Source organism: Faecalibacterium sp. HTF-F (assembly GCF_023347535.1).
Taxonomy (GTDB): domain Bacteria; phylum Bacillota; class Clostridia; order Oscillospirales; family Ruminococcaceae; genus Faecalibacterium; species Faecalibacterium wellingii.
The window spans coordinates 1-57,671 of the sequence record NZ_CP094473.1; the positions used below are offsets into that span (position 1 = coordinate 1).

Consider the following 57,671-nt stretch of genomic DNA (forward strand, 5'->3'; position numbering starts at 1 on the left):
ATGGATTCTTTCAAGGACGTTTTAGAGGCCGCGCAGGCGTACTGCAAAACGCAGATGGCCGAGCCGACCTATAATCTCTATATCGACGGGTTGGAGCCCATCAGCTTTGAGGACTCCAGCCACATCACCCTTTCGGTGCGCAACGACTTCATCTGCAAGATCGTGACGGACCGCTATCTTGGCCTGCTCAAGGAGGCCTTCAAGACCGTGCTGGGCTTTGACGTGGACATCACGCTGGTGGTGCCCAGCACCCCGCCCCACGAGGTGGTGCTGGCCCAGCAGTACGAGGCAAACCCCGCCTCCCCGCAGGGCAACTACGAGTTCACCTTCGAGAACTTCATCAAAGGCCCCTCCAACCAGTTTGCGTTTGCTGCTGCGCAGGCGGTGGCGGCCAATCCCTCCGGCGCCTACAACCCGCTGTTCATCTACGGCGGCTCCGGTCTGGGCAAGACCCATCTGCTCACCGCCATCCAGACCGAGATCAAGCGCACCCACCCCGACTTCGTCATCATGTATGTTACCTGCGAGCAGTTCACCAATGAGCTGATCGCCGCCATCCGCGCCGGCAGCACCGAGGACTTCCGCATGAAGTACCGCGTGGCAGACCTGCTGCTGGTGGACGATATCCAGTTCATCGCCGGCAAGGAGTCCACCCAGGAGGAATTTTTCCACACCTTCAACTCCCTGCACGACGCCCACAAGCAGATCGTCATTGCCTCCGACCGCCCGGCCAAGGAGATCAAAAGTCTGGAAGAGCGTCTGCGCACCCGCTTTGAGTGGGGCCTGACCGCCGATGTGCAGCCGCCGGATTTTGAGACCCGGGTGGCCATCGTCAAGCGCAAGGCAGAGCTTCTGCATCTGGACCTGCCCGAGGATGTGGCCGAGTTCATCGCCAACCACCTGAAGAACAACATCCGCCAGCTGGAAGGCGCCGTGAAAAAGCTGAACGCCTACTACATGCTGGAGGGCATCCAGCCGGTCATCAGCGTGGCCCAGAATGCCATCAAGGACATCCTCAACGAGACCCAGCCGGTGCCGGTCACCATCGAGAAGATCATCGGCGAGGTGTCCCGCACCTTCAACGTCTCCCCTGCCGACATCCGCGGCACCAAGCGCAACGCCAACGTTGCCTCTGCCCGCCGCGTGGCCATCTACATCCTGCGGGAGGTCACCGGCATGAGCATGGAGGAGATCGGCCGCGAGTTCTCTGGCCGCGATCATTCCACCATCGTCTACTCCCTCAAGACCATGGAGCGGGACATGAAGAACGACCAGCACCTGCGGGAGACCGTCAGCGACATCATCAAAAACGTGAAGGCCTGACCGGGGAAAATGGGGTAAAAGTCATACTCATTTTGACCTCTAACCCCAAAATATGGGGAAGAACCGGAAGAAAATGGGGAAAAACGGCCCATATCTTGTGGTAAAAACGCAAACCTTTCCACACTTTCCACAGAGTTTTCAACATTCAACCTGTGTTCTCCACATGGGCTGTGGAAAGAAGGGGTCCTTCTCACCTTTCCACGATCCATTCACAACACATTCACAATGCCGTGGAAACCCAAACCCCCGCATTCCGACAGGACTTTTCCAAGTTTTCCACAAGTTCCCCACCCCCTACTACGGTTACTACAACAAGTTCAATAAGATAGACCGGTCCGGAGACTGCATTCCAACCCAAAACAGCATCCGGACCCGGAAAACAAAGGAGAGAATTCAGTTTGAACATCGTATGTGACAAAGTTCTGCTGAGCGCAGCCATCGATGGTGTGTCCAAAGCCGTCACCATGCGTTCAGCGATCCCCGTTCTGGAAGGCATTCTGCTCAAGGCCGAGGGCTTCCAGCTCAACCTGACCGGCTACGATCTGGAAATGGGCATCGTGACCACCATCGAAGCCAATGTAAAGGAAGCCGGCGAGGTGGTGCTGAATGCAAAGCTGCTCAGCAGCATGATCAGCCGGATGCCTGCCGGTCAGGTGGCCATCACCTCTGCCGAAAACGGCAAGACCACCATCCAGAGCGGCGTCGTCCAGTTTGAGATCCAGTCCATGCCGGCCAGCGATTTCCCCGAGCTGCCCAACACCGGAGCCGAAGAGACCCTGACCATCAAGACCGGCGTGCTGAAAGATATGATCGATCGTACGTTATATGCGGTCAGTCAGGACGAGAAAAAGCCCGCCCATACCGGTGAGCTGTTCGAGATCCTGCCCGACAAGCTGACCGTGGTGGCACTGGACGGCTACCGTCTGGCCATCGTGGAGCGCCCGGTCACGGCGGTGAAGGACATCCGCATCATCGTGCCCAGCAAGACCATGACCGAGGTCTCCCACCTGCTGCCCAACGATGACGAGGAGCTGGTGCACATCAGCGCCAACCGCCGCTATGTGGTCTTTATGGCGGGCGGCTACACCATCATGAGCCGCCTGATCGAGGGCGAGTTCCTCAACTACCGCAACGTGATCCCCGCCGACAGCCGCACCCGCGTGACCATCGACACCAAGGAGTTCATCGAGACCATCGAGCGTGCTTCGCTGATTATTACAGAGCGTTTAAAAAATCCCCTCCGCATCTCCTTTACAGAGGGTAAAGTCGTCGTCCGCTGCCAGACCAACCTTGGCCGCGTGGTGGATGAATTCAACGCTGACTGCGAGGGCGACGAGGTGGAGATCGGCTTCAACAACCGCTATCTGCTGGACGCGCTGCGCAACGCCCGCACCGACAAGGTCCGCATGGAGATCAGCGGCCCTCTGAGCCCGGTAAAGGTGCTGCCTGCCGAGGGCAGCGATTTCCTGTATCTGGTGCTGCCGGTGCGTTTCAAGAACGATTAAGAGGGATAATTTATGCAGAAAATTCTCATCCATACGGAGTTTATCAAGCTGGATGCCCTGCTGAAATATGCAGGCCTGTGCGAGACCGGCGGCGAAGCCAAGGAGCTGGTGCAGGGCGGTGCCGTGAAGGTGAACGGCGAGGTGTGCACCATGCGCGGCAAAAAGTGCCGTGCCGGTGACGTAGTGGAGCTGGACGGCCAGACCGTGGAAGTCGGGCAGGGGCAGTAATGCGTCTGCTGTCACTGGAAGTTGCGAACTACCGCAATATTGCGGCGGCGCAGCTGGAGCCGGGCCGGGAGCTGACCGTGATCTGCGGCAACAATGGCCAGGGCAAAACGAACCTGCTGGAGGCCATCTGGCTGCTGACCGGCGGCAAAAGCTTCCGGGGCGGCAAGGATGCCGAGCTTGTGCGCCGCGGGGAAACATTCGCGGTGCTGGAAGCCGTCACCCAGCGCACCCGGCAGGAGGATCAGGAACCGGACGACCCGGCCAGAGTGCGCATCACGGTGGGCACGCCGGACGCGCAGCGGCCCGGGCGGTATGCATCGGTGAACGGTGCACCATCCAAACGGGCGGCAGGCCTTGCGGGCAGTTTTCCGGCTGTGGTGTTCGACCCCGGGCACCTGAGCCTTGTCAAAGGAGCGCCGGAAGGACGGCGGCGGTTTCTGGACGCGGCGCTGTGCCAGCTGTACCCCGGCTACCTTGCCACCTACCGCCGCTATGTGCGGGCATTGCAGCAGAAAAACGCGCTTCTGCGTCATTCTGCAGGCGGCACAGAGCGTCCGTGGGCAGAAAAATGTGCCCTGCTGGAGGTGCTGAACGTGGAGCTTGCAGCGCAGGGCGAGGTCATCCAGAAGCGGCGGCGGGAGTATCTGGCCCTGCTTGGCCCGCTGGCTTGCGCCAACTATGCCGAGCTTTCCCACGGGGCAGAGCGCATGGCAGTGCACTATGCCGCCCAGTTTGAGCCGGGCGGGTTGTCCGCACTTTTGAAGCAGCGCCAGAACGAAGAGTTGCGCGCCGGGCAGAGCCTGTGCGGCATCCACCGCGAGGATGTTGAGCTGCTGCTGGACGACCAGCCCGCAAAGGTGTTTGCAAGTCAGGGACAGCAGCGCAGCGTGGTGCTGAGCCTGAAAATGGCCGAAGCGGCTGCCGCTGCCCGGATCACCGGAGAGCACCCGGTGCTCCTGCTGGACGATGTGCTCAGCGAGCTGGACGAGGGCCGCAAGCAGTATCTGCTGACCCGCATGAAGGAAAAGCAGACCTTCGTCACCAGCTGCGATGATACCGCGTTCCTGAAAACGGACGGCGAGGTGTACCGCATGAACGGCGGTGTGCTGAGCCGGGCCTGACCGGGACGAATGCTGCAAAAGTCCATACGAAACCTGTGCATAAACAGCATTTTATGCATGAGCTGCCGGAATGAGGAAAATACTGTATGTATATTCATCTGGGGCGCGACTACGTACTGAATGACCGGGACATCATCGGCATCTTCAACTTGGAGACCACCACCATCACTCCCCGGGGCCGGGAGTTTCTGAACTATGCCCAGAAGAACGGCGCGGTGGTGAGCCTTTCGGACGAGCTGCCCCAGAGCTATGTGCTGGCGGACGGCGCGGTGGTGGATACGGTCTATCTTTCCGAGTTGTCCCCTGCCGCCATGCGCCGCAGAGCCGAAAAGATGGTGGAGTAAGATTTGAGGAAAACGGGCGGAAAATCCACAGAAAAAGAGGGATGGGAAAGCCCCGGAACTGCCCGGAAAGCCGCACCGCGCCAGCCGGAACGCCCTCTGCGGGCAGCGAGTGAAAACACAACAAAACGGCGAGAAAAAAGTACACCCTGGTGTACCGGTTCCCGCTTTGCTATAATTTGAAAAAACAAACGCAAAAACGAACAAAAGGGAGAAAGGAAATGGCAGAAGAAATCATTACCAGCACAAATGCCGAAACCGCTACCGACCATGAGTATAATGCCAGCGAGATCCAGGTCCTGAAGGGTCTGGAAGCGGTGCGCAAGCGCCCGGGCATGTATATCGGCTCCACCGGCGAGCGGGGCCTGCATCATCTGGTCTACGAGATCGTGGACAACGCCATCGATGAAGCGCTGGCGGGCTACTGCGACCACATCGAGGTGAAGATCCTCAAGGACAACATCATTCAGGTCACGGATAACGGCCGCGGCATCCCCGTGGACATTCAGGCCGACACCGGCCTGCCCGCTGTCACCGTCGTTTACACCATCCTGCACGCCGGCGGCAAGTTCGGCGGCGAGAACTCCGGCTACAAGGTGGCCGGCGGCCTGCACGGCGTGGGTGCTTCGGTGGTCAACGCCTGCTCCGAGTGGCTCACCGTCGATGTGCGCCGCGACGGCAAGGAGTACGAGCAGACCTTCCGCCGCGGCGACCCGGACGGCCCGCTCAAGTGCATCGGCACCGTAGCCGACGGCGTCACCGGCACCCGGGTCACCTTCAAGCCGGACCCGGAGATGTTCAAGGACACCACCGTGTACGACTTCGACACGCTGGAAAAGCGCCTGCGGGAGGAAAGCTTCCTGAACGCCGGTGTCAAGATCACCCTGACCGACGAGCGCGAGATGTATACCCCCGTGCTGGAGGACGGCAAGGAGGGCGACCCCTGCTACCGTACCGAGGTCATGTGCTACGAGGGCGGCATCAAGAGCTTTGTCACCTATCTGGGCGAAAAGCGCAAGCTGGACGTGCTGCACCCCAATGTGATCTACCTCAAGGGCCAGACCGACCGGGGCATGGCAGAGATCGCACTGCAGTACAATTCCAGCTACAATGAGCTGCTGCTGAGCTTTGCCAACAACGTCAACACCCCGGACGGCGGCACCCACGAGGAGGGCTTCAAGAACAGCCTGACCCGCGTGTTCAACGATTACGGCCGCAGCCACGGCCTGCTGAAGGACAAGGACGAGAACCTGTCCGGCGCAGACGTCCGCGAGGGCCTGATCTGCGTGATCTCGGTCAAGCTGCAGGAGGCAGAGTTTGAGGGCCAGACCAAGGCAAAGCTGGGCAATACCGAGATCCGCACCCTGGTTTCCAACATGGTCTACTCCAAGCTGATGGAGTTCTTTGAGGAGAACCCCGGCGTGGCAAAGGCCATCTTTGAAAAGGCCACTCAGGCCGCCCGTGCCCGCGCCGCTGCCAAAAAAGCCCGCGAGCTGGTGCGCCGCAAGAGCGCGCTGGAGACCAGCCGGATGCCCGGCAAGCTGGCAGACTGCCGCGAGAAAGACCCCAGCCGCACTGAAATTTTCATCGTCGAGGGCGACTCTGCAGGCGGTTCCGCCAAGATGGGCCGCGACTCGGCCATTCAGGCTATCCTGCCGCTGTGGGGCAAGATGCTGAACGTGGAAAAGGCCCGCGCCGATAAAATCTACGGCAACGACAAGCTGATGCCGGTGGTTCTGGCGCTGGGCTGCGGCATTGGGGACGAGTTCGATATCTCCAAGCTGCGCTATGATAAAGTGTTCATCATGGCCGATGCCGATGTGGATGGCTCCCACATCTGCACCCTGATGCTCACCTTCTTCTTCCGCTATATGCGCCCGCTCATCGAGCAGGGCCATGTGTATGTGGCCCAGCCGCCCCTGTTCAAGGTGCAGAAGGGCAACACCATCAAATATGCCTACAACGACGCCGAAATGGCCGTGCTTTCGCAGGAGATGCCGGGTGCCAAGGTGAACCGCTATAAGGGCCTTGGTGAGATGAACCCCGAACAGCTGTGGGAGACCACCATGAACCCCGATAACCGCGTGATCGTGCAGATCACCATTGACGACGCCGAGAAGGCCGACGAAGCCTTTACCATCCTGATGGGCGATCAGGTGGAGCCCCGCCGCCGCTTTATCGAGACCAACGCTCAGTACGCAAAGCTGGACGTGTAAGCGTGCTCGCCCTCTCCGTCTTTGCTTCGCAAATCCACCTCTCCCAAAGGGAGAGGCCTTGGCAAAGAGATGACGTTTGCGTGGACTGCCAAGGGCTCCCACTTTGGGGGAGCTGGCGCGTAAGCGCCTGAGAGGGCAAGGCTGTTTTCCGAGAAAAAATCCCTTTCCTGTACAAAAGAGAGGGTCAAACCCTACGGAGGAAACAATGGAAGAAGATTATGTGATGATACCGGGCAGCGGAACCAAAAAGATCATCCGCGATGTCAAAAAGGAGATCGAGACCGCATTTCTGGACTACTCCATGTCGGTCATCGTGTCCCGCGCTCTGCCCGACGTGCGCGACGGCCTGAAACCCGTCCACCGCCGCATTCTGTACACCATGCACGAGCGCGGCAACGACCCCAGCCATCCCTACCGCAAATCCGCCGACACCGTTGGTGCGGTGCTGGGCTCTTACCATCCCCACGGCGACGCATCGGTCTACGATGCCATGGTCCGTCTGGCACAGGACTTCTCTCTGCGCTATCCGCTGGTGGATGGTCAGGGTAACTTTGGTTCTGTGGACGGCGACCCCCCGGCTGCCTACCGTTACACCGAGGCCCGCATGAGCCGCATGGCGGTGGAGATGCTGACCGATATCGAGAAGGACACCATCGACTGGGACCCCAACTTTGACGAGACCAAGAAAGAGCCCAGCGTGCTGCCCTGCCGCTTCCCGAACCTTTTGGTCAACGGCAGTCAGGGCATCGCGGTCGGCATGGCCACCAACATCCCGCCCCACAATCTGAGCGAGGTCATTGACGGCTGCATCGCCTATATCGATAACCCGGACATCGACCTGCCCGGCCTGATGGAATACATCAAGGGCCCGGACTTCCCCACTGCCGGCATCATCATGGGCCGCAGCGGCATCCGCGCTGCCTACGCCACCGGCCGGGGCAAGATCACCCTGCGGGGCCGCGCCACCATCGAGGAGACCAAGAACGGCCGCACCCAGATCATCATTACCGAGATCCCGTATATGGTCAACAAGGCACGGCTCATTGAAAATATGGCCGACCTTGTCAAGGAGAAGCGCATTGAGGGCATCACCGGCCTGAACGATGAGACCAACCGCAAGGGTATGCGCATCGTGGTGGACATCCGCAAGGACGCCAACGCACAAGTCATCCTGAACCAGCTGTACCAGTATACCCAGCTGCAGGATACCGTGGGCGTCATCATGCTGGCCATCGACCACAAGGTGCCCAAGGTCCTCACCCTGAAGCAGATGCTTCAGAAGTACGTGGAATTTCAGGACGAGGTGGTGCGCCGCCGCACCCAGTACGACCTGAAAAAGGCCAAGGAGCGCGCCCACATTCTGGAAGGCCTGAAGAAGGCCACCGACATCGTGGACGAGCTGATCGCCACCATCCGCGCCTGCAAGGGCGGCATGGCCGAGGCCAAGGCTGCCATCATGGAGCAGTTCGGCTTTGACGATCCGCAGGCAGATGCCATCGTCAAGCTGCAGCTGGGCCGTCTGGCAGGCCTTGAGATCCTGAAGATCGAGGAAGAGCTTGCCAGCCTGCAGGCCAAGATCGAGAACTGGGAAGCCATTCTGGCCGATGACGCCCGTGTGCTTGCCATCGTCAAGGACGAGCTGCTGGAAATGAAGAAGCGCTTCGGCGACGAGCGCCGCACCGAGATCCAGTCGGTCACCGGTGAGGTGGATATCGAGGACCTGATCGCCGAGGAGCAGTGTGTCTACACCCTGACCGAGGCCGGCTATATCAAGCGCCAGCTCAAGGCCACCTATCAGGCACAGCGCCGCGGCGGACGTGGTATCTCCGGCATGACCCGCAAGGAAGAGGACATCGTGCAGGAGATGTTCGTAGGTTCCACCCACGACTATGTGCTCTTTGTCACTGACCGGGGCCGTCTGTTCCGCATCAAGGGCTACACCATCGCCGAGGGCAGCCGCACCAGCAAGGGCAGCAACATCGTCAACCTGCTGCAGCTGGCTGAGGGCGAAAAGGTCACCAACATGATCTGCCAGTCGAAGGAAGCCGACACCGAGGGCGGCTTTGTGACCATGGTCACGAAGCAGGGCCTTATCAAGCGCACCCCGCTGGAGCAGTATGCCAACATCCGCAAGTCCGGCCTGATCGGCATTGCCCTGAACGAGGGCGATGCACTGGCATGGACCCGCCTGACCACCGGTCACGATATGCTCATCGTTGCCACCCGCAACGGTCAGGCCATCCGCTTCAACGAAGAGGATGCACGTCCCATGGGCCGCAGCGGCCACGGCGTGCGCGCCATCCGTCTGGCCGAGGGCGATGAAGTTGTGGGCGTGTGCATCTGCCGCGAGGGCGGCACGGTGCTCACCGTCACCGAGAACGGCAAGGGCCGCCGGTCCGATATCGACACCTACCGCATCACCGCACGCGGCGGCAAGGGCATCCGCAACTACGACGCCGCCAAGGATAAGGTGGCTGCGGTCAAGATCGTGGATGATGTGGACGACGTGCTGCTGAGCAGTCAGGAGGGCATCATCATCCGTCTGCATGCCAACGAGATCCCGCTGCAGAGCCGCTACGGCTCCGGCGTGCGGGTAATGCGTCTGGGCGAGAACGACAAGGTGATGGTGCTGGCCCGCACCGACCACGACGACGAGGCACAGACCGAGCAGATCGATACCTCTGACGCCGATGCCGAGCCCACCGCAGAGCAGCTGGCCGCCATGGAGGCCGCCGATGCAGCCTCTGCCGCCGAGACTCCGGAAGCGGACGATAAGAGCGAAGAATAACGAATCGAGGGCCAACAGATAGCTTTCTCCGCGAACAGCGACGGGTTGCGGTACCCAGCAGCCGCATCGCATTCGCTTGCGTCTCGCTGACCGCGGCCCCAACGGCAACTCCCTGTTTCCGCCATTGGCGGCGGTCATTGCAGTTGCAGAACCCACGGTTCCGCCCCATCGAGCAAAGCTCGCCGGGGCCCCACTTCCCGGTCATTCGCTGGAGAAACTATCTGCCGGCTTCCCGGACTGAAAATCCCCGCAGATGCCTTTGTGCTGTCTGCGGGGATTTTTTGTACTTTTCAGCGGCGGAAAAACAATGTATAATAGAAGCAGTATGTGCCGGAAAAACACGAATGTGAGAAGAGGAACAGAAACATGACAGAACAAAAGCGTCCGGAGATCAGCATCATCGTGCCGGTGTACAAGGCGGAAAAATATCTGAACGAGTGCATCGACTCCATCCTTGCCCAGACCTTCACGGACTTTGAGCTGATTTTGGTAGACGACGGCTCCCCGGATAACTGCCCTGCCCTGTGCGATGCGGCGGCAGCAAAGGACAGCCGCATCCGGGTCATCCACAAACCGAACGGCGGTGTAAGCACGGCCCGCAATGCGGGTTTGGCAGCTGCGCAGGGAAATTGGATCGGCTTTGTGGATTCGGATGATGTGATTGATAAGACTTACTATGAAAAGCTGTACCGTGCGGCAAAGCAGTCTGGTGCCGAAATTGCAGCCAGCAACATTCTGTACGCAAACGCGGATGGCACCCCGAACAACTACAAGGACCTGCCGCTCAAAAATGAGGTGCTGACCATTGACGAAGCAGCACATCGCATCCGTATGACACCGCTGGTTCAGGCTGCAACCAGATTGCATCGTCGGGACGTGATAGAGAAGATCCATTTTCCGGATGGCAAAAACTACGAAGATGCGTTCACGACGCCGACCATTTTTGAAAATTCTACAGCAGTTGCCTGTGTGGAGGAAATGCTTTACCATTACCGCCTTCATCCCAGCAGCATCATGCATGAAAAGGTCGGCCTGAAAAATCTGGATGAGATCGATGCCAACTATGGTTTACTCCAATGCGCGCTCCGGTACGGCAAAAAAGACACCGCCCTGCTGGAATATAAAATCATGAAAAGCTATTTCAAAAAAATCATGAAAAACCTTCCCCTGGAAGACCGGAATGACCCGAAGGTACAGCAGACCATCGATCTGATCTGCAAGGCAGAAACAGAGGTCAGGCAGGCCGGGGCAGATACCCTGCGCAATAAGCTGGAAGCGGCCGTGTGGTTCTGGAACAAAACCGTTTATTATCACCTGAAAGGCTGGGCCTGATCAGAAGTCGTGAAGGAGAGAATGTTGTGAGTGAAAAGAGAGCGGAGAGCCGCCCGGAGATCAGCGTCATCGTGCCGGTGTACAAGGTGGAACGATATCTGAACGAGTGCATCGACTCCATCCTTGCCCAGACCTTCACGGATTTTGAGCTGATCTTGGTAGACGACGGCTCCCCGGACGGCTGCCCTGCCCTGTGCGATGCGGCGGCAGCAAAGGACAGCCGTATCCGGGTCATTCACAAACCGAACGGTGGGGTGAGTTCAGCCCGCAATGCCGGGCTGGATGCTGTCCGCGGAAACTGGATCGGCTTTGTGGATTCGGATGATTCCATCGATCCCTCTTACTATGAGAAGCTGCATCAAGCTGCGGTGCAGTCTGGTGCAGAGATCGCAATTGGAGATATCCTCTATTTTGAGGCGGATGGTTCACTGAGCGGATATCAGGAAAAAGCACTCCAGACAGAGGTGATCTCCGGGGACGAGGCCATCCACCGGATGCGGCTCACACCATTTATCCACCTGACGACTCGTCTGCATCGTCGGGAACTTTTTGATACACTCCGTTTTCCGGTGGGCAAAAACTATGAGGATGCCTTTACGACACCGCTGATTCTGGAACAGGTCACAAAAGTTGCCTGTGTAGGAGAACCGCTTTATCATTACAAATTCAACCCTGTGGGGATCGTGAGGACGAAGTTCGATTTTAAAAATTTGAATGAAGTATACGCGAACTACGCTTTGCTGGAATGTGCCTTGAGACATGGAAAGAAAGACACTGCTTATCTGCAGTATATCATTATGAAAAACTTTGCCCGGAAAATACGCAGGCAGCTGCCGCCGGAAAAAAGAAATGATGCACAGGTACAGCAGATGGAAGCCTGCCTGAAAAAGGCAGGGGCCGAGGTAAGGCAGGCAGGGGCATTCACGGTGCAGAACTGGCTGGAAGCAGAGCTGCGGGCAGTCAATGCGCCGCTGTATAACCGCTGCAAATATAAGATCCGGCAGACAAAACCGAAAAAATGCAGGTAAGGAGAAACCGTTGTGAGTGAGCAGAAGGTCAGAAACCGTCCTGAGATCAGCGTCATCGTGCCGGTGTACCGGGTGGAAAAATACCTGAATGACTGCATTGATTCCATCCTTGCCCAGACCTTTGCAGACTTTGAGCTGATCCTGGTAGACGACGGCTCCCCGGACAGCTGCCCTGCTTTGTGCGATGCCGCAGCGGCAAAGGACAGCCGCATCCGGGTCATCCACCAGAAGAACCGCGGCCTGAGCGGCGCCCGCAATGCCGGGCTGGACATTGCCCGGGGCCGCTGGATCGCCTTTGTGGATTCGGACGATATGCTGCTGCCGCAGGCGCTGGAAAAGGCCCACAGCACAGCGGAAAAGACCGGTGCGGACGTGGTACTGTACGGCTTTGCGTTCACGGACGAAAACGGCAAGGTCTATGATGGCTGGGATACGACCCAGTACGATGAGGTCATCCCGCAGCAGGAGATCTATAACCGGCTGGTCATCGGCATGTATCAGTCCATGTGCAATAAGCTTTTCCGGCGGGAGCTGTTCGACGGCCTGCGCCTGCCGGAGGGCAAAAAGTTTGAGGACACCTACACCGCACCCCGGATCTATGAGCGGGTGCAGAAGATGGCCAGCATCCCGGAGTCGCTGTACCAGTACCGGCAGGTGCCGGAGAGCATCATGCACAGCAGCTATTCGGTAAAAACACTGGACCGGGTGGAAGCTTGCTACCAGATGTTTCTGGGCATGTACCGGCACAACGCAGAGACCCTGTGCGAAGCCTACCGCACCGTGCTGACCGCCCTTGTGGATATCTGGTGGCACCTGACCCCGGAGGAGCGCAGAACCCCCCGGATGAAAGAGTGCATGGGATACGAACGGGACGCACGGCATAAGCTGTGGCAGGCCCGGGCCATCACCCTGCGGGGGATCTCGGATACGATCCGGTACACAAAATCGCCCGCAAAGTATCTGGAACTGCGCAGAGAACGGCAGGCAAAACTGCAGAACCTGAAATGATGAGGAAGTTACCGTGAAAGAACAGCACACGATCCGGCCCGAAAGCAGGAAAACCATCAGCATCATCGTGCCGGTATATAAGACAGAGCGTTTTCTGAACGCCTGCATCGCTTCCATCCTTGCCCAGACCTTCACGGATTTTGAGCTGATTTTGGTGGACGACGGCTCTCCGGACAAATGCCCTGCCCTGTGCGATGCCGCAGCGGCAAAGGACAGCCGCATCCGGGTCATCCACCAGAAAAACCGGGGCCTGAGTGGGGCACGCAATGCCGGGCTGGACGCGGCAGAGGGCGAATGGATCGCCTTTGTGGATTCAGACGACACCATCACGCCGGACTTCTGTGCAAAGCTTTACCATGCGGCGCAGGAGGCCGGTGCGCAGATGGCCGTATGCAATTACCGGCAGGTGGACGAAGCCCTGACCCCCATCCGGGAGCAGTATCTGCATGTGCGGCGGGAGGTGCTGACCCCGGAGCAGGCGTTGGAGCACAGTACCCTTCTGCCCTACATGGTGGTGTGGAACAAGCTGTACCACCGCAGCATCTTTGCGCAGCTGCGCTTTGCAGAGGGCAAGCTGAACGAGGACACCCTGCTGATCGCTTACGCCTACGAAAAAGCGAAAAAGATCGCCAACATCCCGGATGCGATGTACCTCTACCGCAAGGTGGCGGGCAGCATCGTGAACAGCAAAGTCACCCTGCGCAATCTCGACCGGGTGGAGGCAAACTATGCGGTGTTCGAGTGTGCCCGCCGCCATGGCGTCACCGGCTCGCTGTGTGAGCTGTACTGGGTGCTGCTGCACTCGCTCATCGATGTGGGCTCCCACCTGACGGCGCAGGAGCGGAAAACGCCCCGGATGCAGCAGGCCCGGGAATATGAGCGCCGCGCCCGCCGGGCACTGCGGCAGGAGCATGCCGTCACCCCGCAGGCGCTGGGCAATACCCTGTGCTTTATCCTTTCGCAGGACCGGTATTTTGAGACCCGCTGGAAAAACAGGACCTGAAGGCGATTGTTTCTAAAAACGGTTTCCACGGTTTGTCTGGACTTCCGGCGCGGGATATGCTACAATAACAGAACGATCACAAATACCCGTGGGGGAGTAGCAAGCGCCGGTTGCAGAAGGCGCAGCAAGTCAACACAATGGCCGGTGGTTTCGGTCTGGCTTGCTTTAATTTGCGAGACTCATGTGTTTTTGGCGCGCAGAATGCCGCCCGTGCACATGGAGTCGATGATAAAAATTGACCCGGCTTCGGACGTGCAGGTGCGCCCGAGGCCGGGTTTTGTATTGCCCGATATTCTGGTCAGATTCAGGAGGCAGACAATATGGAATGGAGCTTTGTATTTTTCCTCAACAGCGCCCTGCTGGGCGTGGGCCTTGCAATGGATGCGTTTTCAGTGTCGATGGCAAACGGCCTGCACGACCCCCGTATGAGCAGGGGGACCATGTGCAGAATCGCGGGCACCTTTGCCCTTTTTCAGGCGGTCATGCCCATGACCGGCTGGGTGTGCGTGCACACCATCGTGGAGATGTTCTCTTCCTTTGAAACATTCATCCCGTGGATCGCGCTGGCACTGCTGGGCTACATCGGCGGCAAGATGCTTGTGGATGGCATCCGGGGCGAGGAAGCCGAAGAGGCCGCAGAGCTCAGCGCCGGTGCACTGCTCATGCAGGGCGTCGCCACCAGCATCGATGCGCTCTCGGTGGGCTTTACCATTTCGGAATACGGCTGGCTGATGGCTCTGGCGGCATCGCTCATCATTGCGGTAGTCACCTTCTTCATCTGCATGGCGGGCCTGCGCATCGGCAAAAAGTTCGGCACGAAGCTTTCCGGCAAGGCGTCCATTCTGGGCGGCATGATCCTCATTGGCATTGGTCTGGAAATCTTTATTTCCGGGGTACTGTGAAAGCTATCATATAACAATAAGCCCGGAAGGCTGACCCTCCGGGCTTGTGCATGAACTCCTTCAGTTTCGCATACGCTCGACAGCTCCCTCAAAGAGGGAGCCGAACCCTCTCAGTCATCTCACTTTGCACAAATAAAGCTCCCCCGAAGGGGGGAGCTTTATTTGTGCTGACCGGAAGATGCAAAAAAGCTCTCTCTTTGGGAGAGCTGGCTGCGACCATCGGGAGCAGACTGAGAGGGTTCAACCATTGTTCCACATAGAACAATTACTTTTCCGGCTCAAAGTAGTCGGCATATTCCTCGGTCAGCTTGGAGCCCAGCCGCCGGATGCCGCCGTAAAGGTGCTTTTCCACCAGCGGCTCAAAGGCGGCAAGGTCGCACCGCTCAATGGCATCCAGCAGGCTCCGGTGATCTGCGATCACTTCCGCAAGCCCGCCGCTGGTGATGGTGTCCAGCATCCGGAAGCGGCTGTAGTCGGCGTGGGCGTTCTGCAGGGTGCTCCACAGATACATCTTGTCCATGGCGGCAAACCATGTCCCGTGCAGGGTGCGGTCGGCCTCGTACAGCCGGTTGTAATCGGGCTCTTCCGTGGCGGCAAGGGCCGCATAGGCCTCCACCCGTCTGCGGATGAGCGCCCGCTGTTCGGGGGTGCACTGGGGCGCAAAATCCCGCAGGATGCGGGCCTCCACGGCGGTGCGCTCGTAGATCAGCTCGTCCACGATGCGGCGGTTCAGCCGGGTGACGGTGGTGCCCTTATAGGGCACGATCTTCACCAGCCCGTTTTCCTGCAGTTTCTGCAAAACCACCCGGATCATGCTGCGGGGGGCCGCAAAGCGGCTGCACAGCGGGTTTTCGCTCAGCAGGGAGCCGGGGCGGATGGTCAGATCGATGATCTCCCGCTTCAGCACGGCGTAAATTTCAGCATCGGTTCTATATTGTTCCATACCTCTCACCTAATGAAAATGATGTATTCCTTTAGCGGGCTCGCCCTCTCAGTCAAAGCCTGTCGGCTTTGCCAGATTCCCCCTTTTGTCGCTTACGCGCCATCTTCCCCCGGCGCGGGGGAAGTCTTTCCTCAAAGGGAGAGCCTTTGGCAGTCCACGCGGACTGTATCTCTATGCCAAGGCCTCTCCCTTTGACAGACTCCCCCGGTCGGGGGAGGTGGCACGAAGTGCCAGAAGGGGAACAAGGTGGCTTTGCGAAGCAAAGACGGAGAGGGCTAGGATGCTGACCGTATACAACAATCTTATTCTAAAAACTCTTTCCACGGTGCGGCGTCCGGCAGGGGCAGGCTGAACTGCAGGGGCTTGCCGGTATCCGGATGCCGGAACTGCAGGCCGCAGCTCTGCAGAGCGATGTCTCCCTTTATCCGGCTGCCATACTTGCCGTCGCCGGAGAGCGGATGCTTCCGGGCAGCGAACTGCACCCGGATCTGATGGGTGCGGCCGGTGTGCAGAGTGATGCCCGCAAGGCTCGTGTCCCCTGCTGTTTTCAGGATGCGGTATTCCAGAACGGCTTCCCGCACGCCCCTGCGGGGGCGGCTGACCGGGAACACCCGGCCCCGGCGGCTGTCCTTGAACAGCCAGTCCCGCAGGGTGCCTTCGGCGGGCAGTGCTTCGTCCGGCCCGCCTGCAATGACGGCGCGGTACTGCTTGATGAACTGCGGCTCTTCTGCCCTGCCCTCGGCCCGGCCGTCCTGCACAGCGTAGGCGTTCTGGCTCTGGGTGATCTGACGGCTGAGTGCGGCCGCAGCCCCGGGCGTGCGGGCAAACACCATCAGGCCGGAAACGCCGGTGTCCAGCCGGTGCACCACCCCCACAAAGGCGTCCGGGGCGTTCCACAGCTCCCGCAGCGCTGCGGGAACGCCCTCCTCACTGGAAAGGCCCGCGGGCTTGTCCAGCACCACGATGGAAGCGTCCTCGTACAGGATGTTCACAGCCTGCCCTCAGCAATCAGTGCCTTGAGCTTCAGGATGCCGGCAATGGTCTTGCCGTCCCGGATCTCGCCGCTCATGACCATTTCATAGGCTTTATCCAGCGGCACGCGGTCCGGCGTCAGGAACTCGTCCGCATCCAGATGCATCTGGGTCTTGTGCAGGCCGGTGGCGACCCATGTATAGATGACCTCGGTATCGTAGCCCACGGTGGGGTAGAACTGGCCCAGAGAGATGTAATGGTCGGCGGTCAGGCCGCACTCCTCGCCCAGCTCCCGCTTGGCGGCTTCAAAGGGGTCCTCGCCCTTTTCCAGCTTGCCGGCGGGCAGCTCCCACAGCTCCTGCTGCATGGCGTAGCGGAACTGGCGCACCATGCAGATGGTGCCGTCCTCAAAATAGGGCAGGATGCACGCACCGCCGTGGTGATGCACCACCTCACGGGTGGCGGTCTTGCCGTTTTCCAGCAGAGCAGTGTCCTTGGTCAGGGTGATGACCCGGCCCTCAAAGAGGACCTCGCTGGTAAGTGTCTTTTCGTAATGTGTGATCTTTTCCATTGTATTTACCCTCTCTGCCCGGCACAGCGCCGGTTTTCTGCTCTCAGTTTACGGCAAAGTGCGGTTTGTTGTCAATAAAGAGATGATAAATATAAGAGAGAGTGAACCCTCTCAGGCTCACTGCGTTCGCCAGCTCCCCCGAAAGGGGGAGCTTTTTGTATCTTCCGGTCAGCACAAATAAAGCTCCCCCTGAGAGGAAAGACTTCCCCCGCGCCGGGGGAAGATGTCGCGCAGCGACAAAAAGGGGAATCTGGCACGGCGCAAGCCGTGACTGAGAGGGTTTCCACCCCCTTTTTGCGAAAAAAATCACAGGATCTGGCAAGGCAGGCAGGCTAAAACCAAAAATCCGCACCAACGCTTGCTTTACCGTACTAAAGACGTACAAAACAGCTAAAAAATTTTCTTTATTTTTGGTGCGTTTGTTGGGCGGTTTGCGTTTACTTTGCGGGCAGAATTTGTTATTATAGTATACAAGCAATAGTGCCTTTATGGGGTTCTCCGGTCCCATGTGGGGCATATTGCCCCGCGCAAAAGGTACCAAATTCTGAATAATGGAGGAAGAAAAATGCCTAGAGCAAAGCAAACTATGGATGGCAATACCGCTGCCGCCCATGTAGCGTATGCCTACACGGACGTGGCTGCCATCTACCCCATTACCCCGTCTTCTCCGATGGCTGACTCTGTGGACCAGTGGTCCGCAGCCGGCCAGAAGAACATCTTCGGCAATCAGGTCAAGGTTGTCGAGATGGAATCTGAGGCAGGCGCCGCAGGCGCTGTGCACGGCTCTCTGGGTGCAGGTGCTGTTACCACCACCTTCACCGCTTCTCAGGGCCTGCTGCTGATGATCCCCAACATGTACAAGATCGCTGCTGAGCAGCTGCCCTGCGTGTTCGATGTTTCTGCACGTACCGTTGCTACCCAGTCCCTGAACATCTTCGGTGATCACAGCGACGTCATGGCATGCCGCCAGACCGGCTTTGCAATGCTGGTCGAGAGCAGCGTGCAGGAAGTCATGGATCTGTCCCCTGTCGCACATCTGTGCGCCATCGAGGGCAAGGTTCCCTTCCTGAACTTCTTCGATGGCTTCCGTACTTCTCATGAGTACCAGAAGATCGAGAAGTGGGATTACGCCGATCTGAAGGAAATGTGCAACATGGAGGCTGTGGAGGAGTTCCGTAAGAAGGCTCTGAACCCCGAGAACCCCAAGATGCGCGGCTCCCACGAGAACGGCGACGTGTTCTTCCAGCATCGTGAGGCATGCAACAGCGTTTACAACGCTCTGCCTGCTGTTGTTGAGAAGTACATGGCCAAGATCAACGCAAAGCTGGGCACCAACTACGATCTGTTCAACTACTACGGCGCACCCGATGCTGACCGTGTGATCGTGGCTATGGGCTCCATCTGCGACGTTGCTGATGAGGTCATCGACTACCTGAACGCCAAGGGCGAGAAGGTCGGTATCGTCAAGGTCCGCCTGTACCGTCCCTGGGTCTCCGCTTCCCTGCTGAAGGTCCTGCCCAAGACCGCCAAGAAGGTGGCTGTGCTGGATCGCACCAAGGAGCCCGGCTCTCTGGGCGAGCCCCTGTATCTGGATGTTGCCGCTACCCTGCGTGAGGCTGGCCTGAACGATGTCGTTCTGACCGGCGGCCGTTACGGTCTGGGCAGCAAGGATACCCCGCCGTCCTCCATCTTTGCTCTGTTCAAGGAGCTGGAGAAGGATCAGCCCAAGGAGCGCTTCACTCTGGGTATCACCGATGACGTCACCTTCCTGTCTCTGCCGGAAGTCAAGCCCGCTCCCATCACCGCAGCTGCTGGCACCAAGGAGTGCAAGTTCTGGGGTCTGGGCGGCGACGGTACTGTCGGTGCTAACAAGAACTCCGTCAAGATCATCGGCGACCATACCGACAAGTATGTTCAGGCATACTTCCAGTATGACTCCAAGAAGACCGGCGGCGTGACCATCAGCCATCTGCGTTTCGGCGACAAGCCCATCCGCAGCCCCTACTACATCAACCAGGCTGACTTCGTGGCCTGCCACAACCCCGCTTACATCCACATGGGCATGAAGATGGTTCAGGATGTCAAGCCCGGCGGCGTGTTCATGATCAACTGCCAGTGGTCCGATGAGGAGCTGGGCCAGCACCTGAACGCCGAGGCAAAGAAGTATATCGCTGACAACAACATCCAGCTGTATACCATCAATGCTATCGATAAGGCTATCGAGATCGGCATGGGCAAGCGCACCAACACCATCCTGCAGTCTGCATTCTTCAAGCTGGCTGACGTCATGCCCATCGAGGATGCCGTCAACTTCATGAAGCAGGCAGCTCAGAAGAGCTACGGCAAGAAGGGCCAGGACGTCGTTGAGATGAACTGGAAGGCTATCGATGCAGGCGTTGACGCCATCCACAAGGTGGACGTGCCCGCATCCTGGTCCAACCCCGAGGCTGATCCCGCACCCAAGGCTCTCACCGGCCGTCCGGAACTGGTCAAGCAGATCCGCGATGTCATGGAGCCCATTGCCCGTATGGACGGCGACAGCCTGCCTGTCTCTTCCTTCGTGGCAAATGCAAACGGCGAGTGGGAGCAGGGCGCTTCTGCATACGAGAAGCGCGGCACCGCTGTCAACGTCCCCGAGTGGGATGCTGCAAAGTGCGTTGGCTGTAACCAGTGTGCATTCGTCTGCTCTCATGCTACCATCCGTCCCTTCCAGCTGACCGCCGACGAGCTGGCAGCTGCTCCTGCACAGACCAAGAGCCGCGACAACAAGCCCGCAAACGAGTACAAGTTTGTCATGGCTGTGTCTCCTCTGGACTGCATGGGCTGCGGCGAGTGCGTCACCGTCTGCCCCACCAAGGCTATCACCATGGTGCCGCAGGACAGCCAGGCCGATCAGCAGGCAGTGTTCGACTACTGCGTGGCCAACATCTCCAAGAAGCCTTCCAAGTTTGCTGACGATACCGTCATCGGTTCTCAGTTCAACCAGCCGCTGCTGGAGTTCTCTGGCTCCTGCGCAGGCTGTGCCGAGACTTCTTACGCTCGCCTGATCACTCAGCTGTTCGGCGAGAAGATGTACATCTCCAACGCTACCGGCTGCTCCTCCATCTGGGGCGGCACCGCTTCCATCTCTCCGTACACCGTCAACAAGGACAGCGGCCATGGTCCTGCATGGTGCAACTCCCTGTTCGAGGATAACGCAGAGCATGGTCTGGGCCTGTACATCGGCCAGAAGACCGTCCGCGAGAACCTGATCAAGGAGATCGCAGAGGTTGCTGGTTCCGACAAGGCTTCTGCTGAGCTGAAGGCTGCCTTTGAGAAGTTCCTGGAGACCAAGAACAACACCAAGGCCAACGACGAGCCCGCAAAGGCCCTGATCGCTGAGCTGGAGAAGGCTGCTGCTGCCGGCTGCGAGAAGTCTGCAGAGATCCTGAAGAGCAAGCAGTTCATCGCCAAGAAGTCCGTCTGGATCTTCGGTGGTGACGGCTGGGCATACGACATCGGCTTCGGTGGTCTGGACCACGTTCTGGCTTCCGGCGAAGATGTCAACGTGATGGTCTTCGATACTGAGATGTACTCCAACACCGGTGGACAGGCATCCAAGGCTTCCAACATTGGTGAAGTCTGCCAGTTCGCTGCTGCTGGTAAGGAGATCAGCAAGAAGAGCCTGTCCGAGATCGCTATGACCTACGGTTACATCTATGTTGCTCAGATCGCACTGGGTGCTAACCCGGCTCAGGCTGTCAAGGCCATCGCTGAGGCTGAGGCTTACCCCGGCCCGTCTCTGATCATCGGCTACGCTCCCTGCGAGCTGCACGGTGTCAAGGGCGGCATGACCAACTGCCAGAACGAGATGAAGAAGGCAGTTGAGGCCGGTTACTGGAACCTGTTCACCTTCAACCCGGCAAACAAGGCTCAGGGCAAGAATCCGTTCACCCTGACCTCCAAGGCTGTGGATAACGAGAAGTATCAGGCACTGCTGTCTAACGAGACCCGTTACAGCCGCCTGACTCGTGCATTCCCCGACCGTGCTAAGGAGCTGTTCGCACGCAACCAGCAGGTTGCTAACGACCGCTACGAGCACCTGACCCGTCTGGTCGACCTGTACAAGTAAGCATTCTTCTGCGCTTTGGATGCAGATATTTGCGGCACCTTAGCCCCACAATGCAAGAGGGCGGCTGCCCCGTACCGGCGGTTACTGCGCAATGCAGCGGTACGAAGCGGAGAAACGCATCCATCCAAGCAGGTGATGTGCTGAAGTACAGCATCCGCCACACGCGTTCTGACTGATTTCACTTCCCGGGCGGTGCTTTGTTCCGTGCGAAGCACCGCAGCGGGATATGAGATACCAAAGCGCCCGCGAGGGTCCTTGAAAGCACACCCCGCGTGTGTCAGGAGTATAAGGTCTGTTTTGCAGATACCTTGCTCCGCCTGCTGCATAAGACCTGCTTTTGCAGGGATCTTGCCGCAGTAAAAACGAGCTTCGTTTTAGCGCCCCGCTCACCGCAAGGTGACCGGGGCGTATTTTTTTGTGCAAAAAACAGCAGGGACTGCTGCACGTTATCCGATGCAGCAGCCTCTGCTGAATTATAAAATATTATTTTGCGTCAGTTCTCTCCAAAGAAGCCGTTTTCACTCATGGATGCCCACTTGAGGTACATTTCTTTATAGTTGTCTTTGATGAAGCTTTGAATTTTGCTTAGTTCCCTGTCGGTCAGGACCCCGCGGTTTTGTATTACGGTGTCACCATTGCTTTTTACAAAGAATTTTGCAGAACCGCCCTCAGTCAATTTACGGTCACTGGCGTGGACGTGCATACATTCAATAATGCAGTGCGCAGTAAAATAAAGATAGTAACCGCAAATCTTGAAATCATAATATTTTGGCATTACGATTCCTCCAGATGTTTCCGGTTTCGGCTGTAATAGTCCTGAACAATGTCTAACTCGATATCATCCATGGTGGTTTCCAGTATCTTTCCATCGGCAGACAATACACAGGCGCTTGCAGGATTATTCAGATTCAGAACACGGACGGAATCATTGCTTTTTGAAAAAGCATAACCATTTACGATCATATCTGCATGGTCAGCAATGCTTAAAATATCAGGCATACTGCAACTCTACCTTTCGGATCGGCTTTAAAAAAGCATCAGCATCAATATACAAATTGTTCAGGATGGGAATCAGATCAATGTATTCTTCTTCTGCAGGGGCACCTTTGTATTTTGCCATGACCACAAGATAGCCCTTGTCCCATTCCAGAATATCCGTGTAACGCTCCAGAGAAGAAGGTGTGCGGAACCGAATCGTTCTTCCAGCGTAGGTGAACGAGGTAAAATTGCCGCTGTTGTTCAAAAAAGCACAGTCGCTCATAAGATGCCCTCCCTTACAGCTGCTTTTACAGTTCCATTTTAGCATGTGAAAAAACGAAGGTCAATCAAAAAATGTTATCACAAAATCTTCCAAAAGATACCATTTCCTTTTTACAGTTTCTTCATAGCTTCTTAACGAATTGAATTGTGAAAGCTGTTATACTTTTGCCATGGGAAACGGGGCCGCAACCGTTTCCCGTGTAACATGATTCCTCCTCACACCAAGGCAATATCCAAACAAAACACCCTTTTTCGTGCGCCGCAACACGGAAGAGGGTGTTTTGTTTTGGCAAAAAACGATCTTCCGATGCCGCCGCAGTGCTTTGGCATTCTCAGCGGTAATTTTTATCCTTGCAGTTCGGCAAAGGCTGCGGGCTTTGCCGGACTGCCTTTTCACGCGAAAGAAAAATAAGATCTGTGTTTTTATAAAATAAAATTCCTGTAAATCCATGGTTTAGGGTTGACCCCGTTTTTTGGCGGCGCTATAATAAAAATGAATATGAAAACTTGGAGGTGAACGCAGGAAAATGGACCCGGATCATAGTCGAAGTAGAACCACCGGCGCGGTGGATCAGAAAACAAAAACAACTGCGTTTTCCCCAACCGTTCGCCTCCTTCGCTGAGTCCTGCGGAAAAGCACCGCTTCAACGGTGTGTCTTTCCGCAAAACAGAGCAGAGGAAGGCGCGGCTTTGTGTGCGCAGAATGCGGCGTTTGCGGCATTCCGGCAGGCAAGGCGGCGCGTTTTTTGTTTCCCGATCTGCTGCGTCCTCCGGATACAGGAGCTGCTCCTGTGCCGTAAAAACTGAGGAGGAACGCCCAATGGATATGGAAGAAAAGAAGCTGACGGTTGATGCTGCGGAGCAGGCGCTGCCGGTGCAGGAGCTGCCTGCCGATATCCCTGACGAAGTCCGTCAGAAGCTGGCCGAGGACCTGAACGATGAAGCCACCGAGGACCTCAAGCAGGATATGCGTGAGGCCGAGGAAGAGGAGGCCAACGACGAAGAGGTCAAGGCTAACCCCGAAATGTTGACCAAGAGCCGCCTGCTCAAGCTGCTCATCAAGAAGCAGTACGTCAAGCTGCGCGAAGTGACCGAGGAAGAGCAGCCTGCCGACCTTGCCGAGCTGCTGGAAGAGCTGGACGAGAACAACCGCCTTGTGGTGTTCCGTCTGCTGAAAAAGGAAGTGGCCACCGAGGCCTTTGCCTATATGTCCGACGAGGCCCGCGATGATCTGGTAAACGCCTTTTCGGACGTGGAGCTGGTGAGCGCCATCGAGGAAATGAGTCTGGACGATGCCGCCGACCTGCTGGAGGATATGCCGGCAGGCGTGGTGAAGCGGGTACTGGAAAAATCCTCCCGGGAGACCCGTGAGAGCCTGAACAAGCTGCTGAACTACCCCGAAAGCTCTGCCGGCAGCCTGATGACCCCGGAGTATGTCCGCCTGCGGGAGGATATGACCGTGGAGCAGGCCTTTGATGCCATCCGCAAACAGGGCGAAAACGCAGAGACCGTGTACACCTGCTACGTGGTGGAGCGCAACCGCCTGAAGGGTGTTGTCTCTGCCCGCAGCCTGCTGCTTTCGGACAGGAACATTCCCGTTTCCGAGATCATGGATGACAACGTGGTGGCAGTGAAGGTCACGGACGATCAGGAATATGTGGCCCGTGAGATGCAGCGCTACGACTTTACCGCAATGCCCGTTCTGGACAACGAGGGCATGTTCGTGGGCATCATCACCATCGACGATGCAATCGATGTTCTGACCGACGAGAGCACCGAGGATATGCAGAAGATGGCCGCCATTCTGCCGGACGACGATGCCACCACCTACTTTGGCACCAGCGTCTGGACTCACGCAAAGCAGCGCATCCCATGGCTGCTGATCCTGATGCTTTCCGCCACCTTTACCGGCATGGTCACCACCCACTATGAGGAAGCCTTTACCGCGCTGCCCCTGCTGGTCTCCTTCATGCCCATGCTGATGGATACCGCCGGCAACTGCGGCAACCAGATCAGCACCCTGATGGTGCGCGGTCTGGCTCTGGGCGAGGTGGAGCCTGCCGACTTTATGCGGGTGCTGGGCAAGGAGCTGCGGGTGTCGGCCATCGTGGGCGCAGTGCTGGGCATCGTGAACGGCCTGCGCATCTACCTGATGTACACCTTCCTCTTCCCCGGCCAGTACGCCAACGTGATGGGCTACGCCATCGTGGTCAGTGTGTCGCTGTTCTTCAGCGTCATTCTGGCAAAGCTGGTGGGCGGTATGCTGCCGCTGGCCGCAAAGAAGCTGGGTGCAGACCCGGCCATCATGGCTACCCCCTTCATCACCACCATCGTGGACGCCTGCAGCCTGATCCTGTATTTCCAGATCGCACAGCTGGTATTCCACAATATGATGTAAAGAATAGAGCAATGCCGGACAGTCTTGAAGTGACTGCCCGGCATTTTTATAGGACGAACCCTCTCAGTCATCGCTGCGCGATGCCAGCTCCCCCGAAGGGGGAGCTTTTAAGCATCTGACGGTTTACAGCAAATAAGCTCCCCCTTCGGGGGAGCTGTCGCCGCAGGCGACTGAGAGGGTTCAACTGCGTCCCCCGCATCGGCTGCTTTTTTGCATCCAACCCTTTGGCGCATTTGCCCAAAAGGACGGCGATATTTTATATGCTCTGTCAATTGACACACCACGGGTGTGATGGTGTAAAATAATAACAGGAAGTCGTTTGATTTCCAGTACGTTGGATAGAACCTGTATTTTTGTTACCGGAGGTGTATCGTGAAAAAGACAAGACGCTTTGTAGCCCTTTTACTGGCCGCAGTGCTGGCCTTGGCTTTGTTCACCGCCTGCGGTGCAGCGCAGCCCACCATTGGCGAGGAATACGAAAAATGGTTTGTAGAGCAGCTCAACAGCAAACTGCCGGAGGGCAAAACGGTACAAAAAGTTGACGTCAAACACTCGGAGATGATGGCTGCTCTGGCGAAAATTGACAAGGACGGGAAGTTCACAGCCGGAGAAGGCTGGGATGAAGGTGAGCAAGGAATTGGGCCCTGGTATTGGATAATCCTCTCAGACCCGCATGCATGGATTCCTGGTGTTTCGGAAGCTAAGGCAGTTGCGCTGGCCCCGGAAAATCTGACGCAGTACGGACCTACTTACCTTACTAAGGAAGGATATTTGAACAAGATCAGGGAGTATGATATTGCCACCCGTGTTATGGATGGCAAGACCTACGTTGCGGTGTATCTCCACTTAGAGAGATGGTACTGACCCCTGTGTCGCTGCATACCCTAGTGTGCGCCGCTGCTAAGGCGTAAAATATGGTTTTATAAGCCCTCTCAGGCACTTTGTCTGCCCGAGAGGGCTTATTTTTGCATCCAACCCTCTCAGTCATCGCTGCGCGATGCCAGCTCCCCCGAAGGGGGAGCTTTTAAGCATCTGACGGTTTACAGCAAATAAGCTCCCCCCTCGGGGGAGCTTTTAAGCATCTGACGGTTTACAGCAAATAAGCTCCCCCTTCGGGGGAGCTGTCGCCGCAGGCGACTGAGAGGGTTCAGCCAGGATAAAAACAGTGTGGAAAACTGCAATTTTCCCCGCCTTTTCCACACGGAAAAACGGCAGCGGCCCGGTGTTGAAAACTTGGGAGCCAGCCATTCCAGATTGGAGAAAAATAAATCGCCGCTCGGGAACGGTTTGTAGAATGCAAAGAAAATCCTTCGACTTTCTTTTTTATAAAAGGCAGAATGCCTGCATTTTCATCCAAAACTTTCCAGAAAGCGGCTGCCTGAATTACGGTGCGTATAGGGCTGATCCCTTTTTATTGTTGAAAACCCAGTGGAAAAAGTGGAAAACATCACGGAAAACCCGACCTTTTCTTCACAAAAGCGGTTGAAAACCCGGTGGAAAAAGTGAAAAGTTCATTCCAGACCGGAAATTACATACAATTTTCGGTTGTGCTTTGGCATCCGGAGGGCGGCAGGAAAGCTGTATTTCCGGGCTTTGGGGGCAGAGGTTTTCAACAGTGTTGAATGCCCCGGCCAATCATGGTACAATAACAGCAGTAAGCTGCGGCAAAACATTTCCGAATTGAGGGAGGCACCCTATGAACAATTGGCTGAACCGGCTGGAACGCAGATATGGACGTTTCGGCATCCCGAACCTGACCAACATTCTTGTGGGCGGGCAGATCCTTGTACTGGCCATCGAGCTGTTTGTGAACCAGACCATCAGCGTCTGGCTGTCCCTCAGCAGATATCTTCTGTTGAGCGGCCAGATCTGGCGCATCATCACATTTGTGTTCATCCCCTCCTATGGCGGCAGCATCCTCAGTGCAGTGCTGGGCATCTACTTTACCTGGTTCATCGGTACGGCGCTGGAACGGGAGTGGGGCGATTTCCGCTATACGGTCTATCTGTTGTCCGGGATGCTGGGCACCGTGCTGGCCTGCCTGCTCACTGGTGTCAGCGGCAGCACCTACTGCCTGTCCCTTTCGCTGCTGCTGGCCTTTGCCATGCTGTACCCGGAGGTGCAGGTGCTGCTGTTCTTTGTCATCCCCATTCGGGTGAAGTATTTTGGCGTTTTTGCAGCGATCCTGTGGGTGCTGAGCTTTTTGGGCGCACCGCTGCCCCAGAAGCTGAGCCTGCTGCTCAGCATGGCGAATGTCTGGCTGTTCTTTGGCCCCATGGGCTATCGCGCCATCCGTGCATGGGTCCGCCGCGAGCAGTGGAAGCGGAAAAACAGAAGGTAAACTTTTTCAGGCGATAGCCTCGGGGGAGTCTGACTCCTTCAGTCAAAACCTGACGGTTTTGCCAGCTCCCTCAAAGAGGGAGCCTATTTGCTGCAAACCGTCAGATGTTTAACAGCTCCCCCCTCGGGGGAGCTGTCACCGAAGGTGACTGAGAGGGTTCGTCCCTTGCCGCGCTGCCGCTTTCCTCCACGACCCTACCTGTGAAAATGCAGCCCCGGAACGCCCGCAGGCGTTCCGGGGCTGCAGATCAAAAATAATTTTTCCGCTGAAGATGCCCAGAGCAGCGCGGAGGGCATTTTAAATCGTCTCACAAAAGGAGTGCACCCCCATGATGCTGGACCGCATGGAAGGCAACGCAGAACTGAAAAGCAGCGTGCAGCTGATGCTGGCAGCCCGCCGCCTGACCCACAGCGTGCTGTTGGTGGGCGAAGAGGGCCTTGGGGCCGGTTTTGCGGCCCGCTGCATCGCGGCCGATTATCTTTACCCTGCAGGCGGAGCGCCCGCTGAGGCCCTTCTGCGGGGCGAATGCTGCCGTGCGGTGGCGAAGGCCGGCAAGCGCGACAGCGGTCAGGTGGAGACCGGCATCGTGCGCGAGGCGATCTCGGTCACCGGCATGGGCGCGGGCGGCCGGTATCTGGTGGGTCAGGTCACGGCCATGCGCAGCGAGATCTTCAACACCAGCCTTTCGGCCGAGGGCCGCGCGGTGCTGCTCTACCACGTGGAAAAGATGAACGAGGAGTCCGCCAACGCGCTGCTGAAGGTGATGGAAGAGCCGCCGGAGGGGGTGCTGTTCCTGCTCACAGCCGATTCGCTGGCAGGCGTGCTGCCCACCATCCGCAGCCGCTGCATCAGCTTTGCCGTGGCGCCGGTCCCGCCGGAGCAGTGCGCCCGCTACTGCGCCGCACAGGGGGTGGACAAAAAGACCGCCGCGCTGTACAGTGAGCTGTTCGATGGGCACATCGGCACGGTGCTTGCAGCGGCACAGGACGAAGCCCGCACGGCGCAGGTGGAAAAGGCGCTGCAGCTGGCAAAGACCGCAGCCGACCGTGACAGCTATGCCGCCGCCGTGCTGCTGGCTCCGTATGAGAAGGACAAAGCCGGTGCCGCCGCCCTGCTGACGGACTTCCGTGCGGTGGCAGCAGCGGGCCTGCGGCAAAGCCCCCACGCACCGGTGCAGGGCGATGCCGCCCGGCGTGCCCTGCGGCTGGCAGATGCCGCTATCCAGCGTCTGGGCGCACAGGTGAACCCCAAGATCGTGCTCAGTGTGTTTGCGGCAAAGTTCAGAGCGTTGTAAAGGCAAAAAACGCCCCGGAAGAAGCATCTGCGTTCTTCCGGGGCGTTGTGCATGGTTAGAAAATCCTGCTGGAAGGGGCATCCTGCAGGCCGGTGTAGGTAAAGACAGCCGTTTTGCCGGACTTCTTAAGGGTAAGGGTCATCTGGCCCGTATAGAGGCTCTGGAACGAAGAATTGGAAATGGTGCCAAGATCAATAAAAAGGATCACGGTCTTCTGTGAAGCATTGCCCACGGAAAGCGAGGTTTTGAATACATAATCCGTTTTATCGCTGTTCAGGCCCTTGTAGCCAAGCCCCACGACGGTGCCCTTGCTGCCGCCGGTGTGCGCAAACGTTAAATCGGAAGTGTTGATCGTAATAGAATCGGTGCTGCTCATAGTGCTGACAGCAAAAGCAGCGTAGAGGTAATTGTGGCGCTCACCGCCCTCGTAGATGGAGCTGGAAGTCCACTGGTCAAAGCGGCCGATATTGGCGGTAAAGGCGCCAAAGTCAACAACCTTGTCGCTATCAACGGCGGCGGCCACCAAGCCATCTGGGGTAGAAGCATACGCACCGCCGCAGCCTGCCAGCATACCGCTTGCGGCAACGGCCAGTGCAGCAGCACCGGTGGTCTTTAAAAAGGTACGGCGGGTAATAAGCTCAGACATAACGAAACCTCTCCTTTTCACGCAGAAAATCATAAAATACAAAAGCGGATAAAAACAAAGACTCCCCCCAGCGCTTGCGGTACACCGGAGGGAATCTCTGTTTGGGGTATTGCTTTGGTGTGAGGAGGAATCATGTGTAGAGACGCGGTTGCGGCCCCGCGTGCTCTACAATTGATAGTATACCCCATTTTCCTCAAAAAGTCATTACATTTCTGTGAAAAATCATCCCGTAATAAACTTTTCTTTAAAAACTCATCCGGCTTTGAAAAACGACCAAACAGCGCACAATGCGCAAAGGCTCCCGTAGTTCCAGAATGCGGCAGACTGTCACTTTCACTATAGTAGACAAGGTGCAAAGTGTCAATCTGAATCGCAGTTTTTCCCTTATGCCTTTTCTACTTCGCCCACCACCAGCTCACCGGTCTCGGAGGAGTAGCTGCCGGTCACCTTCTGGTGGCCGCTCTTAAAGGTCAGCTCCACGGTGTGCACCAGCTGGAACCAGCTCTCATAAGCAGTGTCGCTGATGCGGTAGACCAGCACAAAGGTCTTTTCTTCGTTCGGCTGCAATTCGTAGTCCTTCTGGGTCCACCAGCTGTCGCCGCTGGCGTTGTCCGCAAAGCCAAAGTAGATGGGCGATGCAGCAGAATGGTCGATCTCAGCCGGGAAGTTGTCGGCGGTCAGGGTGACGGCACGGCTGCTGACGTTTTTCAGGGTGACAACCACCTTGACCACATGGATGGTGCCATATTCCTCGGTGCCAATGATCTCACGGCCCGCCTTGCCGCTCACATAGCCAATGCCATTTACGGTGCCGGGAATTTCAACATCTTTGCCGCCGCCGCAGGCGGTCAGGGTGCCGGTGAGCCCTGCCGCAAGCAGTGCTGCGCCGGAAAGTTTAAGGAATGCGCGTCTTGAAAGATTTTCCATGTTTTCTACCTCCTGCCCCAAAACAAGGGCTTTTTGTACAGTATACCATGGCTAAAAACGGGGGTCAATCCATTTTGCACTGTGCTGCGTGCACTCTGCCGTGCTCCACATAGTGGGCGGCGTTGTGCAGGTTGGCCTCGACCTGTGCGGGGCTCACCTGCTTGATGACCCTTGCGGGCACGCCCACGGCCACCGAGCCGTCCGGGATGACCATGCCCTCCGGCACCAGCGCACCTGCGCCGATGATGCAGTTTTTGCCCACGACGCAGTGGTTGAGCAGGGTGGCGTGCATTCCGATCAGGCTGCCATCCCCTACCGTGCATCCGTGCACCAGCGCACTGTGGCCCACAGTGACATTCCTGCCCAGCGTCACGGCCCCGCCCACATCGCAGTGCAGCACGGCATTGTCCTGCACGTTGGAGTTCTCGCCGATGATAAGCTGGCCGTCGTCGCCGCGCAGCACGGCACCGTACCACACCGTGGAACCGGCTTTGAGGATCACATCGCCCTGCACGGTGGCGTTGGGCGCAACGAACGCAGCCCCCTCGTTGCGGGGGACTTTTCCACAAAAAGACAGAAACATTGTTAAAAACCGCCTTTCTCTCTTTCTCTTTTGGCTGGTTTATGGTATTCTTTAAAGTAGTATAGCAAGCCAGAGCCTTTCCGGCAAGTAGGAGCTGTTTCAAAACAAAAATTTTTGCCGTGCGTCGGCAAGCAGATACAAGGGGGCACGCTCATGTTCAAAAACACCATCTTCCGCCGCATGACGGCGCTGGTGCTCACGCTGGCACTGGCCGCTGCTGCTGCACTGCCGGGCCTTGCGGTATATCCCATGCCCATCCAGACCGCCAGCGAGACCGAGGCGGTGTACCTGTTCAACGCCGACACCGGCAAGACCATCCTGAACCAGAACGCCGGCCAGCAGCAGTATGTTGCCAGCCTGACCAAGCTCATGACGGCCCTGCTGCTGCTGGAAAGCGGCAAGGACTTGAACGGTGAAGTGACCGTGCCCACCGCGCTGACCCAGGAGTTCCGGGATATCCAGAACGCCAACGGCACCACCATGGGCCTGCGCATCGGCGAGACGGTGCGCCGCATCGACCTGCTGAACGCCATGCTCATCGTCAGCGCCAACGATGCCGCCAGCGTCATTGCCTACGATGTGGGCGGCAGCGTGCTGGATTTCGTCAAGCAGATGAACGCCCGTGCCCAGGAGCTGGGCTGCACCGGCACGAACTTTACCTGTGCCCACGGCCTGTTTGACTACGGCAACGTGTCCACCGCGCAGGATCTGGCAAAGATCGCCGCCGCCTGTGCGGCAAACCAGACCTTTGCACAGGTGGCGGGCACCGCCAGCTATGTGCTGCCGGCCACTAACCTCCGCAAGGCTGAGCACACCATCAGCAGCTCCAACAGCCTGATGAACAGCGAGAGCGCCAACTACCGGGAGTATGTCCGGTGGGTCAAGGGCGGCTTTACCACGCTGGCAGGCCGCTGCATCGTTGCCTTTGCGGAAAAGGACGGACACACCTACGGGCTGGTGATCCTTGGCTGCGATACGCCGGACCACCTCTTTGCCGAGTGCGATGATCTGTTCGACTGGGCCTTTGAGAGCTTTGCGGATCGTCCGCTGGTGGACACCCAGACCGAGATCACCACCGTGGCGCTGACCAAGTGCCGCACCGAACCGACGGTGGCGCTGTATGCCGCTGCGCCGGTCAGCGGCTACGGCCACGCGGACGATATCGTTACCTACTCCTTCGACCTGCCGGAGAGCATTGCGGCCACCGTCAAGAGCGGCAGTGTGGTGGGTACAGCCACCGTGTATCTGGACGGCGATGAAGTGGGCACGGTGGATCTTGTGACCCACCGGGAGTACGTCTCCGACTTCCGCACCGACATGAAGGCAACGGCGCTTCTGCTGTGCGCACTGGTGCTCATCCTGTTTGCAATGATGGTGCTCACGCTTGCGGCCGGCGGCGGTTCGCTGAGTCTCAAAAAGAGAAAACGCCGCAGATAAAGTGCATGGGCTTGACAATTTTGGAAAATAAGCTATACTGAAAATACAAAGGCGCTGGCCCACAAACGGCTAGCTCCTTACCATACTAGTCAAAAAGAAAAATGACCGGTCGTGTTGGGGAACAAGAGGCGGTCATTTTTTCTTTTTGTCATCACTGTGAGAAACAGTCCATGTAATTTCAAACGTAACGTAGATCGCCCCGCCAAGAAGCGTGAGCAGAAGCACGACCTGTTCAAACGTCATGGTGCATCCCCCCTTCCTGCCCTTGGGCAAAACCGGGGGTGCGAAAGATCCAAAGAAAAAATCGCCTTGCCCGGCGCGCATAGGTGCCGGTAAGGAACAGCCGCCTGCGTTTTGGGACACAGCGCCTTCGTGCCGCAGATGCGGCAATTACAGAATACCACAGCAAACTGCAAAAAACAATAAAGAACAGCGAAAAAGCGGCGCTCAGTGCCTTGCAACAGGCTCTGAGCGCCGCTTCTTTTGCGCTTATTGGTTGAGGAACTTGATAAAGTGATAAGATTCCACGATCTGGAAATACTTGATGATGCGCGGGTACAGGGGTTCGGCCTTTTCGCCGAACTGCTGCTTCATGCAGTCAGCAAGCTGTGCAACGGTCTTCCGGCCATCGATCAGCGGCCACAGGTAGCTGCCGGTCTCGTCCAGATGCACCTGTGTGGTGCGCGGTTTATGGAACACTTTTTGCGCGATCGTATTGAACACACCGGTGTTCTCCACCTCAAGGGTGATAAGGCCGGTGGCTTCATCTGTGTGCCAGCGCAGGGTCTCCGCCCGCTGCGGGATAAGATCCAGATAATTGATGGACTGCTTTTTCTTATTCATCAGTTCTTCTTTTTCTTCATGGAGAAGGCCAGCAGGCATGCGATCATCACGATCATCAGAACCACGCCGCCAATGTTGCCCAGATCAATGCTCAGGGCAGTGCTGATGCCGAATACGGCAAAGATGGCCAGCAGGATGCCCACAAGGCCCTCGCCTGCGATCATACCTGCGCAGAACAGGGTGCCGCGGGTGGTCTGCTCTTCCTTGAGCTTCGCGTCAACATTCTTGCGGCTGTCCATGAACCAGCGCACAACACCGCCGATCATGATGGAGGTGTTCAGGTAGATGGGCAGGTACAGGCCGATGGCAAAGGGCATCACGGGGATGCGCAGGACCTCCAGAGCAATGGCAAGGAACACACCGGTGAACACCAGGTTCCAGGGCAGGTTGCCGCCCATGATGCCCTCGACGATCATCTTCATCAGGGTAGCCTGCGGTGCGGGGACCTCGGCACCGCCGTAGCCCCATGCGCTGTCCAGCAGGTACAGCACACCGCCGATGGCCAGACCGGCGGCAATAACGCCGATCAGCTCACCGATCTGCTGCTTGACCGGGGTCGCACCCAGCAGGTAGCCGGTCTTCAGGTCCTGAGAGGTATCCGCAGCAATGGCAGCGCAGATGCAGATGACAGAGGCGATGGCCATGGAGCCGATCATGCCCTCGATGCCAACGTTGCCGGTGGCCTTCAGGATCATGGTAGCGATCAGCAGGGTGGCAATGGTCATGCCGGAGACCGGGTTGTTGGAGCTGCCGATCATGCCGACCATACGTGCAGAGACGGTGGAGAAGAAGAAGCCGAAGATGACGATCAGCAGAGCACCCAGCGGGCTGACGGGGATGGCCGGAGCCAGCCAGATGATGAGGATGATGAGCAGGATGCCGCCCAGAATAAAGGGCATGGGCATGTCCTTATCGGTGCGGGAGGTGCCGGAAGCGCTGCCGCCCTTCATGCTCTTCATGGCGTCGCGGAAGGTGGATACGATCAGGGGCAGGCTCTTGATCAGCGAAATGATACCGCCGGTAGCAATGGCGCCTGCGCCGATATACTTGACGTAGTTGGACCAGATAGCGTCTGCACCGCCTGCTGCATACAGATCAGCAATGGTGGTGCCGGCTGCTGCCGGGTACAGGGAAATGTTTGCGCCGAACAGGCAGATCAGCGGGATGATGACCATCCAGCCTACCAGAGAACCGGCAAACATATAAGAAGCGGTCTTGGGGCCGACGATATAGCCCACGCCCAGCAGAGCAGGGTATACTTCCATGCCCAGAGCACCCTTGAAGGAGCTGAAGGCCATGGCAATGTCGGAGGGAATCATCTTCAGGCCATCGACGATGAACTTGAAGATGGCTGCCAGACCCATGCCGGAGAACACGGTGGAGGCGTTTGCACCGCCCTCTTCACCGGCCAGCAGAACGTCTGCACAGGCGGTGCCTTCCGGATACAGCAGGGTGGCGTGTTCCTTGACGATCAGGGCGTTGCGCAGGGGCACCATGAACAGAACGCCCAGAATGCCGCCGCACAGGGCGATCAAGGTGATCTCCAGGATGCTGGGCTTGTCGCACAGGCCCTCTTTTGCCCACAGGAACAGTGCGGGCATGGTGAAGATGGCACCGGCGGCCAGGCTCTCGCCTGCGGAACCGATGGTCTGCACCATGTTGCTCTCCAGAATGGAGTTCTTCTTGAGCAGGACGCGGATCACGCCCATAGAAATGACTGCTGCCGGGATGGAGGCAGAAACAGTCATGCCGACGCGCAGGCCCAGATAGGCATTTGCAGCGCCGAAGACCACAGACAGGATGATGCCCATGATCACAGAGGTCGCCGTCATTTCTGCGGTGATCTTTTCCGCAGGAATATACGGCTTGAAGGATTCTTGATCTTTCATGCTTGCACTCCTTGCGACAATACAAGCGCCTTGCTTTTGGGGGCAGGGCGCTTGTGCTGTCCGTTTTCCGATTTCCTAAACACGCGCATCCCATCCAAAAGGACGCGCTGGCACGTACTCCATTATACTAAAGTATGACTGAATTGGCAACTGGAAATGTACACAAGAAATTTACAAAAAATTCGTTTATTCAAGCATTTTGCGGGAAATTCGGGCAAAAGCGTGCAAAAAGATTCCATATGATTCCAAAACTGTACGCACGTGGAGAACAGCTTTGCAGGAAAAGAATGCCTTTTAACAGCGTGCGCGCCTGTCCGGAGGATAGCAAAAAGCTCCCCCTTCGGGGGAGCTGGCAAAACCGTCAGGTTTTGACTGAGAGGGTTTGCCTATCGCGGCGGTCCTGCGCCCTCATCAGTTTCCTGCGGTGATATTTTATGATAAAGAGCGCTTTTACACGGCCCCATAGATGCCGTGCACCGACACTTCGCCGGTGAACACATGCACTTCGCCGCTGTCGGTGCGCACCACCAGGCGGCCCTCTTCGTCCACATCGACGGCTTCACCGGCCCCCTGCCTGCCGTCCGGCAGGTCAAAGGTGACCCGGCGGCCCAGATTGACGCAGGCGGCCTTGTATTCCTCCCGGAAAGGGGCAAAGCCGTCCCGGGCAAACTGGTACAGATTGCGGTCAAAGCCAAAGTCGGTCAGGCCCTCGGCCAGCCATGCGGGGTCGGTGGAAAGGTCCACCTTTGCCCCCTGCAGTTCCAGCGAGGTGCCGTTGGGCAGGCCGGCGGCGTCAAAGTAGCTCTGGGGCTGGGCAAGATTGATGCCGATGCCGCACAGGATGCCCCGGCCCTGCTGCTGGTAGCCGTAGCTCACACTCTCGCACAGGATGCCCACGATCTTTTTGCCGTTCAGCAGCAGATCGTTGGGCCACTTGATCTGGCAGTCCACGCCGTAGCGCAGCCTGAGCTGGGTGCGCACGGCCAGACTGGCCAGCAGCGGCAGGGTGGCAGGCTGGGCCAGCGGCTCCCGGATGGCAACTGTATAATACAGGGCCTTGCCCTCGGCGTTCACCCAGCTGCGGCCCAGACGGCCCCGGCCTGCGGTCTGGTTCTCGGTATACACCGCGCCCACCGGGCCGAACTCCTCAAAATGCTCCTTCACGTAAGCGTTGGTGCTGCCGCATTCCGGCAGATAGCGCACCTCATTGATGCTCATTGTTTGGGTACCTCTTTGTGTTCATAGGCGGTCACTTTGCCTCCGTCCAGCGTCAGGATGCCGTAGGTGTCCGGCCCGGTGTAGCACCGGCCGCAGGAGCCGGGGTTGAACAGGAACACCCCGCTGCGGGTCTCTGCATGGGGGATGTGGGTGTGGCCGAACAGCGCCACCTCGGCACCCCGGGCAGATGCGGCGTCTGCCAGCGTATCCAGATCGTATTTTACACCGTACATATGACCATGGGTGTAAAAGATCACCACGCCGTCAAAGGCGGCAAGGCCGTCGGTGGGTTCCAGTGCGCCGTAATCGCAGTTGCCGGCCACCGAGTAGGCCCGCAGCTTGGGGTACAGCGTCAGGGCCAGTTCCAGATCCCGCAGGCCGTCGCCAAGAAAGATCAGGGCATCGATGTTTTTGCTCTCTTTCATCAGCACACGCTCAATGGCGGTGCGTCCGCCGTGGCTGTCGCTCAAAACCAGAAGTTTTGTCACAAAAAGGGTCCTCCTCTGTTTACCAGTTACGTATCATTCCTCTGCCTGCTGGCCCTGTTGCAATACCAGCAGCTGCTTGTACACTTCGCTCTTGGAATAGGGCGTGCCCTGCGCCGCCGCCTTGGCCGCTGCGGTGGGGCCAAAGCCCTGCCCGGTCAGTTCCAGCGCCCGCTGCGCTGCCTGCTCCAGCGTCAGCTCCTGCTCCGGGTCGGCAGTCTCCGGTGCACCGGCCATCACCAGCACGTATTCCCCCCGGGGCTCGTTGGCTTTGTAGTGCTCCACCGCCTCGCCGAGGGTGGTCTTCCAGATATCCTCATGGAGCTTGGTCAGCTCCCGGCACAGGGTGATGCTGCGGTCGGCACCGAAAGCGTTGGTCAGATCGTCCAGCGTGGTGCGCAGTTTGTGGGGGGCTTCGTAGAAGATGGTGGTGCGCTTTTCCTGCAAAAGCTCGGCCAGCCGCTCTTTTTTCTGTTTGCGGTTCACGGGCAGAAAGCCCTCGAACACCCAGCGGGAGGTGTCCTGCCCGGACACGGCCAGCGCGGTGACGCAGGCAGAGGCCGCCGGTACCGGCACCACTTTGATGCCCCGGGCCAGCGCGTCCCGCACGATCACCTCGCCCGGGTCGGAGACGCAGGGCATTCCCGCATCACTGCACAGCGCGCAGCTCTCGCCCGCCTCAATGCGGCGCAGGATGCCCTCGCCCTTCTGCAGGGCGTGCTCATAGTAGCTGACCATGGGCTTTTTCAGGCCCAGAAAGTTCAGCAGTTTCATGGTCACACGGGTGTCCTCGGCGGCAATGAAGTCGGCCGCGCCAAAGGTGGCTGCCACCCGGGGCGGCATATCGTCCAGGTTGCCGATGGGCGTTGCCACGATATAAAGAGTTCCTGCCATAGTTACCTCCTGAAGATGATCCTCTCGGCCTGATCCGCAGCTCGTCATCTGCCATATAACGCCGCACCGGCGCTGATCAACACATCCGGCTCCACCCGCAGGCCGGTTTTGCGGTTCTTCTGCGCTTCCACAAGGAAGAGCCATGGCACGCCGTCTGCCCTGTTCTTTACAAAGGCCAGCCGCTTGGGTTCCAGCCGGTGGGCCCGCAGCACCGCCAGCACCTCCGCCAGCCGTTCCGGCCGGTGGCAGAGGGAAAAGCGTCCGCCGTCCTTCAGCAGACGGAAGGCGCACCCGCACACATCGTCCAGTGTGCAGGTGTTCTCGTGCCGGGCAAGGGCGTGGGCCGCATTTTGGCTCTGGGGTCCATCCGTGAAGTAGGGCGGATTGCACGCACACACGTCAAAACTGCCCTCGCCCTGCCGGAAAGTGCGCAGGTCGGCACAGACCGGCGTGAGATGCCCGATGTCCTGCTCTTCTACTGCGGCGGAAAGCAGGGCGCTGCCCTCCGGCTGCAGCTCCAGCCCGATGCAGGGGCCCCGGTGGCCCCGGTCGTGCCATTCCAGCGCCACGATGCCGCAGCCGGAGCACAGGTCTGCGGCCTTCTGGGCACGCTTCGGCTCACAAAAACGGGCCAGCAGCAGCGCGTCCGAGCCGAAACGATGCTCCGGCGAGCAATATACCATAGTTCTATTATACAAGACTTCGGTAGAATGTTCCATAGATAAGTGCGCCTGACCCTCTCAAAAAAATAGGTGGAATTGCCTGTGGAATTTGTGCGAATTACTGCAAAACAAAAAGCAGCAGACCTGCTTTGGACAGGCCTGCTGCTCTTGAAGCGTTTTTGTGCCGCTGCTAAAATTATTCAGCAGTGATAGCACCGGTGGGGCAAGCGCCCTCGCAAGCGCCGCAGTCGATGCAAGCGTCTGCGTTCACAGATGCAACACCGTCAACGGTGATAGCGCCAACCGGGCAAGCGCCCTCGCAAGCGCCGCAGCCAACACATGCGTCAGAAACCTTGTGTGCCATAATAAACTCTCCTTTTTATCTCCGTGCCCGAAGTATTGTATGAAGAGTCATGTATGGCACGGCTGTGCATGTCTCTCCGGAAATCATATCCTTGACTGCATTCTAACAAAGCAGGTGAGAAAAGGCAAGACTAACCGTGGCCCAAAAAACACAAAAGTCTGTTTTTTGTTGGGTTGCACAAAAGCACAGGCTAACTTATGGACAAATTTGCAGGAGTTTTTTGGCAAAAATCACGAAGAATAGTTAGTTTTAGCATACTAACCCCTCGGAGCCTCCGGCGCGGCTCTCACTCCTTTTCGGCAGGGCGCTTTCTGGCACAGCAGCCGCCAGCGCAGCGCTTTTCCCCCTCGTCGGAGGAAGCCACCACCGGTGCCGGGTTGCGCACGCCGGAGTAATCGTCCTCCGGGTCCGGGCGGCGGGGCGCACGCTTGCCGCCGCTGACATACTCACACACGCCTACCTTGTAGTACCGGGGCGAAAGGCTCTCAGTGCCGCAGCGCACCCGCAGGTAGCCGGATACCGGGTTCACTTCCAGCACGGTGCCAAGGCCGTCCGGCGTGCGCACGGTGCTGCCCACCATGGGCATGATGCTGTTCAGGTACTCGTAGGCGCTTTCCTCGTAGGCAAGGCAGCACATCAGCCGGCCGCAGGCACCGCTGATCTTGGTGGGGTTCAGCGAAAGGCCCTGCTCCTTTGCCATCTTGATGGACACGGGCTGGAAGTCCTTGAGGAAGCGGCTGCAGCAGAAGGGCTGGCCGCAGATGCCCAGACCGCCGATCATCTTGCTCTCGTCCCGCACGCCGATCTGGCGCAGCTCGATGCGGGTGTGGAAGATGCCGGCCAGATCCTTGACCAGCTCGCGGAAGTCCACCCGGCCGTCTGCAGTAAAGTAGAACATGATCTTGGAGCGGTCCAGCGTGTATTCCGCTTCCACCAGCTTCATTTCCAGGCCGTGGCGGGCGATGCACTCCTGACAGGTGTGGTAGGCGCGCTTTTCGTCCTCGCGGTTCTGGCGCATCCGGCGGATGTCCACGCTGTCGGCCATGCGGGTGATGGGCTTGAGGGCCTTGGGCACCGCTGCATCGGTGATCTCCCTCACCCCCTGCACCACCTCGCCGCACTCGATGCCGCGGGCAGTTTCCACAATGACGTATTCGCCGGTTTTGATGTCGGCCCCGGCGGGGTCGAAATAATAGCTTTTGCCGTTCTCTTTGAAACGGACGGAAATGACTTTTTTCATAGCGTTCCTCGTTTTTATCGGTCGAATCTATAGGATAAGGCCAGAAAAGGGCCTGCTGATCCATTCTGCATCTTAGTATAACATATTCAAATGCACATTTCCACGCAAAAAACAAAAAGCTGCTGCCGTGCGCCCTGCAGAAAATTTCTGCGGGGTGCAACAATCCGCCCGGCTGAGGCGTATCAATCGGGGGAGACAGACCGAATTTGGTTGCATCCGCTGCCGGAAAATGGAAAAACGGAAGGGTAATTGTTAAAATCCTGCGAAAGAATCTAAAGAATCACAAAAGAATCCTCCCCTGCCCTTGCAAGGCGGGGGCTTGTGTGTATAATAAAAATGTTGAAGTGTGGCCTTTCTGGAAAGAAAGCGGCTGCCCTGCTTTGCGGCACGGCAGAGAAATGGTAGGGAAAAATGGAAAAATTCAGTGTTAAAAAACCATTTACGGTGCTGGTGGCAGTCGTTATGGTTCTGATCCTGGGCTTTGTGGCAGTCACAAAGATGGATACGAACCTTTTGCCCAACGTCAGTACGCCGTATCTGATGGTGGTCACCGTGTATCCCGGCGCAAGTCCGGAGCGTGTGGAGAGTGAGGTCTCCGATGTTCTGGAAAATGCGCTCACCGTGCCGGGCGTGTCCGATATCACCGCAACATCGGCAGAAAACTACAGCCTGCTGCTGATGAAATTTGTGGACGATACCGACATGAACAGCGCGATGGTCAAGGTGTCCAACAAGCTGGATCAGGCCAAAAGCGACCTGCCGAGCACCTGCCTGACCCCCTCTGTCATTGAATACAGCCTGAACATGAACGCCTTTATGACGGTGGCCGTCAGCCGCGAAGGCGCGGACCAGTACGAGCTTTCGGAGTTCATCCAGAAAACGCTGGTGCCGGAGCTCCAGCGCAGGGGCGGTGTTTCCAGCGTTTCCTCCAGCGGTCTGGTGGATAAGATGGTTCAGGTGCAGCTGAATCAAGATAAGATCAACGATATCAACGCAAAGCTGCTGGAACTCATCGACACCCAGCTGGCGGCAGCCCGTGAGCAGCTGGAAGCTGCTGAGGCGCAGATCACCGCAGGCCGTAAAGAGTACGAAAAGCAGCTGAAAAACTTTGGCAATACGGTGTCCAACTCGGTCATGAGCCAGATGAGCACCGAGGTGGGTGCCGCAGTGGAAACGGTGCGCGCTCAGGCGCAGGCTTTGCTGGAAAGCGTCAACGACCTGATCGCCGTGGTCAAGGAGCCCGAGATCCAGCAGGCCCTTATCGAGGTGCGCGACGGCCTGCAGAAGGTGCTGGACAAGTTCAACGAGACCGGTATGCGGGACATCGATTCCCTCATCGATATCGTGGCAGAGCTGCGCACCATCACGGATAAGCTCACTGGCGCACTGCAGAAGCTGCAGGAGCGCATGAACACCGAGACCGGCACCGAGGGCAGCACGGCGGAAGATCTTGCCAATGAGATGCAGCTGCAGGAAAGCCTGAATGTGGTCTACAACGCGCTGGAAAGCACCATCAAGGCCATGGACAATGTGCCGCAGCTGATGAGCGAGTTCTCCGGCGCGCTGGGCAGCTTCTCCCAGCAGCAGCTCAATGCCTATATGCAGTTCACCGAAGCGCGTGAAATGCTGAACGAGTACGAAAAGCAGCTGGAGGCCGCCAAGGAAGAGTACGAGACGGCCAAGACCAATGCGCTGGCACAGGCCGATGTGGCAAAGCAGCTGGATATCGATACACTGGCCCAGCTCATCTACGCGCAGAACTTCTCCATGCCGGCCGGTTATGTGCCGGACAAGGACGGCGAGTCCTGGCTGCTGAAGGTGGGCGAAGAGTACGACAGCGTGGAGGACATCAGCGGTGCTCTGCTGCTGCATGTGGAGGGCTACGGAGACGTGCGCCTTTCCGATGTGGCGGATGTGGAGGTCATCGACAACTCTGCGGACAGCTACACCCGCCTGAACGGCGAAAAGGCATCCATCCTCAAAATTTATAAGAATGCGACCTCCAGTGCGGGCGAGGTCTCCAACAACTGCCTGACCGCCTTTGAACAGATGGAGAGCCGGTACGACGGCCTGCACATGGTGGTGCTGTCCAATCAGGGCAACTACATCACCATCGTCATCCAGAGCATCCTCACCAGCATGGTGGTGGGTGCCGCGCTGGCCATCATCGTGCTGGCCATCTTCCTCAAGGACGTCAAGCCCACCCTTGTGGTCGGCATCAGCATCCCGCTGTCCGTGCTGTTTGCGGTGGTGCTCATGTACTTTACGGGTCTGGACCTGAACGTGATGACTCTGGCCGGCCTGTCCCTTGGCATTGGTATGCTGGTGGACAACTCGGTGGTCGTCATTGAAAACATCTACCGCCTGCGCAGCCGCGGCGTGTCTGCGGCCCGCGCTGCCGTGCAGGGCACAAGGCAGGTGGGCATGTCGGTCGTGGCCTCCACCCTCACCTCGGTATGCGTGTTCCTGCCGGTGGTGTTCTCGGCCAGCCTCGTGCGCAGCCTGATGATGCCCATGTCCCTGTGCATCGGCTACTGCCTGATGGCTTCCCTCATCGTGGCGCTCACGGTGGTCCCGGCGGCAGCCTCCACCGTGCTGAAAAAGGCCGAGCCCAAGCGCCTTGTCTGGTTTGAAAAGGTGCAGGAAAAGTACGCCCATAGTCTGGAATGGTGCCTGCAGCATCGTGCCCTGCCCCTGATCGCGGCGGTGGTGCTGCTGGTGTTCAGCGGCTGGCAGGTGCTGAACATGGGCGTGGAGCTGCTGCCCAGCATCACCAGCAACGAGGCGCAGATCACCCTGTCCACCGCCGACGGCCTGACCAAGGAGGAATCCTATGCCATTGCGGGTCAGGTGGCAGAGGCGGCCCTGAATGTGGAAAACGTGGAAGAGGTGGGCATCACCACCGACACCAGCATGGCGGGTCTGGACATCAGCCAGCTGGGCCTGCCCACCGCTATCACCGATATCCTGAATGCCGCCAATGCCTACGGCAGATACAAGATCAATGTCATGATGAGCGAGAGCCTTTCCTCCCGTGAGGTGGAAAAGACCCGGCAGGCCATGGAGGATGCAGTGTCCCAGATCGAGAACTGCACCGCCGAGGTCAAGCTGTACGGCATGACCGACGATCTGACCAGCCAGCTGGCGACCGGCCTGTCGGTCAAGGTCTATGGCGCGGATGCCGAGACCCTGACCGCCGTCTCCGAAAAGGTGGTGGAGATGGTGAACGACACCGAGGGCTTTGCCAACGCGGACAACGGCCTTGGCAGCGGCGATGCCACCATCATCTTGAAGGTGGACCGCGACAAGGTGCGTGCCTACGGCCTGACCGTGGCGCAGGTGTATCAGCAGATCGCAGCCAAGCTGACCACCACCGCTACCGCCCAGACCCCCGTCACGGTGAACGGCACCACCATGGATGTGCAGATCACCAACAATCTGGACCCCGTCACCAAGGAAAATATGATGGAGCTCACCTTTGAGACCACCGAAATGTCGGCAGACGGCACTGTGACCAAGGGCACCTGCACCCTGAACGACATCGCCAGCTGGTCCACCGGCACTGCGCCGGATGCCATCACCAGCGAGAACCAGACCGAGTATGTCACCGTGACGGCAGATACGCTGAAGGGCTACAACACCATGGTGCAGTCCCGCGTGCTGCAGAAGAAGCTGGACGAGTACGCAGCCAGCGGCGAAATGCCGGAGGGCTGCAGCATCTCGCTGGGCGGCGAGACCGAGAGCACCGATTATATGGTGAACGAAATGGTGCAGTGGATGGCGCTGGCCCTGCCCTTTGTGTACCTTGTCATGGTGGCACAGTTCCAGAGCCTGCTGTCCCCCTTCATCGTGCTGTTCACGGTGCCGCTGGCCTTTACCGGCGGCCTGCTGGGCCTGCTGATCACCGGTCAGCAGCTGACCATGATCTCCCTGATGGGCTTCATCGTGCTGATGGGCACCGTTGTCAACAACGGCATCGTGTTCGTGGACTATGCAAACCAGCTGCGTCTGGGTGGCATGGAGCGCCGCGCCGCGCTGGTGGCCACCGGCAGGACCCGTATGCGCCCCATCCTCATGACCACCCTGACCACCGTGCTGGCCATGCTGCAGCTGGTGTTCAGCGGCGATATGGCAAGCCAGCTCATGAGCGGCATGGCCATCGTCATCATCTGCGGCCTGAGCTATGCCACCCTGATGACCCTGTATATCGTGCCGGTGCTGTATGACGTGATGTTCAAGAAGCCGCCGCTCAATGTGGATGTCGGCAGCGACGATGATCTGGACGATATCCCGGACGATGCGGCAGAGTTCATTGCGGCGCAGAAGTCTGCGGGCACCGCACAGCCGGAAGCCTGACGACAGGCGGAAGAATTATTTATAATAGAACAATGCCGGGCGGTCTGCGGACCGCCCGGCATTGCGTTTTCACGGGAAAGGCCGTAACGGCAAACGGCATTTGCTGACGCTGGCTCCCTGCGGGAGCATTCGCGTCAGCATGAAAATATGCTGTTGCCCTTACGTTTCGTCGCGCAAGCGACCGTAAATCGGCGTAACACTCAATCCACGCGAAAACGCTCTGCGAGGGAAGCACATCTTTCTGGCTGTATACCCCGTCAACTGAATAATTTCAACAAAAAATAGCTGGAAAAATTGGATTCAAATTCTAAAATTCGTTCCCCACAAAGATGTAAAACTGTGATATAATCATAAATAAGCTAGAATACAGTGGAAGTCTGTCTGACTGTATCTCCAAGTAAAATCTGAGGAGGCGAATGCCCAATGGCACAGATCCGCTCTAAGCCCTTCGGTGTGACCAGACAGGGCGCAAATGTTACAGAGTACATCCTTTCCAACCCCGGCGGCCTGACCGTGAGCGTCCTGGATTACGGATGCATCATTAAAAACATCATCGTTCCGGCCAAAAACGGCCCTGTGGATGTCGTTCTGGGCCATGACACCATGGCAGATTATGAGGATGACTTCACGTCCTCCGGCAGCACCTGCTGCGGTGCATTCGTAGGCCGCTATGCCAACCGCATCGAGAACGCGGTGTTCAGCGTGGGCGGCAAGACTTACCAGCTGGAAGCAAACAACGGCCCCAACCATCTGCATGGCTGCTTCTCCCGCAAGCTGTACCAGGTGAAGGCCTTTGGCGACACCCTGCTGATGGAGGCCGAGAGCCCGGACGGTGAGGACGGTTTCCCGGGAAACCTGAAGCTGGCGGTGCGCTACACCCTTACGGAGGACAATACCTTCCGCATGGATTATCGGGTGTCCTCCGATGCGGACACCATCGTGAACCTGACCAACCACAGCTACTTCAACCTGAACGGTGAGGGGGATGTTCTGGGCCAGAAGCTGCGCATCTATGCCTCCAACTATCTGGAGGGCAACAACCAGACCTGCCCCACCGGTGCCATCCTGCCGGTGGCGGATACGCCCATGGACTTTACCGAGGGCAAGCTCATCGGCCGGGACATCGACACCGGCTTTGCCCAGACCACTATGGTGGGCGGAGGCTACGACCACTGCTTTGTCATCGACCGCGCCCGGGGTTCCAGCCAGAGCATCTGTGCATGGGCCACCAGCGAAAAGACCGGCATCAGCATGAAGCTGTACACCACCCAGCCGGGCATCCAGCTGTACACCGGCAACTTCCTGCAGGAATGTCCCACCCCCGGCAAGGGCGGCGTGCCCATGCAGAAGTACGGCGGCTTTGCATTGGAGACCCAGCACTATCCCTGCAGCCCCTCGCACCCGGAGTTCCCCACCACTGTGCTGCGGGCGGGCAAGGTGTTCCGTGCCACCACCACCCTGCGGTTCTTCACCGGCAAGCAGTGCGGGAAACTTTAAAAATGATGCACCACACAAAAACGTCTGCTCCGGCAGGCGTTTTTTGCGTAAATGGAATTGCTTATAGCGGGCTCGCCCTCTCAGGCGCTGACGCGCCAGCTCTCCCAAAGGGAGAGCCCTTGGCAAAACCGGGAACTTTGCGTGGACTGCCAAAGGCTCCCACTTTGGGGGAGCTGGCATCGCGTAGCGATGCCTGAGAGGGCGAGGATGCCGCGCCATTTCTATGTTTTGCACAAACCGTGCCTTTTATCCATGACAAAATGCCAAAAAACGCTTTTGAATCAAAAACTCTAAAACAAATAAGCAACAAAAATGCATCCAAATAGAAAACACATCCCTTGATTCTGCCCGGCAAAAGAGGTATTCTTTAGGCAGAGCCGGAAACCCCGGCGTCAACTGTAATGTGAATGAGTGAGAGAGGTACTGGACTATGGCAATTTTGGTTTCCGGCGGCGCCGGTTATATCGGCAGCCACACCTGCATCGAGCTTCTGAACGCCGGCTACGACGTGGTCGTGGCAGATAACTATTACAACGCTTCCCCGGTGGTGCTGGACCGCGTCAAGCAGATCACCGGCAAGGACTTCCGCTTTTACAAGGCAGATATGACCCGGCACGAGGATGTGGAGAAGATCTTCTCTGAATGCCCGGACATTACTGCTGTGATCCAGTTTGCAGCCTACAAGGCTGTGGGCGAGAGCGTGTCCAAGCCCATCGAATACTACTATAACAACCTCAACTGCACGCTGGTCATTCTGGACGTGATGCGGAAGCACAACTGTCACAACTTCGTGTTCAGCTCCTCCGCCACCGTTTACGGCGACCCCGCCAGCGTGCCCATCACCGAGGACTTCCCCGTGGGTGCCACCACCAACCCCTACGGCACCACCAAAGCCTTCACCGAGCGCATCCTGACCGACGTCTGCAAGGCTGACCCCAGCCTGAACGTGGCCCTGCTGCGCTACTTCAACCCCATTGGTGCCCATAAGTCCGGCCTCATCGGCGAGGACCCCAACGGCATCCCCAACAACCTGATGCCCTACATCGCCAAGGTGGCTGTGGGCAAGCTGGAAAAGGTGCATGTCTTTGGCAACGACTACCCCACCCCGGACGGCACCGGCGTGCGCGATTACATCCACGTGGTGGATCTGGCCCGCGGCCATGTCTGCGCCATCCGGAAGCTGGAAACGAACTGCGGCCTGTTCATCTGCAATCTGGGCACCGGCAAGGGCTACAGCGTGCTGGACGTGATCCACGCCTTCTCCAAGGCCTGCGGCAAGGAGATCCCCTATGTGATCGACCCGCGCCGTCCCGGCGACATTGCCGAGTGCTATGCGGACCCCTCCAAGGCCAAGCGTGAGCTGGGCTGGGTGGCTCAGTACGGCATCGAGGAGATGTGCGCTGACAGCTGGAACTGGCAGAAGAACAACCCCGATGGCTACCACACCGTGAAGTAAACGCATAAACCTCCAAAGCCGTGCATTCTCTGAAAAAGAGGGTGCACGGCTTTTTTGTTATCACTGTAACGTTAGCGGCCTCGCTCTCTCCGTCACCTGCGGTGACACCTCTCCCTTTGGGAGAGCTGCCGAGCAAGGCGAGGCTGAGAGGGCAAGGATGCTGACTGCCGAGCATCTCCCCCATATTCTCTATTGACAACCGCGCAAAGTTAGCCTATATTACTATTGTTAACACGAACTAACACACTTTGACAGTGGATAAAATGAGAAGGTCGATCTTATGACATTAAAAGAATTGCAGATCGGAAAAAGCGCTGTTGTGGATACCGTCGGCGGCAGCGGCGCACTGCGCCAGCATTTTCTGGATATGGGCCTGATCCCGGGGGCGGAGGTCACGCTGGTCAAGCTGGCACCCATGGGCGACCCCATGGAGCTGCGCATCCATGGCTACGAGCTGACCCTCCGGCTGGACGATGCCGCGCAGATCGGCATCACCCCCACCGAAAAAGCCCCGGCAATATCGGCGGCTCCGGCAGATGACAAAATGGTGGATCACCCCGGCCTTGGCGAGGGCGGCAAATACCACATCAAAAAGGGGGAGAATCCCCTGCCCGAGGGCAAGACCCTCACCTTTGCGCTGGCGGGCAACCAGAACTGCGGCAAGACCACCCTGTTCAACCAGCTCACCGGCTCCAACCAGCATGTGGGCAACTTCCCGGGCGTGACGGTGGACCGCAAGAGCGGTGCCATCAAGGACCACCCGGAGACCGAAGTCACCGACCTGCCGGGCATCTACTCCATGTCCCCCTATTCCAGCGAGGAGATCGTCACCCGACAGTTCATCATCGGCGAAAAGCCCACCGGCATCATCAACATCGTGGATGCCACCAACATCGAGCGCAACCTCTACCTGACGATGCAGCTCATGGAGCTGGACACCCCCATGGTGCTGGCGCTGAACATGATGGACGAGGTGCGCGGCAACGGCGGCACGGTGCGCATCAACAAGATGGAGGCCATGCTGGGCATCCCGGTCATCCCCATCTCCGCCGCCAAGAATGAGGGCGTGGATGAGCTGGTAGACCACGCCCTTCATGTGGCAAAGTATCAGGAGCGGCCCGGCCGCATGGATTTCTGCAGTGAGGACGACCACGGCGGCGCGGTGCACCGCTGCATCCACGGCATCATCCACCTGATCGAGGACCACGCTAAGGCTGCGGGCATTCCGGTGCGGTTTGCCGCCACCAAGCTGGTGGAGGGCGACCAGCGCATTGAGGAAGCCCTGAAGCTGGATCAGAACGAAAAAGAGATGATCGAGCATATCATCGTGCAGATGGAGCAGGAGCGCGGGCTGGACCGCGCCGCCGCCATTGCGGATATGCGGTTCTCCTTTATTCAGGAGCTGGTGGCCAAGACGGTGGTCAAGCCCCACGAAAGCAAAGAGCAGCTGCGCTCCAACCGCATCGACAAATTCCTCACCGGCAAGTACACCGCCATCCCGGCCTTTATCGCCATCATGGGTCTGGTGTTCTTCCTCACCTTCAACGTCATCGGCCTGTTCTTCCAGAACCTGATGGAAACGGGCATCAACGCCCTGACCGGCATCGTGGACACGGCGCTTACCAACTGGAACGTCAACGCGGCGGTGCACTCCCTGCTCATCGACGGCGTCTTTACCGGCGTGGGCAGCGTGCTGAGCTTTCTGCCCATCATCGTGGTGCTGTTCTTCTTCCTCTCCATGCTGGAGGATACCGGTTACATGGCCCGCGTGGCCTTTGTGATGGATAAGCTGCTGCGCCGCATCGGCCTTTCGGGCCGCAGCATCGTGCCCATGCTCATCGGCTTTGGCTGCACGGTGCCCGGCGTCATGGCAAGCCGCACCCTGCCCTCGGAGCGGGACCGCAAAATGACCATCCTGCTCACCCCGTTCATGAGCTGCTCGGCAAAGCTGCCCATCTACAGCCTGTTTGCGGCGGCCTTCTTCCCGCAGTATGCGGGCCTTGTGATGGTGCTGCTGTACTTTACCGGCATCGCGGTGGGCGTGCTGGCGGCACTGCTGCTCAAGAGCACGGTGTTCAAGGGTGAGGCGGTGCCCTTTGTCATGGAGCTGCCCAACTACCGCCTGCCCGGCCTGAAAAACGTGGCACAGCTGCTGTGGGAAAAGGCCCGGGACTTTTTGCAGAAGGCCTTCACGGTCATCTTTGCGGCCACCATCGTCATCTGGTTTTTGCAGAACTTTGACCTGCAGCTGCGGCTGACCGCCGACCCGCAGGCCAGCATCCTTGCCCGCATTGCGGGCGACATCGCCCCGCTGTTCGGGCCTTTGGGCTTTGCGGACTGGCGCATCTCCACCGCCCTCATCACCGGCTTTATGGCAAAGGAGAGCGTGGTGTCCTCGCTGCTCATCCTCTTTGGTTCCGAAGCTGCCCTGTCGGCGGCCCTCACCCCGGCGCAGGCGGCTCCCCTGCTGGTGTTCTGCCTGCTGTACACCCCCTGCATCGCGGCGGTGGCCTCGGTCAAGCGGGAGCTGGGCAACAAGTGGGCGGTCATCATGGTGGTGAACCAGTGCGCCGTGGCATGGCTGTGCGCTTTGCTGGTGCGTCTGGTCGCCGTGGCGGTGTTCTGAGACATATAAAAAACAAAAGTGCCTGTACAGAAAAAAGCATCTGTACAGGCATTTATTGTTTGTGCTGCTTCTGATATTCAGGAAAGGCAACGGATTCGCGCAGAAGCTTTCCAAACATGGCGGTGCCCTCCCCGTTACAAAGTGACTAAAGGATAGCCACGCTCACTAGTAAAATGGGAAAAATTAAGCAGATTCTATGTTTTCTGCTTGACAAGCTATTACATATAGGTGTAATTTTATGCTGAAACGATACGTTTCACAATCGTCCAAAAAAGTGAGGAGTGCTGAATATGCGTAAGAAAATGCCCCGTCGTGAATTTTTGAAAGTGGCTGGCACGGCGGCCCTTGTGGTGTCGGCAGCTGCCCTGACCGGCTGCGGCGACACGCCGTCTGGCGGCAATGGTGGTACGGGCGGCAGTGGAGGAAACAATACGCCGGATAACGGCAATACTGGTTCCGGCGACAGCGGAAACGGGGGCGACAGCGGCACGGGCTCGGAGGATCCCGGCAATACCAAGCCCGGTAAAATCAGTTATAAGGATACCCGCACCGCAAAGTATTACGCCAAACACGGCATTACGGCAACGAATGTTTACATGGAGGGTACGGTCACGGCAGACTGGTCCGGCAAACTGCTGATTGCCAAGAGTGGTGAAAATGTGCGCTTCCGCAAGTACTTCCAAGGGAAAGTCGTGGATAGCAACGGCAGCCAGAAGGATGCAAAGACCGGCTGGAATGTAGTAGTGGAAGGCGATACGGTTTACGAACTGAACGATAAAAATCAACAGTATGAACGGTATACCGATTACTTTGATACCACTGAGGAGAAAATGAAATCGGCTGCACAGAATTTCAGAAATTGTGACGGCTATTTTATCGTTCCGGCAGACAACGGCGATGTGAAGGGGATTGAAATCACGACTTGTACCGTAGGTGCGGTGGAGTATTATGCCGAAAAAATTTACATTGCTACGGAAACGGGAGATGGCTGGTGGAACGGAAGAGTGATGTACCACTGCTTTGAAGGGGATGACCTGAAATATATCGTACAGAAGCATGATGGAAAGCAGGATACGGTTCTTTCGTTTAAGGAACTCCATCAGAACACCAAGCCGTCCATAACAAGAATTCCGGCTGATTATACACAGGTGACCGGAACATATGCGTTGTCCTTGGATTTGGAATTTTAAAAACACCAGAAAATAAGATAATGGATAGCAGCGCCCCGGCGGAGATTTCTCCTGCCGGGGCGCTATTGTTTGTACAAAAAACTTGACATCTCCCCGCATCTGCACTATAATGCTTCAAAAATGAATCATTCAAAGATGAAAGGACAGACCTGCTGTGAACCCGAACATCGAATTTTCCATCAAGACCGCGCAGGCGTACAATGCTGTCTGCAAACCGCTGTGTCAGGAGCTTGGCCTGTCGCAGACGGCGCTGGATATCCTGCTGTTCCTCGCCAACAACCCGGACTATAAAACGGCCCGGGACATCGTGGAGGTGCGGCATATCAAGGCGAACCTCGTCTCCATGAATGTGGACAAGCTGGTGCAGGAGGGCTATCTGGAACGCTATGCCGTGGCCAGCGACCGCCGCAAAACAAAGCTGCTCTGCACCGGCAAGGCAGACCCGATCATCCGCCGGGGCCGTGCCGTGCAGAACGCCTTTTTCAAGCGCCTGCTGGACCATGTGGATCCAGCCGATCAGGAGGTCTTTTTCCGGACCATGGAGCTGATCGGGAAAAATCTGGACGAGATCCTGAAGGAGAACGGATAAAATGAGCGTGTTGTTTACGGTGCTTGTCACCTTTTTTGCCGGCATGGGGGCCGGCCTTGGCACCGGCTTTGCCGGTATGAGCGCGGCGGCGGTCATCAGCCCCATGCTCATCACCTTCCTGCATATGGACCCCTATATGGCGGTGGGCATTGCCCTGTCATCGGATGTGCTGGCCAGCGCCGTTTCGGCCTATACCTACCACAAAAACAAGAATCTGGATCTCAAAAACGGCCTGATCATGATGGCCAGCGTGCTGGTGTTCACGGTGGTGGGCAGCTGGGTGGCCAGCAGAGTGCCCTCTGCCACCATGGGCGGCTTCTCGGTGTTCATGACCTTCCTGCTGGGCGTCAAGTTTATTGTGCGCCCGGTAATGACCACCAAGGAAGCCATGCAGGGCGTCAGCGCAAAAAAGCGTGCGGTCCAGTCGGTGGTGTGCGGAATGCTCATCGGTTTCATCTGCGGCTTTATCGGCGCGGGCGGCGGCATGATGATGCTGCTCATCCTCACCAGCGTGCTGGGCTACGAGCTGAAGACCGCCGTGGGCACCAGCGTGTTCATCATGACCTTCACCGCCCTGACCGGTGCGGTCTCCCACTTCATGATCGGCGGCACGCCCGACTGGCTGGTGTGGATCCTGTGCGTGGTGTTCACTCTGCTGTGGGCACGCATTGCGGCCGTGTTTGCCAATAAGGCTGAGCCTAAGACCCTGAACCGCGCCACCGGCGTCGTGCTGGTGGTGCTGGGTGTGGTCATCATGGGCTTTAACCTGCTGACCTGAAAAACTCCTCCAGTCGCCTACGGCGACAGCCCCCTCAAAGAGGGAGCCTTTCGCGTTGGAAAAGCTTCCGGCTCAGGTGTAAAACTTTCGGTTTCGCCAGAGCCTCCCTCATTGAGGGAGGTGGCAAACCCGTAGGGTTTGACGGAAGGAGTTCGTCCTGACCAGCAAATGCTGTTTCCCTCCACGACCTTTCCCGTGAAAACGCAATGCCGGGCGGTCCGCAGACCGCCCGGCATTGCTCTATTATAAATGATTTTTCCACTGAATATGCGCAGAGCGAAGCGGCGCGCATTCCAGATCGTCAGCGCTTACTGGTTCTCTGCCTTGTCCTCGATGGTGGAGTGCTCGATCACCCAGTCAGCAGCCTTGCGGATGCCCTCGTTGCGGCGCATGGCAGGGATGTTGGAGTTGGCCTTGACCTCGTCCAGCGTCTTTTTGGAGCGCTCTGCACGGTCGGCCAGCGTCTTTTCGATCTCTTCCTCGGTGGGCAGCAGGTTCTCCTGCTGTGCGATCTGCAGCAGAGCCATGTGCACGCGGGAGGTCTTTTCGGCAGAAGAACGGACCTTGGCGGTAAAGCTCTCGCGGGTCTCGTGGATCTGGCTCAGGTAGCGGTCCAGACTCAGGCGCTGCATCTGCAGCTGCTGCTGGATCTGCTCCATCTGCTGCTGGTAAGTGGTCTCCACCAGCACGCTGGGCAGTTCGCCCTCGGAAGCATCGGCCAGCTGGGTCAGGATCTGATCCTTGGCGCGGTTCAGCGCGGCGGCATGCTTGCCGTCGTGCAGCTGCTGGCGGATCTGCGCACGCAGCTGGTCCATGGTGTCCAGATTGGCCACCTTCTTGGCAAAATCGCTGTTCAGGGCAGGGATCTGGCGCACGCAGACGTCGATCAGCTTGACCTTGAATACCACCGGCTTGCCGGCCAGATCCTTTGCGTGGTAGCGGTTGGGGAAGGTGACAAAAATCTCGAACTCCTCGCCTGCCTTGTGGCCCAGAATGCCCTCCTCAAAGCCGGGGATCATGCGGCCGCTGCCCAGCTGAACGGCCTGATTCTGTGCGGTGCCGCCCTGGAAAGGCTTGCCCTCCAGCAGGCCCTCGTAATCGATATGTACGATGTTGCCCTTCACGGCAGGGCCCTTGTGAGGCACCAGCTCTGCGGCAGCTGCGCGGTGACGCTCCAGCACATTGTCGATCTCCTTGTCGGACACCTCAGGGGTAACGCACTCAGACACAAAACCGGTGGTCTTGGTCAGATTCAGTTCAGGCTGCAGAGCAACCGTGGCAGTGGCCACAAAGCCCTCGTCCTTTTTCACGCTCACCAGATCGTATACGGGATCGGCAACAGCCACAAAGCCGTGCTCTGCCATCGCAGCATCGTACAGTGCGGGCACGTCCTTGTCCATCAGATCGTTGATGGCGTCGTACCAGAAGGTGTGTTCGCCGCGATCGGCTTCGATCTGTGCACGGTCAGCTTCGCCCTTTTTGAAGCCCCGGATCGTATAAGAGGCGCGGGTGCGCTCATAAACGGCATTGGATGCAGCTTCCAGCTCTTCCGGGCTGGCGCTGAAGGTCATTTTGCAGACACTCTTTTCAGGAGTTTCCACGCTTACCAGTTTCATAGGATCTACCCTCCGTGGTGTCTCGCTGCAGAGAAAACCCGGCGGCCCGGCGCCCGATCGACGCCCGCCGCAAAGCTCCTGTACCCCTGCATGGACACAGATTAAAACATATAGTAAGGTTATTATAACACAAGAATGACAAAAGCGATACAAGAAAAATCATAAAAAATGCTGGTTTTGCGCTTTGAACGGCTTTTTGCCGGAAAAAGTGCGCAGACCCTGCGGGCGCAAAGCGTCTGCCGCAGGATGCCCATATAAGAGGAACAGCGCAAAAATGCCGAAACGGAGCCCTGCTGTGCAGGCGGCGGGCAGAAAGCGCGGCGATGGACGCAAAAGGAAGCCTGTGAAAAACGCCGTGCACACGCGTAAAAAACGAGTACGGTCAAAAAGAATAAAAATAATTGCAAAAAGGTGTTGACAAAACCATGGCTGAGTGATAAAATACATCTTGTTCCGGACGGAACGTATGCGTTGGTAGCTCAGCTGGATAGAGTGACTGACTACGAATCAGTAGGCCGGGGGTTCGAGTCCCTTCCATCGCACCAAGAAAAACCAGTACACGTTGTGTGCTGGTTTTTCTTTTTTTGTTTGCGCGATGGAAGGGGCTCGAACAGGGCGGCGGCGCATAGCGCTGCAAGCAATCAGCCCAGTGGGCTGTTGCTTAGCCCGCGGGTTCCAACGCGTAGGAATGTCTACTGTGGAAGCTGTAAATCGAAAGATTTCATGGCTTTTTTGTTTTTCTGGCAGAGTCTGCACACTTTTGCACATCTCCTGCACACTTTACAAAAAAGCCATGAACTCTTTGCATCGCTTGCACAGCGTGTATTTCGCTGCACAAAAATTAAGCTTGTCGGGGCGAGGCCCCTCCATCTTGCTTACGCAAGACCGCTTTGTTGCTTAAAAGCCCCACTGGGGCTTTCATTGCTTCGCAAACGCAAATTTTTACGCGAAGAGTACCCGCGTCAGCTCGCGGCGCTCCTCTGCGTCCATCTGCCGGATGGCTTCAAGGATCATTTTACCCGTGATTTTTGTTGCCACCGGCGTTTTGTTTTCCGGGGGTTCCTGCGGCTTTGCACCGGCCACATCCTGCGTGTAGAAGTCGGCTTCGATCTTCTCAAACTCCGGGTGCTCCGCCCTCCACATACGGTACCACTTGGTCAGAACGTCCGGGGCAATGGGTAAGCCTCTGGTAAGCGGAACAGCTGACCGCAGTTGCTGTACTTTTCCGGGGCGCTCTGCTCGTCCTGCTTCATCTTTTCCAGCCATGCCAGAAGCTCCTCTTTCAAGGGCTTGGTCATGTACAGGATGCGGTTGGACCTTTTGGTCTTAGTCCGCTTGAGGATCAGCGAGGATTTGCTTCCCTCCCGTCTGTCCGGGAAGGTGTGGTAGATCTGGGTAGGGTCGATCTTGGACAAGGCGACCTTGTCGGCACGCTGCAGGGCTTTGTTCACCGAGATGCGATCCGCAGTTTTTCTTCTGCGGTCACTCTGACCTTGATGATGTGTGTCTTTCGTTTTCGCGGCGTGTCATTGCGGTTCTTCTTTGCGTGTACGTTCGGACTTTTCATTTCAGCCATATTCGACCTCCTGTGAAAATGATAAATGCCCGCTCCGGGATGGAGAGGGCTATGTAATGCGACACGCCGCTTTTGCGCTGAAACCAGCGCAACGCTGGAGCAGGGTTTGGGGAAGGGCCACGTTTGCGTAGCAATGAAAGCCCCAGTAGGGCTTTTAAGCGGCAGAGCGGTCTTGCGCAAGCAAGATGGAGGGGCATTGCCCCGACAAGCTCGGTGGGATTTGCGATAAAGGGTATCAGGGATTTGCGGAGCGCGTCAAGATGGTTTTGCAAGTTTTATTGCAGTAAAGCGGTGATAGCAGGACTTATATTCTGGGGAATTTGATGGAAACCGGTGCTTGTATGCACGGTTTTACCGCAGCAGTGTCGAGGAGGGCACGAACAGTGTCGAAAGCACGGGATTTAATTACCAAAAAGACTGTCACAATGAAATAAAAACTATGCAGGGTGTATACTGCAAGCACAAGGAGGGATGCATATGAGAACTGTAATCCTAGCGTCACACGGACATTTGGCATCCGGCATGAAGAACACGGTGGAGATGATCCTGGGAGAACAGGAGGCGCTCAAGGCGTTCGATGCCTACACAACGCCGGAGTGCAATGTCCATGACACACTGGAGGCGATGCTCCGTCAGGCAGACGGAGAATGCGTCATCGTTACGGATGTGCTGGGTGGCAGCGTGAATAAGGAAGCTGTCGTCTTTGCGGCACGGCCGGGTGTACGCGTGATCACCGGAATGAATTTGACGCTGGTCGCAACTCTGCTGACCGAGGAGGAGCTGCCGCTGGACGAGCTGGTAAAAACCGGCATCGCAGAGGCACAGGCTTCCATTCAGCAGCCGGAGTTCGTCAGTGAAGAAGAAGATTTCTGATAAGGAGGAAAAATTTTATGATCCAACTGCTGCGCGTCGACCATCGTCTGCTGCATGGTCAGGTGGTTTTCAGCTGGTGTGGCCAGCTGAACCCCAACTGCATCCTGATCGCAAACGATGCTGCCGCTACCGATGATGTGCGCAAGGCTGCGCTGCGTCTGGGCAAGCCCAACAATGCCAAACTCGTCATCAAGACGGTGGAGGATTCCATTGCCGCCATCAATGAAGGCAAGACCGACAAGTACAGCCTGATGATCGTGACCGGCAATGTCAAGGATGCGGTGCGTCTGGCGCGGGAGACCACCCAGATCAAGAGCATCAACCTGGGCGGCACAAAGTCTGCGCCGGATCGCCACGCACTGTCCCCCATGGTCTATGTATCGGACGAAGAGGAAAAGCTGCTGCACGAGGCCGCCGCGGAGGGCATTGAGGTGTTCATCCAGGCAGTGCCCAGTGATGCCAAGAAGATATTGACCTGATCCATCGAGAACAGGAGGAGAACAACATGCTTGTAAAGACATTATTGATCGCACTGGTTTCCTTTATCGGTTTTCTGGAATGCGGCGTCGGCAACTCCATGATCCAGCGTCCCATCGTGATGGGTCCGCTGGTCGGTCTGGTGCTGGGCGATGTGAACGCGGGTCTGGCCGTGGGTGCTACGCTGGAGCTGGCCTTCATGGGCAACGTGACCATCGGCGCAGCGCTGCCGCCGGAGATTACCGCAGGCGGCATTCTGGGTACGGCGCTGGCCATTGTTTCCGGCAATGGCACAGAGGCTGCCCTTGCACTGGCACTGCCCATTGCAACGGTGGCTCTGCTGATCAAGAACACCTACTATCTGACCGCCCGCAGCTGGTTTTTGCATAAGTCTGATAAATATGCGGCTGAAGGCAACGCCGCCGGCGTGGATGCCATGCACATGATCAGCTTCCTTTCCTACGATATCGTTATGTCTCTGGTTATCGCCATCTGCTTCTACTGCGGCAGCGACGCGGTGCAGAGCTTCCTTGCCATCATCCCTGCTTTCATCATCCGCGGCATTTCCGTGGCCGCCGGCATCCTGCCTGCACTGGGCTTTGCCATGCTGGGTAAGATCCTCATCAGCCCCAAAGTCGCTCCGTATTTCCTGCTGGGCTTCCTGCTGGCTGCATACCTCAATGTTCCCGTGCTGGGCATCGCACTGCTGGGCGTGATCATTGTAGCTCTGATGCTGGTCAACGACCAGAACAAGCCGAACAATA

At 57.6% G+C, this 57,671-nt stretch carries 53 protein-coding genes and 1 tRNA gene (1 of these 54 running past the window's edge); 31 read left to right on the plus strand and 23 right to left on the minus strand.

Annotated elements, in window-relative coordinates; genetic code table 11:
• The 12 genes from dnaA to MTP37_RS00060 all read left to right on the plus strand — a co-directional run bounded on the left by dnaA (position 1) and on the right by MTP37_RS00060 (position 14,795).
• The gene (dnaA, locus tag MTP37_RS00005; RefSeq protein WP_005937115.1) at positions 1-1,323 is read left to right on the plus strand and encodes a chromosomal replication initiator protein DnaA; all 1,323 of its coding nucleotides are present in this window, start codon (positions 1-3) and stop codon (positions 1,321-1,323) included.
• 398 nt (positions 1,324-1,721) lie between these two features.
• Entirely contained in the window at positions 1,722-2,828 is a 1,107-nt protein-coding gene (gene dnaN / locus MTP37_RS00010) for a DNA polymerase III subunit beta (protein WP_249237637.1), read from the plus strand.
• Positions 2,829-2,840: 12 nt separating this feature from the next.
• A complete protein-coding gene (locus tag MTP37_RS00015; protein ID WP_005929126.1) occupies positions 2,841-3,056 on the plus strand; it encodes an RNA-binding S4 domain-containing protein in 216 nt (71 codons plus the stop codon).
• Positions 3,056-4,177, plus strand: a complete 1,122-nt coding sequence (gene recF, locus MTP37_RS00020) for a DNA replication/repair protein RecF (RefSeq protein ID WP_249237638.1) — start codon at positions 3,056-3,058, stop codon at positions 4,175-4,177. Before MTP37_RS00015 ends, recF begins: the two co-directional genes overlap by 1 nt.
• 86 nt (positions 4,178-4,263) lie before the next feature.
• Positions 4,264-4,521 (plus strand): extracellular matrix regulator RemB, encoded by a 258-nt coding sequence (gene remB, locus MTP37_RS00025; protein ID WP_249237639.1) that lies wholly within the window; start codon positions 4,264-4,266, stop codon positions 4,519-4,521.
• A 218-nt stretch (positions 4,522-4,739) separates the two neighbouring features.
• Positions 4,740-6,734: a DNA topoisomerase (ATP-hydrolyzing) subunit B gene (gene gyrB, locus MTP37_RS00030; protein WP_249237640.1), complete on the plus strand. Its 1,995-nt coding sequence runs from the start codon at positions 4,740-4,742 to the stop codon at positions 6,732-6,734.
• Between the two features lie 205 nt (positions 6,735-6,939).
• Complete coding sequence (gene gyrA, locus MTP37_RS00035; RefSeq protein ID WP_249237641.1) at positions 6,940-9,522, plus strand: DNA gyrase subunit A; 2,583 nt, start codon at positions 6,940-6,942, stop codon at positions 9,520-9,522.
• A gap of 366 nt (positions 9,523-9,888) precedes the next feature.
• Positions 9,889-10,854, plus strand: a complete 966-nt coding sequence (locus MTP37_RS00040; protein ID WP_249237642.1) for a glycosyltransferase family 2 protein — start codon at positions 9,889-9,891, stop codon at positions 10,852-10,854.
• A gap of 26 nt (positions 10,855-10,880) precedes the next feature.
• Positions 10,881-11,882 carry a glycosyltransferase family 2 protein gene (locus MTP37_RS00045; RefSeq protein ID WP_249237643.1) on the plus strand — a complete coding sequence of 334 codons (1,002 nt, stop codon included), beginning with the start codon at positions 10,881-10,883 and terminating at the stop codon, positions 11,880-11,882.
• A gap of 12 nt (positions 11,883-11,894) precedes the next feature.
• Positions 11,895-12,890: a glycosyltransferase family 2 protein gene (locus MTP37_RS00050; protein WP_249237644.1), complete on the plus strand. Its 996-nt coding sequence runs from the start codon at positions 11,895-11,897 to the stop codon at positions 12,888-12,890.
• A gap of 13 nt (positions 12,891-12,903) precedes the next feature.
• Complete coding sequence (locus MTP37_RS00055; RefSeq protein WP_249237645.1) at positions 12,904-13,893, plus strand: glycosyltransferase family 2 protein; 990 nt, start codon at positions 12,904-12,906, stop codon at positions 13,891-13,893.
• A 320-nt stretch (positions 13,894-14,213) separates the two neighbouring features.
• Positions 14,214-14,795 (plus strand): manganese efflux pump MntP, encoded by a 582-nt coding sequence (locus tag MTP37_RS00060; RefSeq protein ID WP_249237646.1) that lies wholly within the window; start codon positions 14,214-14,216, stop codon positions 14,793-14,795.
• A gap of 265 nt (positions 14,796-15,060) precedes the next feature.
• On the opposite strand, the gene MTP37_RS00065 is transcribed toward MTP37_RS00060, so the two are convergent.
• From MTP37_RS00065 to MTP37_RS00080, 4 genes are all read right to left on the minus strand, one after another.
• Entirely contained in the window at positions 15,061-15,738 is a 678-nt protein-coding gene (locus MTP37_RS00065; protein WP_249237647.1) for a GntR family transcriptional regulator, read from the minus strand.
• 302 nt (positions 15,739-16,040) lie between these two features.
• On the minus strand, positions 16,041-16,730 hold the full coding sequence (locus tag MTP37_RS00070) for an RluA family pseudouridine synthase (RefSeq protein WP_249237648.1): 690 nt from the start codon (positions 16,728-16,730) through the stop codon (positions 16,041-16,043).
• Positions 16,727-17,281 (minus strand): NUDIX domain-containing protein, encoded by a 555-nt coding sequence (locus tag MTP37_RS00075; RefSeq protein WP_249237649.1) that lies wholly within the window; start codon positions 17,279-17,281, stop codon positions 16,727-16,729. The genes MTP37_RS00070 and MTP37_RS00075 overlap by 4 nt, the downstream gene beginning before the upstream one ends.
• 43 nt (positions 17,282-17,324) lie before the next feature.
• Complete coding sequence (locus tag MTP37_RS00080) at positions 17,325-17,894, minus strand: hypothetical protein (protein WP_249237650.1); 570 nt, start codon at positions 17,892-17,894, stop codon at positions 17,325-17,327.
• On the opposite strand from MTP37_RS00080, the gene nifJ reads away from it, so the two are divergent.
• The gene (gene nifJ / locus MTP37_RS00085; protein ID WP_249237651.1) at positions 17,847-21,392 is read left to right on the plus strand and encodes a pyruvate:ferredoxin (flavodoxin) oxidoreductase; all 3,546 of its coding nucleotides are present in this window, start codon (positions 17,847-17,849) and stop codon (positions 21,390-21,392) included. The genes MTP37_RS00080 and nifJ overlap by 48 nt on opposite strands.
• Before the next feature lie 493 nt (positions 21,393-21,885).
• Here nifJ and MTP37_RS00090 read toward each other — a convergent pair whose 3' ends face one another.
• Genes MTP37_RS00090 through MTP37_RS00100 form a run of 3 tightly spaced genes read right to left on the minus strand, consistent with a single transcriptional unit; the run spans position 21,886 to position 22,653 of the window.
• On the minus strand, positions 21,886-22,167 hold the full coding sequence (locus MTP37_RS00090) for a DUF4160 domain-containing protein (protein ID WP_112091455.1): 282 nt from the start codon (positions 22,165-22,167) through the stop codon (positions 21,886-21,888).
• Complete coding sequence (locus tag MTP37_RS00095) at positions 22,167-22,391, minus strand: DUF7723 family protein (protein ID WP_249237652.1); 225 nt, start codon at positions 22,389-22,391, stop codon at positions 22,167-22,169. Before MTP37_RS00095 ends, MTP37_RS00090 begins: the two co-directional genes overlap by 1 nt.
• A complete protein-coding gene (locus tag MTP37_RS00100) occupies positions 22,384-22,653 on the minus strand; it encodes a DUF7724 family protein (RefSeq protein WP_177940350.1) in 270 nt (89 codons plus the stop codon). The genes MTP37_RS00095 and MTP37_RS00100 overlap by 8 nt, the downstream gene beginning before the upstream one ends.
• 285 nt (positions 22,654-22,938) lie before the next feature.
• On the opposite strand from MTP37_RS00100, the gene MTP37_RS13070 reads away from it, so the two are divergent.
• The 6 genes from MTP37_RS13070 to MTP37_RS00125 all read left to right on the plus strand — a co-directional run bounded on the left by MTP37_RS13070 (position 22,939) and on the right by MTP37_RS00125 (position 28,685).
• The gene (locus MTP37_RS13070; RefSeq protein ID WP_256469110.1) at positions 22,939-23,064 is read left to right on the plus strand and encodes a hypothetical protein; all 126 of its coding nucleotides are present in this window, start codon (positions 22,939-22,941) and stop codon (positions 23,062-23,064) included.
• A 408-nt stretch (positions 23,065-23,472) separates the two neighbouring features.
• Positions 23,473-25,050, plus strand: coding sequence for a magnesium transporter (mgtE, locus tag MTP37_RS00105; RefSeq protein ID WP_249237653.1), 1,578 nt, complete (start codon positions 23,473-23,475; stop codon positions 25,048-25,050).
• 372 nt (positions 25,051-25,422) lie between these two features.
• Positions 25,423-25,914: a hypothetical protein gene (locus MTP37_RS00110; RefSeq protein ID WP_249237654.1), complete on the plus strand. Its 492-nt coding sequence runs from the start codon at positions 25,423-25,425 to the stop codon at positions 25,912-25,914.
• Between the two features lie 301 nt (positions 25,915-26,215).
• Complete coding sequence (locus MTP37_RS00115) at positions 26,216-26,536, plus strand: hypothetical protein (RefSeq protein WP_249237655.1); 321 nt, start codon at positions 26,216-26,218, stop codon at positions 26,534-26,536.
• Between the two features lie 210 nt (positions 26,537-26,746).
• Positions 26,747-27,391, plus strand: a complete 645-nt coding sequence (locus tag MTP37_RS00120; RefSeq protein WP_249237656.1) for a rhomboid family intramembrane serine protease — start codon at positions 26,747-26,749, stop codon at positions 27,389-27,391.
• A 328-nt stretch (positions 27,392-27,719) separates the two neighbouring features.
• Positions 27,720-28,685 carry a hypothetical protein gene (locus MTP37_RS00125; protein WP_249237657.1) on the plus strand — a complete coding sequence of 322 codons (966 nt, stop codon included), beginning with the start codon at positions 27,720-27,722 and terminating at the stop codon, positions 28,683-28,685.
• Positions 28,686-28,740: 55 nt separating this feature from the next.
• Here MTP37_RS00125 and MTP37_RS00130 read toward each other — a convergent pair whose 3' ends face one another.
• The 3 genes from MTP37_RS00130 to MTP37_RS00140 form a co-directional block, all read right to left on the minus strand.
• Positions 28,741-29,331: a twin-arginine translocation signal domain-containing protein gene (locus MTP37_RS00130; RefSeq protein WP_249237658.1), complete on the minus strand. Its 591-nt coding sequence runs from the start codon at positions 29,329-29,331 to the stop codon at positions 28,741-28,743.
• A gap of 384 nt (positions 29,332-29,715) precedes the next feature.
• On the minus strand, positions 29,716-30,258 hold the full coding sequence (locus MTP37_RS00135) for a twin-arginine translocation signal domain-containing protein (protein WP_249237659.1): 543 nt from the start codon (positions 30,256-30,258) through the stop codon (positions 29,716-29,718).
• 64 nt (positions 30,259-30,322) lie between these two features.
• Positions 30,323-30,841 (minus strand): gamma carbonic anhydrase family protein, encoded by a 519-nt coding sequence (locus MTP37_RS00140; RefSeq protein ID WP_249237660.1) that lies wholly within the window; start codon positions 30,839-30,841, stop codon positions 30,323-30,325.
• A 153-nt stretch (positions 30,842-30,994) separates the two neighbouring features.
• Here MTP37_RS00140 and MTP37_RS00145 point away from each other — a divergent pair, with 153 nt between their 5' ends.
• The gene (locus tag MTP37_RS00145) at positions 30,995-32,278 is read left to right on the plus strand and encodes a D-alanyl-D-alanine carboxypeptidase family protein (RefSeq protein ID WP_249237661.1); all 1,284 of its coding nucleotides are present in this window, start codon (positions 30,995-30,997) and stop codon (positions 32,276-32,278) included.
• A 489-nt stretch (positions 32,279-32,767) separates the two neighbouring features.
• Here the strand turns inward: MTP37_RS00145 and MTP37_RS00150 are convergent, their stop codons facing one another.
• The 8 genes from MTP37_RS00150 to MTP37_RS00185 all read right to left on the minus strand — a co-directional run bounded on the left by MTP37_RS00150 (position 32,768) and on the right by MTP37_RS00185 (position 39,873).
• Positions 32,768-33,121 carry a PqqD family protein gene (locus tag MTP37_RS00150; protein ID WP_249237662.1) on the minus strand — a complete coding sequence of 118 codons (354 nt, stop codon included), beginning with the start codon at positions 33,119-33,121 and terminating at the stop codon, positions 32,768-32,770.
• Positions 33,121-35,010, minus strand: a complete 1,890-nt coding sequence (locus MTP37_RS00155; RefSeq protein WP_249237663.1) for an OPT family oligopeptide transporter — start codon at positions 35,008-35,010, stop codon at positions 33,121-33,123. The genes MTP37_RS00150 and MTP37_RS00155 overlap by 1 nt, the downstream gene beginning before the upstream one ends.
• 450 nt (positions 35,011-35,460) lie before the next feature.
• Positions 35,461-36,228, minus strand: a complete 768-nt coding sequence (locus tag MTP37_RS00160) for a biotin--[acetyl-CoA-carboxylase] ligase (RefSeq protein ID WP_249237664.1) — start codon at positions 36,226-36,228, stop codon at positions 35,461-35,463.
• Entirely contained in the window at positions 36,225-36,716 is a 492-nt protein-coding gene (locus tag MTP37_RS00165) for a YfcE family phosphodiesterase (protein WP_249237665.1), read from the minus strand. The genes MTP37_RS00160 and MTP37_RS00165 overlap by 4 nt, the downstream gene beginning before the upstream one ends.
• Before the next feature lie 33 nt (positions 36,717-36,749).
• Positions 36,750-37,607: a 16S rRNA (cytidine(1402)-2'-O)-methyltransferase gene (gene rsmI / locus MTP37_RS00170; protein ID WP_249237666.1), complete on the minus strand. Its 858-nt coding sequence runs from the start codon at positions 37,605-37,607 to the stop codon at positions 36,750-36,752.
• A gap of 44 nt (positions 37,608-37,651) precedes the next feature.
• Positions 37,652-38,326 carry a tRNA1(Val) (adenine(37)-N6)-methyltransferase gene (locus tag MTP37_RS00175; RefSeq protein WP_249237667.1) on the minus strand — a complete coding sequence of 225 codons (675 nt, stop codon included), beginning with the start codon at positions 38,324-38,326 and terminating at the stop codon, positions 37,652-37,654.
• A 139-nt stretch (positions 38,327-38,465) separates the two neighbouring features.
• The gene (locus MTP37_RS00180) at positions 38,466-38,633 is read right to left on the minus strand and encodes a DUF362 domain-containing protein (RefSeq protein WP_005937576.1); all 168 of its coding nucleotides are present in this window, start codon (positions 38,631-38,633) and stop codon (positions 38,466-38,468) included.
• 286 nt (positions 38,634-38,919) lie between these two features.
• On the minus strand, positions 38,920-39,873 hold the full coding sequence (locus MTP37_RS00185) for a PSP1 domain-containing protein (protein WP_249237668.1): 954 nt from the start codon (positions 39,871-39,873) through the stop codon (positions 38,920-38,922).
• 411 nt (positions 39,874-40,284) lie between these two features.
• On the opposite strand from MTP37_RS00185, the gene MTP37_RS00190 reads away from it, so the two are divergent.
• From MTP37_RS00190 to MTP37_RS00220, 7 genes are all read left to right on the plus strand, one after another.
• Entirely contained in the window at positions 40,285-44,229 is a 3,945-nt protein-coding gene (locus MTP37_RS00190; protein WP_249237669.1) for an efflux RND transporter permease subunit, read from the plus strand.
• Between the two features lie 423 nt (positions 44,230-44,652).
• A complete protein-coding gene (locus MTP37_RS00195) occupies positions 44,653-45,726 on the plus strand; it encodes an aldose epimerase family protein (protein ID WP_249237670.1) in 1,074 nt (357 codons plus the stop codon).
• 430 nt (positions 45,727-46,156) lie between these two features.
• Complete coding sequence (gene galE / locus MTP37_RS00200) at positions 46,157-47,182, plus strand: UDP-glucose 4-epimerase GalE (protein WP_249237671.1); 1,026 nt, start codon at positions 46,157-46,159, stop codon at positions 47,180-47,182.
• A 280-nt stretch (positions 47,183-47,462) separates the two neighbouring features.
• A complete protein-coding gene (feoB, locus tag MTP37_RS00205) occupies positions 47,463-49,808 on the plus strand; it encodes a ferrous iron transport protein B (protein WP_249237672.1) in 2,346 nt (781 codons plus the stop codon).
• Positions 49,809-50,098: 290 nt separating this feature from the next.
• Positions 50,099-50,998: a hypothetical protein gene (locus tag MTP37_RS00210; protein WP_249237673.1), complete on the plus strand. Its 900-nt coding sequence runs from the start codon at positions 50,099-50,101 to the stop codon at positions 50,996-50,998.
• 154 nt (positions 50,999-51,152) lie between these two features.
• The gene (locus MTP37_RS00215) at positions 51,153-51,587 is read left to right on the plus strand and encodes a MarR family winged helix-turn-helix transcriptional regulator (RefSeq protein ID WP_249237674.1); all 435 of its coding nucleotides are present in this window, start codon (positions 51,153-51,155) and stop codon (positions 51,585-51,587) included.
• Between the two features lies 1 nt (position 51,588).
• Positions 51,589-52,365, plus strand: coding sequence for a sulfite exporter TauE/SafE family protein (locus MTP37_RS00220; RefSeq protein ID WP_249237675.1), 777 nt, complete (start codon positions 51,589-51,591; stop codon positions 52,363-52,365).
• 308 nt (positions 52,366-52,673) lie between these two features.
• Here the strand turns inward: MTP37_RS00220 and tig are convergent, their stop codons facing one another.
• Both tig and MTP37_RS00230 read right to left on the minus strand, forming a co-directional pair.
• Positions 52,674-53,981: a trigger factor gene (gene tig, locus MTP37_RS00225; RefSeq protein ID WP_249237676.1), complete on the minus strand. Its 1,308-nt coding sequence runs from the start codon at positions 53,979-53,981 to the stop codon at positions 52,674-52,676.
• Positions 53,982-54,140: 159 nt separating this feature from the next.
• Positions 54,141-54,428 carry a hypothetical protein gene (locus MTP37_RS00230; protein ID WP_249237677.1) on the minus strand — a complete coding sequence of 96 codons (288 nt, stop codon included), beginning with the start codon at positions 54,426-54,428 and terminating at the stop codon, positions 54,141-54,143.
• 21 nt (positions 54,429-54,449) lie between these two features.
• On the opposite strand from MTP37_RS00230, the gene MTP37_RS00235 reads away from it, so the two are divergent.
• Positions 54,450-54,526, plus strand: a tRNA-Arg gene (locus MTP37_RS00235).
• Positions 54,527-54,923: 397 nt separating this feature from the next.
• Here the strand turns inward: MTP37_RS00235 and MTP37_RS00240 are convergent.
• Genes MTP37_RS00240 through MTP37_RS13075 form a run of 3 tightly spaced genes read right to left on the minus strand, consistent with a single transcriptional unit; the run spans position 54,924 to position 55,557 of the window.
• On the minus strand, positions 54,924-55,124 hold the full coding sequence (locus MTP37_RS00240; protein WP_249237678.1) for a hypothetical protein: 201 nt from the start codon (positions 55,122-55,124) through the stop codon (positions 54,924-54,926).
• Between the two features lie 14 nt (positions 55,125-55,138).
• Positions 55,139-55,432: a site-specific integrase gene (locus MTP37_RS00245; protein ID WP_249237679.1), complete on the minus strand. Its 294-nt coding sequence runs from the start codon at positions 55,430-55,432 to the stop codon at positions 55,139-55,141.
• Positions 55,429-55,557 (minus strand): hypothetical protein, encoded by a 129-nt coding sequence (locus MTP37_RS13075; protein ID WP_256469112.1) that lies wholly within the window; start codon positions 55,555-55,557, stop codon positions 55,429-55,431. Before MTP37_RS13075 ends, MTP37_RS00245 begins: the two co-directional genes overlap by 4 nt.
• A 477-nt stretch (positions 55,558-56,034) precedes the next feature.
• On the opposite strand from MTP37_RS13075, the gene MTP37_RS00250 reads away from it, so the two are divergent.
• The 3 genes in view from MTP37_RS00250 to MTP37_RS00260 are tightly spaced (at most 26 nt apart) and all read left to right on the plus strand, a layout consistent with a single transcriptional unit that may run on beyond the window.
• The gene (locus MTP37_RS00250; RefSeq protein WP_249237680.1) at positions 56,035-56,430 is read left to right on the plus strand and encodes a PTS sugar transporter subunit IIA; all 396 of its coding nucleotides are present in this window, start codon (positions 56,035-56,037) and stop codon (positions 56,428-56,430) included.
• 17 nt (positions 56,431-56,447) lie between these two features.
• Positions 56,448-56,909: a PTS sugar transporter subunit IIB gene (locus MTP37_RS00255; protein ID WP_249237681.1), complete on the plus strand. Its 462-nt coding sequence runs from the start codon at positions 56,448-56,450 to the stop codon at positions 56,907-56,909.
• A 26-nt stretch (positions 56,910-56,935) separates the two neighbouring features.
• Positions 56,936-57,671, plus strand: partial view of a PTS mannose/fructose/sorbose/N-acetylgalactosamine transporter subunit IIC gene (locus MTP37_RS00260; RefSeq protein ID WP_249237682.1) — the 5' portion only. 38 nt of this gene lie beyond the right edge of the window; the window shows 736 of its 774 coding nt (coding positions 1-736); it begins with the start codon at positions 56,936-56,938; its stop codon lies beyond the right edge, outside the window.

Bases quoted from the DNA above. Each gene is read 5' to 3' on its own strand.
- tig (WP_249237676.1), bottom strand. From the start codon at position 53,981: ATGAAACTGGTAAGCGTGGAAACTCCTGAAAAGAGTGTCTGCAAAATG.
- MTP37_RS00145 (WP_249237661.1), top strand. From the start codon at position 30,995: ATGTTCAAAAACACCATCTTCCGCCGCATGACGGCGCTGGTGCTCACG.
- MTP37_RS00090 (WP_112091455.1), bottom strand. From the start codon at position 22,167: ATGCCAAAATATTATGATTTCAAGATTTGCGGTTACTATCTTTATTTT.
- MTP37_RS00075 (WP_249237649.1), bottom strand. From the start codon at position 17,281: ATGGAAAAGATCACACATTACGAAAAGACACTTACCAGCGAGGTCCTC.
- gyrB (WP_249237640.1), top strand. From the start codon at position 4,740: ATGGCAGAAGAAATCATTACCAGCACAAATGCCGAAACCGCTACCGAC.
- MTP37_RS00125 (WP_249237657.1), top strand. From the start codon at position 27,720: ATGATGCTGGACCGCATGGAAGGCAACGCAGAACTGAAAAGCAGCGTG.
- recF (WP_249237638.1), top strand. From the start codon at position 3,056: ATGCGTCTGCTGTCACTGGAAGTTGCGAACTACCGCAATATTGCGGCG.
- feoB (WP_249237672.1), top strand. From the start codon at position 47,463: ATGACATTAAAAGAATTGCAGATCGGAAAAAGCGCTGTTGTGGATACC.
- MTP37_RS00150 (WP_249237662.1), bottom strand. From the start codon at position 33,121: ATGAATAAGAAAAAGCAGTCCATCAATTATCTGGATCTTATCCCGCAG.
- MTP37_RS00250 (WP_249237680.1), top strand. From the start codon at position 56,035: ATGAGAACTGTAATCCTAGCGTCACACGGACATTTGGCATCCGGCATG.
- MTP37_RS00210 (WP_249237673.1), top strand. From the start codon at position 50,099: ATGCGTAAGAAAATGCCCCGTCGTGAATTTTTGAAAGTGGCTGGCACG.
- gyrA (WP_249237641.1), top strand. From the start codon at position 6,940: ATGGAAGAAGATTATGTGATGATACCGGGCAGCGGAACCAAAAAGATC.
- dnaA (WP_005937115.1), top strand. From the start codon at position 1: ATGGATTCTTTCAAGGACGTTTTAGAGGCCGCGCAGGCGTACTGCAAA.
- remB (WP_249237639.1), top strand. From the start codon at position 4,264: ATGTATATTCATCTGGGGCGCGACTACGTACTGAATGACCGGGACATC.
- MTP37_RS00190 (WP_249237669.1), top strand. From the start codon at position 40,285: ATGGAAAAATTCAGTGTTAAAAAACCATTTACGGTGCTGGTGGCAGTC.
- MTP37_RS00195 (WP_249237670.1), top strand. From the start codon at position 44,653: ATGGCACAGATCCGCTCTAAGCCCTTCGGTGTGACCAGACAGGGCGCA.
- MTP37_RS00230 (WP_249237677.1), bottom strand. From the start codon at position 54,428: ATGTATTTTATCACTCAGCCATGGTTTTGTCAACACCTTTTTGCAATT.
- MTP37_RS00080 (WP_249237650.1), bottom strand. From the start codon at position 17,894: ATGGGCGGCAGCGGTATTGCCATCCATAGTTTGCTTTGCTCTAGGCAT.
- MTP37_RS00185 (WP_249237668.1), bottom strand. From the start codon at position 39,873: ATGAAAAAAGTCATTTCCGTCCGTTTCAAAGAGAACGGCAAAAGCTAT.
- nifJ (WP_249237651.1), top strand. From the start codon at position 17,847: ATGCCTAGAGCAAAGCAAACTATGGATGGCAATACCGCTGCCGCCCAT.
- MTP37_RS00015 (WP_005929126.1), top strand. From the start codon at position 2,841: ATGCAGAAAATTCTCATCCATACGGAGTTTATCAAGCTGGATGCCCTG.
- MTP37_RS00100 (WP_177940350.1), bottom strand. From the start codon at position 22,653: ATGAGCGACTGTGCTTTTTTGAACAACAGCGGCAATTTTACCTCGTTC.
- MTP37_RS00175 (WP_249237667.1), bottom strand. From the start codon at position 38,326: ATGGAACATTCTACCGAAGTCTTGTATAATAGAACTATGGTATATTGC.
- MTP37_RS00130 (WP_249237658.1), bottom strand. From the start codon at position 29,331: ATGTCTGAGCTTATTACCCGCCGTACCTTTTTAAAGACCACCGGTGCT.
- rsmI (WP_249237666.1), bottom strand. From the start codon at position 37,607: ATGGCAGGAACTCTTTATATCGTGGCAACGCCCATCGGCAACCTGGAC.
- MTP37_RS00095 (WP_249237652.1), bottom strand. From the start codon at position 22,391: ATGCCTGATATTTTAAGCATTGCTGACCATGCAGATATGATCGTAAAT.
- MTP37_RS00155 (WP_249237663.1), bottom strand. From the start codon at position 35,010: ATGAAAGATCAAGAATCCTTCAAGCCGTATATTCCTGCGGAAAAGATC.
- MTP37_RS00140 (WP_249237660.1), bottom strand. From the start codon at position 30,841: ATGTTTCTGTCTTTTTGTGGAAAAGTCCCCCGCAACGAGGGGGCTGCG.
- MTP37_RS00220 (WP_249237675.1), top strand. From the start codon at position 51,589: ATGAGCGTGTTGTTTACGGTGCTTGTCACCTTTTTTGCCGGCATGGGG.
- MTP37_RS00255 (WP_249237681.1), top strand. From the start codon at position 56,448: ATGATCCAACTGCTGCGCGTCGACCATCGTCTGCTGCATGGTCAGGTG.
- MTP37_RS00180 (WP_005937576.1), bottom strand. From the start codon at position 38,633: ATGGCACACAAGGTTTCTGACGCATGTGTTGGCTGCGGCGCTTGCGAG.
- MTP37_RS00240 (WP_249237678.1), bottom strand. From the start codon at position 55,124: ATGTGGAGGGCGGAGCACCCGGAGTTTGAGAAGATCGAAGCCGACTTC.
- MTP37_RS00135 (WP_249237659.1), bottom strand. From the start codon at position 30,258: ATGGAAAATCTTTCAAGACGCGCATTCCTTAAACTTTCCGGCGCAGCA.
- MTP37_RS13075 (WP_256469112.1), bottom strand. From the start codon at position 55,557: ATGGCTGAAATGAAAAGTCCGAACGTACACGCAAAGAAGAACCGCAAT.
- galE (WP_249237671.1), top strand. From the start codon at position 46,157: ATGGCAATTTTGGTTTCCGGCGGCGCCGGTTATATCGGCAGCCACACC.
- MTP37_RS00160 (WP_249237664.1), bottom strand. From the start codon at position 36,228: ATGAGCATCAATGAGGTGCGCTATCTGCCGGAATGCGGCAGCACCAAC.
- MTP37_RS00065 (WP_249237647.1), bottom strand. From the start codon at position 15,738: ATGGAACAATATAGAACCGATGCTGAAATTTACGCCGTGCTGAAGCGG.
- MTP37_RS00060 (WP_249237646.1), top strand. From the start codon at position 14,214: ATGGAATGGAGCTTTGTATTTTTCCTCAACAGCGCCCTGCTGGGCGTG.
- MTP37_RS00120 (WP_249237656.1), top strand. From the start codon at position 26,747: ATGAACAATTGGCTGAACCGGCTGGAACGCAGATATGGACGTTTCGGC.
- MTP37_RS00040 (WP_249237642.1), top strand. From the start codon at position 9,889: ATGACAGAACAAAAGCGTCCGGAGATCAGCATCATCGTGCCGGTGTAC.
- mgtE (WP_249237653.1), top strand. From the start codon at position 23,473: ATGGATATGGAAGAAAAGAAGCTGACGGTTGATGCTGCGGAGCAGGCG.